Source organism: Paenibacillus sp. FSL K6-1230 (assembly GCF_038002385.1).
GTDB classification, from domain to species: Bacteria; Bacillota; Bacilli; order Paenibacillales; family Paenibacillaceae; genus Paenibacillus; species Paenibacillus massiliensis.
This window is the reverse complement of the sequence record NZ_JBBOCK010000001.1, coordinates 1,456,789-1,514,459: the sequence shown is the minus strand read 5'-3', so window position 1 is coordinate 1,514,459 and position 57,671 is coordinate 1,456,789. Positions and strand designations below refer to the sequence as shown.

The following is a 57,671-nucleotide window of genomic DNA, read 5'->3' as shown; positions in this document are numbered from 1 at the left end:
GCTACACTCCTGCCAAGTGAACTGTGAATCGTTCCATCTCACTTATACACGCGATAACGGGCGTGAAGCGATGTCCCCTAGTAATCACTGCATAGAGCAGGCGATGTTCAAGGAATGGCTCAGGAGCGAATTCAGGCAGCTCTGAACTAAGCAAAGACGCTCTCAATCAACGGCGTCTCCTCCCTGTGCAGCAGAAGCAGCTTACTACTCTCCATCATGGCATGTAATATATTTATGAACCAGTGCTTTTATTATATGAGAACTTACTTAGCTTGGCAAGCCAAGGGCTTTTCCAGCAGGTCAATAGCCCATCATTCCCGGTTCAGCAATGTATATTAAGCGCCCGCTGTTGCATCGGTGAATCGGATGCGATACCTATGATATGCCCTCACTAGTAAATTCAGTTCAAGTCGATACGTAGCAAGTTCAATCCCCCCTTATATTTTCCTAATTTAAATTTCGGTTATTCATTGGGGAATATTCAGGAGGGTTAATAATCGCTACTCTTGTCTACGTAACTCATCCAAGCGGGTACGAATACGGCGAATCTCCTCCAGTAATTCCGTGCCTTGTGCATCCTCAGCTGATACAGGATCGCGTTGCATAAGTTCCGTCAGTCTCAATTCCAGGCGAAGCTGCTCCTCTTGCTCCTCTCTTCCCGCAGGCTGCCCCGCTCGCACCTGACGGGTCTGCTCCAGTTCATCCATGCTTCCGTCGAACCGCTCGTACTCCCCACCATGCCTCAGCAGGAGGAGACGGGTTGCTGTACGACGTATCAGCTCGCGGTCATGCGAGACAACCACAAGAGCACCATCATAGCTGCTAAGTGCCTCCTCAATAACCTCACGAGTGTCAATATCAAAATAATTCGTAGGCTCATCCAGGACCAACAGATTGGCTCCGCTAAAATACAAGCGCAAGAAAGCCATACGGCATTTTTCCCCCATGCTCAGATTGCCGATTTGTTGATTCACCTTGTCTCTAGAGAACAAGAAGCATCCAAGAATCGTCCTAGCTTCTGTCACTGTCATGGAGGGTAGCTCCAGGAGACTATCCAGCAAGGTCTGATCCTCGGGAAGATTCTCAAGCTCCTGTGAGAAGTAACCCATGCGAAGCTGAGGATTCCTGCGAATCCTCCCTGACTGTGGCTGCAGCTCACCTGTAATCAGTCGGAGCAGCGTCGTCTTGCCTGCCCCATTCGGCCCTAGGACAGCCAAACGATCCCCGCGTAACAGTTGCACGTTAAGCTCGTTGATCACCTGCTTGTCACCAAAAGAGAGATTAATCTGCTCCAAGCTGAGCATGTGTTTGGCCTGATATTCGCTGGTCTGCAGCTCCATGTTCAGGCGCATCTCTTGCCTCGGCTTCTCAACCCGATTCTCCTCCAGTCGCTCCAACGCCTTCTGCTTCGCATGATAGCGAGAAATATGCTTGTTCGCCTTAGCTTTGTAGTAGCTGCCCATGATCTTCACTTCCACCTGCTGATTCGCAGTTGCGTGGGCCCGGTGGAACCATTCACGATAGGTGCGGATGGATGCCTCTAGTGCAGCCTTTGCCTGCTCCTGCTTGCGATACTCCGTCTCCTGCTCTTTGCGCTCTCTTTCTTTTTGACTACGGTATTCATCATATCCCCCGGTATATCGAACAACTCCACTGGCGGACAGCTCGCAGATTTCGGTGGCCACTCGATTCAAGAACGTTCTGTCATGTGATACAAACAGCAGCGTCCCCTGATAATCGCGCAGCCACTCCTCCAGCCAGATCAAGCCCTCCTCATCCATATGATTCGTCGGCTCATCCAGCACCAACACACGCGGCTTGCGCAGCATTAATGCTGCCAGTCTTACCCGCGTCTTCTGTCCACCACTTAATCGGCCATATTCCCGCTGCCAGGTCTCACTCGGCATACCAACCCGAGTCAGCAACAGCTCCGCCTGTGTCTCCCAGCTATAGCCCTGCAATTCCGCATAGCGTTCCAGCCATTCGCTATATTCAATGGCAGCTTGCTCAGCTTGTGCACCATCGGCAGTCTCAAGGAGTTGCTCCAGCTGCTTCAATGCTGCTCTTGTCTGCCACAGCTCCGTGCTCTCCAGCAGCACCCGCTCCAGGACGGTTAACCCTGCAGTAGCTGGTTCATCCTGCTGCTTCATCCAGCCCCATTCCTCCAGGGGCAAGACTCGCTCGACCTGTCCGAGAGTCGCTCCTTCCACGCCCATTAATATTCGCAGTAACGTAGTTTTTCCACAGCCGTTTCGGCCGTGCAGCGCTACACGCCCACCTTCGTTAATCTCCATATTTACATTCTCGAATAGCCGTCTGCCATTCCAGTCCTTCGTCAGGCCCTTAATACGCAAGATTGTTGCCATACATGATCTTCCTCTCTGTGATCCTGTTCGACCTTCATCCGCAGTATCTATCTACTTGGATGAGGCAAACACACGGTAATCTGTACAAAAAAACCGCAGACGGTCTGCGACTTCAGCAAGAATACGGGTATGGAGCACGAGATACGGAAAAAAGACGACAACCGGCTATAACAAAAAAAGCCGAACTCCGAAAGCTCGAACCCAGACGACCACTAGCAAGGCGTATAAAAATAGCCTGCTATCATAGTCATATGAGCTCAAGTTGAAGTAGATCTGCGTCCAATACCGATGTCATGTAGACACACCTGTTCCCTGCAGCTTCACAGCCGCCTGCTTTCATGTGCAGTTGACGGGATACAGATGTAATTACTTCATCGGACGCAAGTACCTACCTTTCTACAGAGTTCAAGCTTTATTTATTGTGCTTGTTAAAGCGGGTGATGGGAATCGAACCCACGCTATCAGCTTGGAAGGCTGAAGTTCTACCATTGAACTACACCCGCATATACGAACTACGTACTGATCATTATAATGCAAATACCATATAAATGCAATTATGGTCCAAGCCCAAACTTTTACACAATCAAATTACGAGCTTACATTCGATTTCTGGCGATGCGAGTGACCACCTTTGGTTCATCCCATGCTCGCTCTAAAAGAACAATCCCCTTCGAAACAGATACAAGTCATCAACTAGATGAACATCGCATCCATTTCAAAGGGGTGTAACATACTCGCTTCATTTGTGTTGCCACTATATTTGTGTGCTACTGTACTTGGCTAACGGATCATCAGCCTAGTTATGACTTATCATTAGGATTTATCAAAAGATACTTCCGGCGTAGTCAGCGTGTCATAGAAATCAACAGCCTTATCCTTGTCCTTGGATGCACGCAGAGCCATTGCCGAACGCGGATGCTCGTCCAACGTACCTGTAATCATGTAAGGGATAATGTACCCCCACTCTTCCTTTTCACGCAGCGGAATCATCAGGTTCTCGATGACATCCAGTACTGGACGCAGCTTGTAGTTGGTATGCTTCAGATGAGTCACCAGCAGCTCTGTTGGGCAGTTCCCGGCCGCACGGCCCATGCCATACACCGAAGCATCCAGCAGCTCCACGCCATTCTCGGCAGCAATCAACGTGTTGGAGAACGCCAATTGAAGGTTGTTATGAGCATGAATCCCTAGACGCTTGTTCGGAAGGTGCTTCTTGAATTTCTCGGTCAGATATACGATGTCCTTATGATCCAGGCTGCCGTAGGAATCTACAATGTACACGACATCAACGACACTATCCTTAATCAGCTCGAATGCTTCAATCAGCTCGTTCTCCATGACATTGGAGAGAGCCATAATGTTGATTGTAGTCTCATAGCCTCTAGCATGGAAAATGTTGATCAGATCGATGGCCTTGTCCACATCCTTGATGTAGCAGGCTACGCGAATCAGATCCAGCATGCTTTCGCTGCGCGGCAGGATATCATTCTCATCCACACGTCCGATATCTACCAGTGCGGAGAGCTTGGTATTCCCCTTCTCTGGCAGAACCTTGCGTAGGAACTCATCGTCCAGGAATCTCCATGGGCCCGCTTTGTCTGCACCCTTCAATAGCTTGGGTGAGTTTTTGTAGCCAATTTCCATATAGTCAACACCGGCTTCATTAAGTCCGGCATACAACGCTTGAACGAATTCAACGCTGAAATCCCAGTTGTTGACCAGACCTCCGTCGCGGATCGTACAGTCAACAATTTTGGTATGGTTCGTTTTCATCTGTAAATTATCCCTCCAGGCTAACTATTTCTCCTCATCATACTTGAATCTATATTTAAAAGTAAAGGTATCGAAAGCTAACGCATAAAAAAAGAACCGCACATTCCACAGCACTCGGAAATAACGGTTCTTGCAATCACTTGAGCATTGCTTCTCTAAGGCTATATCCTCATACCAGTGGCAGTAATATCTTGAAATCCGTGCCTTCACCCCGGGAGCTGTCCACACGAATAAACCCTCCGTGATTCTTGATAATCCGGTAACTGACAGACAGACCAAGTCCCGTACCACTCTCTTTGGTCGTGAAGAATGGATCGAATAAATGAGACAGTGTATTGTGGTCCATGCCTAATCCATTGTCGGAGATGGAAATCTCGACAAAGCTTCCCTCCTGATGAATGGCGATCTGAATAATACCTTTACGGTGGTCCTCAATACCCTCGATCGCGTCCATGGCATTTTTGATAATATTCAGGATGACCTGCTTGATCTGCTTCACGTCAATGGAGACTCTCATCACACTGGACGTGTCCTCCAGCGATATTTCACAGCCCTTCATAACCGCTTCGCTTTCAGTCAGCATCACAACCTCACGCAGCAGATTTCTGACAGGAACGGCCGTCATTTGCGGTGCGGAGGGCTTGGATGAATTCAAAAACTCGTAAATGATATCGTTCGCGCGGTCAATCTCGGTCAGAATAATTTTAGCATATTCGTCCTTGCCGAGTTGTGTAAGGTGGGGTCTAAGGAGTTGAATAAAGCCGCGGATAGCAGTCAGTGGATTGCGAATCTCGTGGGCTATGGAAGCGGATATTTTGCCTAGCATGGCCAATTTGTCGTTCTGATAAGCGGTCTGCTCGATTTGCTTATAGTCTGACACGTCCTTGACACTAAACAGAAAGTCACCTTCCATCTCATCACCAGCGGTTACAGTAACCAGCCAATGGCGACCACACTCGTCAATCACTTCATGATAGCGTTTTCTATGATGGATAGTATCACGGTAGATTCTCAGTATTTTTTTACGTTTATATCGGCCTAGCTTGGGATGAAGAAGAATTTGCATCAACGTACATCCAATGAGTGACTTTCGCGGGAGTTCGAACAGCTTGGCCATTTGTACATTAATAAATGTCAGTACTCCTTCGCTGTCAAACAGCATTATTCCGCTGTCCAAGTGTTCCAGCACTCTTTCATACTTGTCGGTATTGGGCTGTCTCGGATGGAAAGAGCGTATCGATTGAAGCATACTATCTTGAACTTCGCTGATCATGCCAGGCTTCCCCCTCCTATCGGATTGATAAAAACTGGCCAATAGTGTCGTGTACCAACTTGCATCAGATAGTTATCCTATAAGTAATGATAGTCAACTACAAGCTTTACCGCAACGGGGAAACATGTCGAATGCATGTTTTTTTCCAATTTTTTTCAATGATATTTTTGCACACGTATGCAAAACAGGGCCAGTTTTATGCATAACACAACTTGGCTGCAAAGAACATTCAGTATTCATGCGATAATATCAGTCCGAAATACCTGTCATTATAGGAGCAGTAGAACATCTGTTATTTAACTGATATGCACGCCCGCATCTCATAATATGCATGCCAAAATTCTACAATAGGCTTACCAAAAAACTACAAAATCTGCAACAAAACAGTGCTGAAGCACACAAAAGCCCCCGGTGCGCGGGGGCTTGATGACGTTAATGTGTACAGTCCATTGGACGCGATCAGGTGCTTTTGTTGTGCTGAAGCCGAGAGCGTCGTTGGCTCATTACGGCAAGTCTGCGCTTGAGCTCCCTTTCCCATTTCTCATCCTGAATCTGTTTTGCGATTGTTAGTAAATCCAGAGACATGTCAATTTGTTTTTTCACGATTTCCAGTGGGTCTTCATTCTCGGTATTGACGCAATTCTCAAAGATAGCCTCTTCTTCTTCCAGCACATAGTCCTGAAAATCAATCTCGTTGGCCCCATCGCCATGGGCGTATTCGGCTAAAATTTCATATTCATTCTCAACCCGGTAATGCACTTCGATGCGCTGACAGACCGGACAGAACAATAGAGGAACATTATGAACCTGCGTTCGGTAATGCTTCAGCGTCCCTTTGGTTCCCACCATGCTTGCTCCACAGCAATAACTCATCTGGCGCTCACCCTCCTCTGAACATAACCAGTTCGCTTCCGTATAATTATTCTTCCCTTACCTTATTCGTCTTACGATTATGAAATTCCTTCCAACTCAAACTTTCTTGTTCATCATAATGTAAGAAATGAAGACAAGCAAACCCCCAAAACCTTGTCAAAGGCATTTGGGGGCTGCATATACATGGACTTTATGAATTACAGATTCTTGTCGCCTGGCTTCCAGTTCATTGGGCACAATCCGCCGGATTGCAGAGCTTGAAGCACACGCAGTGTCTCTTCTACGCTACGACCTACATCGTTGTGGTTAACAACTTGATATTTCAATTCGCCTTCTGGGTCGATGATGAACAGACCGCGCAGAGCGATACCTTCTTCCTCGATCAGGACACCATAGTCTCTAGCTACTTGCTTCGTAATGTCGGAAGCCAGTGGGAAGTTCAGCTTGCCAAGTCCGTTGCTTTCCTTCGGTGTGTTGATCCAAGCTTTGTGGCTGTGCTCAGAGTCTACGCTGACGCCGAGGATTTCAGTATCCAGAGCTTTGAACTGATCAGCAGCATCGCTAAGAGCTGTGATCTCAGTTGGACATACGAATGTGAAATCAAGCGGGTAGAAGAAGAATACGAGCCATTTGCCGCGGTAGTCGGACAGCTTAACCGCTCCAAAGTCCTGTCCATCACCAGATACGGTATTCATTGCAAAATCCGGGGCTGCTTTTCCTACTAATCTTTCCATAGTATAAAATCCTCCTTTGAAGTTATGTGAGCACTGTAGCATGTGCTGCACTAAATGCCAGCTCAGTTCCGTTCATCGGACTGAGTATACTACAAGCCTATTGAAGAAGAAGCAAGTTCTTCTCATTAGCATAATCGTGTAATTTCCTTAGCTGCATAGAAAATGTTATCATCCGTCGAAATCAAAGTCAACATTATACTAGTTACTTTTTTATAATTAATATAATCTACATCTGATCTTCATTTAATCTTCATTAGTCCTTGATTTATATGGGGTTGACATGGAATTACCGCTTCGTTGAAGAGGGTGATTGCAGGCTGATGGAGCAGCTGTTGCTTCCATTTATAGCTTCTTGCGAGAAGCATTAAGATTCGTTGATGAACACACGATCTATCGTGGCCCACATCATTATGAAGCAGGGCAACTATACATATAAAAATGAATATGAGGGCACGCTAGATTATTTTTACGGTCACGCCACTCAAAATAAACAATCCGGCCAGTGAGGAATGTAGATTCGCTCGCCCAGCCGGATTGCAAGAGTTATGAACTTATTTCATGCTCGTAAAGAGCAGATATCAATATAACCTATTTCATCGCTGCTGCAATCAAATCGCCCATCTCACTGGTAGAGAGAGCTTGGCTTCTGTCAGCAGCAATATCTGCTGTACGATGACCCGCATCCAGCACCTCGGCAACCGCCTTCTCGATTGCATCAGCAGCCTTATCGTATCCAAAGGTAAGACGGAACATTAGTGCTACCGACAGGATCGTTGCGATCGGGTTCGCCAGACCTTGTCCAGCAATGTCAGGGGCAGAGCCGTGTACAGGCTCATACAAGCCGAAGCTGCCTTCACCCAGTGATGCAGATGCCAGCATACCGATTGATCCCGTCAGCATAGCTGCCTCATCGCTCAGAATGTCGCCGAACATATTCTCGGTAACGATGACGTCGAAGCTTGACGGTCTACGAAGCAACTGCATCGCACAGTTGTCGACGAGTACATGCTCCAGCTCTACGTCTGGATATTCCGGTGCTACACGGATGACTACTTCTCTCCAGAGGCGGGAAGTCTCAAGCACGTTCGCTTTATCGACTGAGGCAAGCTTCTTGCGGCGCTTCTGTGCAATTTCGAAGGCTTGGCGTACAATACGCTCTACTTCTGTTACATTATATACGCAAGTATCTACAGCCTCTTCACCTTGCGCTCCTTCACGTCTGAACTTCTCACCGAAATAAATACCGCCTGTCAGCTCACGCACGACCATCAGGTCCGTCCCGTCCAGCACTTCTGGCTTCAGGGTCGATGCATCCTTCAGGCAGTCAAAGATAACAGCAGGACGCAGGTTGGAGAAGAGTCCCAGCTCCTTGCGGATACCAAGCAATCCTGTCTCTGGGCGCAACTCCTTCGAGTTATTATCCCATTTCGGTCCGCCCACAGCACCAAGCAATACCGCATCTGCGCTTTTACACACCTTCAGCGTATCTTCAGGCAGTGGTGTTCCTTTTTCATCAATAGCAATACCTCCAAAGAGTGCATGCTCAGTCTCAAAAGAGTAACCGTACAGCTCCTCCGCACGCTTCAGAATTTTTTCCGCCTCGGCTACCACCTCAGGACCGATTCCATCCCCTGCGATTACCGCAATTTTTTTCACTTCAGACATTGGGCTCAGCTCCTCTTGTTCTTGGGTTCACATGTCGAACCACTAACTTATTCCGCATGTCACGCAGTTCTTCCTATACATGTTTGTACCATAGGGTGAAGGATTTGACCAAGACACACATTCTATGGATTCGATAGGCTTAGCCTATAAGTCATGCTGTCCTTGATTCATTCCCCTTTGAACATGTCATAAATAGGATATAAATAGAGGTGAGTGACATCTCGTCCTGTTATACCCTTACGTTCATAAGGGAAATCCCTAATTCATGCAAGGTGATTTCCCTAACCCTCCATGATTTACTGTATCCTATGCTATAATTTGATAAACAAAATAGATCAACTTTCATCTTTATATCACCACTAAAATCACATCGCTTTTGGAGGTCGTGCCATGATTTTGCAAAAAGGGGATACCCTGTTCAGGCAAGGAGAATCGGGTCCACTCTACAAGCTTGTCAAGGGCATGCTCAAGATTGTCCGCGTCCACCAGGATGGCTCTCAGTTCATGGTGAATATCATCGTTCCGGGAGATACGATTCCCCATCATTCGCTGATTAGTCCTCACCCGTATTATGGAACGGCGATCGCCCTTGTTCCCAGTGAGGTAGAGGTTATTGCGACCGACCGCTGGTACAAAGAGTTGGCCGAGGAGCCTGAACGCTACAAAGATGTTGCCATGGCCTTGCAGAACAGTCTGCGAATGATGCAGAAGCGCATTGATCAATTAACAGAAGTCTCTCCTGCAGCCAAGCTGGAACAGCTTCGGATCTGGATTGAAGGCTATATCGCCCCTTCTACGATCAGTGACATTCTTACCCAAGACGAGATTGGCCAGTTCATTGGCCTGCGTCGAGAGACGATTAACAGACTCATGCGCAAGACTCACAAGCAGGCTAAATAACCTTTCTCAGCCCGTTCTTAGACTTCTGGTCCAGGGACGGGCTATTGTCTATTTTCTAGTTTCTGTTTTCTTTCTTCTGTTGCAAGCACTGTTCACGCAAGCTGCGACTCTAATTTCATCATTTTCATGACAAAATCAACCCACATTTAGCGATTATGGTATTGAATTGGCAAAAAGTGATCCCAGTCACCTGAGAGCAAAGGGCTGTACGATATACTCCGGGTATTGAATGTCTATTACAGCGTCATACAGAGGAATTCAGACTAGACATTCATTCTTATCTGTATGATGTTCAATACTCAGGAGGTAATCGAAATGACAACTAATGTGGCAAAAATGGTATCGGAGCAGCCACCCATGTTCTGCTTTCAATGCCAGGAGACGGCCAAGGGGGTAGGCTGTACCGTAGTCGGCGTCTGTGGCAAGACACAGGATGTTGCCAATCTGCAGGATTTGCTAATCCATCTGCTTAAGGGAATCTCTTGGCTTAGCCTTGATATTTCGTTGCCAGAGGCGCAGGACCGCAAAGTATCTCATTTCATCATGGATGCTCTGTTCGCCACCATTACCAATGCCAATTTTGACCGAGATGTATTCATCTCCAAAGTGCGTGACGCCTTAGCGCTGCGCAATGAAGTCAAGAACTTCCGTGACCAACAACAGCTATCCTCTGCTACAGAAGATCTGCCTGACGCTGTGACCTGGTACTCAGACAGTGAAGCTGAAATGGATATCAAGGCTCACCAGGTCGGTGTCCTTGCTACCAAGAATGAAGATATTCGCTCATTGCGGGAGCTGCTCATCTATGGCCTGAAGGGGATGGCTGCATATGCCTACCATGCGTGGCAGCTCGGGCACGGAAATGATGAGATGGATCACTTCATGCGTAAGGTGCTTGCCGCTACACTTGATGACACCCTGGATACCCAAGCGCTAATCGCTCTGGTAATGGAGACAGGTAAATACGGTGTCGATGCCATGGCGATGCTGGATGCCGCCAACACAGGAACTTATGGTCAGCCTGAGGTGACCAAGGTCAATATCGGGGTCAGAAATAATCCCGGCATTCTTATCAGTGGTCATGATTTGAAGGATCTGGAGCAGCTGCTGGAGCAAACAGAGGGAACAGGAGTAGATGTGTACACACATAGCGAGATGCTTCCTGCCCACTACTATCCAGCTTTCAAAAAATACAATAACTTTGTCGGTAACTACGGCAACGCATGGTGGAAGCAAAACACTGAATTCGACGCCTTCAACGGTCCTATCCTGATGACGACGAATTGTATTGTACCGCCAAAAGCCAGCTATATGGATCGCATCTATACGACAGGGAATACAGGCTTCGCTGGAGTCAAGCATATTCCAGAGGGTGAGAACGGAGCTCCAAAGGATTTCTCGGCTATTATTGCCCAAGCTCTTACCTGTCCACCACCGACAGAACTGGAGACTGGTGAGATTGTAGGCGGATTTGCCCATTCAGCAGTCCTGAACGTCGCTGATCAGATTGTAGATTCCGTCAAGACAGGAGCAATTCGTCGTTTCTTCGTCATGGCAGGCTGCGATGGTCGGATGAAATCACGCAATTACTATACTGACTTCGCCAAGGAACTGCCGCAGGATACGATTATTCTGACAGCTGGATGCGCTAAGTACAAATACAACAAGCTGGACCTTGGAGAGATTAACGGCCTGCCGCGCGTGCTTGATGCCGGACAGTGCAACGACTCCTACTCGCTTGCTGTAATCGCTCTGAAGCTGAAGGAAGTATTCGGTCTGGAGGATATCAATGATCTCCCGATCTCCTATAATATTGCATGGTACGAGCAAAAAGCGGTTATCGTTCTGCTGGCCCTCTTATATCTAGGCGTCAAGAATATACATCTGGGACCAACACTACCGGCCTTCCTGTCACCGAATGTTGCGAAGGTATTGGTAGAGAACTTCGGCATTGCTGGCATTACCAGCGTCGAAGAGGATATGAACTTGTTCATGACTGTATAAAACTCACAATATTCATGCTAGCACTAGCATTGCATTGTTGGGCCTCGTTCTCTTACTTGAGAATGAGGCTCTTTTCATTCCCCATACTAGAGGAGCAACAACCGCCAGGGGTTCAAACGTTCACCGCAGTTTCACGGACCCCAAACACTTAACATCTTCAGTTTAATCTATACTTTTTCGTTTAATACTACCGCCATGATGCAAAAAGAGGCCCACACCTGGTATCCCAGGAATGGACCTGCTGTACATATTCGATTATAGCAACGGATGCTCGTGCTTAGCCTTCAGAATATCCCATCTACGCTCGACTTCTCGCTCGAATTCATCCAGAATCCCCTTATTTTCTTCCTTGAGAAGGTGCTTGGTTTTGCCCATATATTTGAGCCATTCTGTGAGAGGCACCTTTTTGTTACGAGCTTCCGGGTTGTACGTAATCGTCGTCTGTCCGCGTTCTACCTCGTACAATGGGAAGAAGCAAGAATTTACTGCCGCTCCAACAATACTTTCTCCATCACGATCATTGGACTTCCAGTTCAGTGGGCAGGCGATGAGCAGCTTGCCGTAGGCCATACCTTCATGCGTTGCATACCATTGGGCCTTCGCTGCTTTCTTGACCAGATCCTGTCCAAAGGCCTCGGTACCTGTGAACACATACGGAATATGGGTAGCCGCCATGATCTGTGCTGTATCCTTATGATGGTAGGGCTTGCCCTGCTGAGCTTTACCCACACCGGACGTGCTCGTCATATGACCTAATGGAGTGGAATAGGACAACTGGGCCCCCGTATTCATGTAGCCTTCGTTATCATACTCCAGAATGATCATACGGTGGTTACGCAATGCGGTCCCGATCGCTGACCCCATACCAATGTCCATACCACCGTCTCCTGTCACCATCACGAACGTGAAGTCATCAGGAACGTCAATCTCACCCCGGCGTTTTTTCTCCCAAAAAGCCTCCAGCGTACCAGACAAGGTAGCCGCACCGTTCTGGAACAGATTGTGAATGAAGCTCTGCTTGTGAGAGTTATAAGGGTAGCCTGTTGTTGTAATATAAGCACAGCCTGTCTGGAATAGTGTAACGATATTGCCTTCAATCCCCTTGAAGAACAGCTCTAGACCAGGGAAAATGCCACAGCCCGGACACGCTCCATGACCGGCGGCAATTCGCTTAGGCTTGCCAGTGAGAGACCGAAGGGGTGGGACGCGTACTGACAGCTTGGAGGTCTCTTCATCAACCTTGACTGTGATCAATCCTGAGTTGTAAGCATCTGCTCCCGGCAGCTCTACGGACGATTGCAGCCGATCCTTTTCCAAACCTGGCGTATGCCCGTAATAATCAAAAGGCTTGTCTGCATATCCTTGTGCTGCTGCCTCTATTGCAAGCTCATAGAATGCCTCTGCATCCTCTGCATAGAAGTCCTTGCCTCCAAGGCCGAAAATACGGGACAGCACAATCGGCTGCTCGCCACGCAGGTCCTGTAAGGCTGATTTGACCTCGTGCGTCAGGTTACCGCCTTTAGCCCCGTAGGAGTCCGCCCGCTCGCCTACCAGTAGCGCCTTGACACCCGATAGTGCCTTCCGTATAGCCTCTGCCGGGAATGGCCGAATAACATTCGGACTAATGACCCCAGCCTTGATGCCGCGACTGCGCAACTGATCTGCCACATCCTTGGCAGATTCGGCAGCAGAATTAAGCAGGAACAAGGCTACCTCTGCATCCTCCATCTTGTACAAATCAAGCGTCTCATACGTTCTGCCTGACAATGCAGCATACTCTTGTGCTACCTCTTCGAATACACGCCCGGCATGCTCCATCGCAACAGACTGCTGGTAATGGTTATTCATTAGATCATCACCATTCATGTAAGCACCCACTACAATAGGATGCTCTGCATCCAGTACATGGGGTGCTTCAGGAGCTTCACCGACGAATGCTCTCACCACATCGCGCTCTTCGAATATTTGAACTCTGCGCTTCTGATGTGAAGTGAAGAATCCGTCATACGCCACGATGACTGGCAATCGAACATCACTATGCTCTGCGACACGCAGCGCTATGATATTCATATCATATACCGCCTGTGGAGAACGAGCCGTCAGGATGACCCATCCGGTATTCAGTCCGTAATACAGGTCCGAGTGATCACCGCGAATATCCAGCGGTCCGCTTACAGCACGTGTGACCAGATTCATGACCATTGGGAAGCGTGTTCCCGCCTGCACAGGAAGCTGCTCGATCATATAGAGGAACCCGTTCGCGCTCGTCGCATTGAAGACGCGTGCTCCAGCTGCCGCTGCTCCATAGCAGATACCAGCGGAGCCATGCTCTCCATCGGCCGGGATCAGCTTGATATCATGCTCACCGCGGGTCCTCATCACATCGAGATATTGGGCAATCTCAGTCGATGGAGTAATAGGGAAGTATCCCATAATATGATAGTTAATCTGAGCTGCAGCCATCGCAGCCATCTCATTGCCGGATTCAAATACAGTAGTCTGGACAGGCATTTCTGTCCGCTCAGCTGTCTCGGTATGGGTAATCATTGCACGGTCTCCTCCTTCATACGAAATGCAGTACGCTGTGGCACTCGGTGCTGATCAGCAAAGCCGGCATCGTCCAAACGCTCTGTGAGTGCTGCACTTGGGCATACCTCCACGCATTTCAGGCAGCCTTTACAGTATTGATAGTCAATGCCCTGCAGGAACATTTGCAGATTCCCCCGCTTGTCAGGCTGACGATCCCATACGAAGCAAAAGTCAGGACATGCCGTGTCACAAGCTGCGCAGTTGATGCACAGATCCTTATGGAATTCTGGCAGCACGCCTTGTCTTGAGCCGCTAAGATCCTTCGTTATGCTATTCGCTATAACATTCAAAATACCGCCAGGCTCTTGCGTCTTATAGCCCAACAATGGCTCAGGGCGAGTATACTCTGCCGTCTCATGCTCTGCTGACCCGATCGTCACGAAGCTGACCTCCTCATAGCCTCGATCGAAAGTACGCAAGTTGGGCTCGACCAGATGTGGCAGCTTCTTCTCGAACGTACGCGTGATAACCGCTCGCATGTCATCCGGATTCAGGAAGCTGCAGATCCGGAACAGTGCACCCAGCATCGCTGTATTGACCTTGGTCCGCTCCTGCATCGCAATGCTGAGTGCATCTACTATAGCCAGCGTTCCATGTGCCATCTTCAGATCACGAGCCACCTCTGCTGAGTCACGTGCAGAATTGACCAATACGACACCACCTGGACGCAGTCCATTCGTCACATCGACTGTCTTGTACAATGCTTCGTGAAAGATACCTACGACATTAGGCCGTTCAATAGGGCTATGATCTCTGATCTCTACCTCAGGTGCGCAAAAGCGTACAAAGCTTTTGACTGGAGAACCTTTCTTCTCGGAGCCATAGCTGGAAAAGTTAGAGCCGTTCAGACCTGCTCCGTTCACCCCGGCTTCCGCTAGCATTTTACCAGCCAGATTTGCCCCCAATCCCCCGATGGATTCCAGTCGGATTTCATAAAATCCAAGCTCGTTCGTCTGCGGTAACATTGTCACTACGCGTTCCTCCTGTTCTGTTCTAGTTCCATCCATCTCTTGTGTCAAAGTGTATCACACCCACAATAGAATAATGTGATTGCGGTCACATAACTGAAATGCATATAAGAGCCCCAATCCTCGCCTAGGGAATTGGAGCTCCGACCATGGTATGAGTGACACTGTAAGTGCCTGAAACATTGCAATTCTCGCTTGCGTTACTACCCGGTTGATAGATCAAGCAAGGAATTCCTCATTGTCCGTTTATGCAAAATATGGATTAGGGCTTGTCCTCGTTACTCGTCTATATCATCTCAATATCATGTGTATGACAAATATATGAGCAAATAGTAAGGCATATACGACGTCAAGCTAGGGCCGCTGCAATACAAAAGCTCGCACTGGTCTAACACCGTGCGTACTTAATACTTCTAGAAGACCGATATTAGAAGGCTGGCATCAGCCCCCAATATAGGACATTCCGATCTTGCTACGAGCAGACGTAATCTCTGAGCGTAGATCGGAATAACGATCTGTTCGTTGCTGCCAGACAGCAGCTATGGTATCGCTTAATTGCTCGTCTGTAGATCCGTTCCGCAGCATAGTCTTCACATCAAAGCCAGCCGAAGCGAACAGACAGGTATAGAGCTGTCCATCAGACGACAGACGTGCCCGGGTACAAGAGGAGCAGAAGGAAGCTGACACTGACGGGATAAAGCCGATCTCTCCTTCACCATCAGCATACCTGTAGCGATTGGCTACCTCTCCAAAATACGCTGGCTCAACCGGAACGAGGTCATAGACAGCGCTGAGCTGGTCCAGCATTTGCTGCTTGGTAACCACACTGTCCATACTCCAGCCGTTATCATTGCCGACATCCATGAACTCTATCAGCCGCAAGGGGACTCCCAAGGCTTTGAAATAGGCGGCCATTGGTAGTATCTGAGCGTCATTTACACCCTTTTGCACGACCATGTTCACCTTAATATCAAAGCCGATCTCTCTTGCAATTTCGATATTTCGCAGAATAACAGCAGGTTCGATTCCACGTCCGTTAATCCGCCCGAACAAGACGGGGTCCAGCGCATCGAGACTAACGTTCAGGCGCCGCAGGCCTGCATCATAGAGTGGCTCTGCCAGTCTGCCCAGCAGAACACCATTAGTCGTCAAGCCCATATCCTCGACTCCTGAAATAGACAACAGATCTGCCACAAGCTCGGGAAGTCCCCCTCGCAGCAGTGGCTCTCCGCCTGTAAGTCGAATCTTGCTCACGCCCAGCGCTACGAACAGCCTAGCTAACCGTACCAGCTCATCGTTGCTCAGCTGCTGCTCTGGCGGGAGAAAGCTGTGCTTAAGACCATATTTCTCTATAGGCATACAATACGTGCAGCGAAAATTGCAGCGGTCCGTCACCGAAATACGCAAATCATGTAAAGGACGCTGCAGACCGTCCCGAAGCCGATGCCTGTCCATGTCCGCTCCCCCTTGATGTCAGCGGCTGGTTGCCGCCTTTAATGTAATATCACTGAATGTACCAACGTAACGTACATCCTGCCCAGCTTCGTCCTTGACAGAACTGATCGTCAGCCACTGGAGGTATTCCTCACCATTTTTGCGACGATTCCAAATCTCCCCGTGCCAGGTACCGTGACTACGGATTTCGTTCCACATGCTGCCATAGAATTCGGCATTCTGCCTGCCAGACTTCAGAATACTAGGCTTGGAGCCCAGCACCTCAGACTCGCTATAGCCCGTCAGCTGCACAAATGCAGGGTTAACGGCAACGATCTTGCCATCTGCATCTGTGACCAGCATCCCTTGCCCCGTCGAATTGAACACCTCGGATGCCACGTGCAGTCGATCCTGATAATGCAACCACAAGACCAGCAGCAGACTGACTAGTGCTACCTGAGAGAGCAGCATAAAGCCAATAGAATATTGTCCTGTGATCCCGTGAATCGCAGCAAGCATAATCGGTGGGAAGAAGCCGCCTAGACCACCCATCATGGACACGATCCCGTTCACGATGCCTGCCTGCTTATCGAAGACCATAGGTACTAGCTTGAAGATGACACCATTGCCTGTGCCTGCACAGACAGCGATTATGATGCAGCCCACCGAATATAGCAGCAGTGAGGGTGAGAATGCCAGCACAAGCGCGGCAATAGTATAGATAGCAAAGGTGCCCATTAACAGGAACAACGGACGATACCGGTCAGCCAGCCAGCCGCCAATAGGACGGAACACGGTCGCTACCGCAATGAAGCCTGCGGTGCGCATACCGGCATCTACCTTTCCAAGTTCAAAATTATTCACCAGAAAGCTTGGAAGATAGACCGTAAAAGCAACAAAAGAACCAAATGTAATAAAGTAAAAGAGCGAGAACATCCACAGCTTCTCATTTTTGTATACGCCACGAATCTGTTCCATAATCGGTGTCTTGATCTTCTTCTCTTGACGATCACCAAAGAAGAAATTCAGCAAAATGAACACGAGCAATAACCCAAGGTAGAGCTTGACTGTGAGTGACCAGCCGACCTGGGAAGCAATGAGCGGCGCAGCGAAGGTGCTGATCGCTGTACCCATGTTACCCACACCGTAGATACCGTTCACCAGACCTAGCTTCTCGCGCGGATAGTACTTGGGCAATGAGGTGACACCGACTGAAAAGACGGCTCCGCCTATACCAAGGAACAGACCACCAATGATTAGATCCGTTACTGTGGTAGCCTCACTTAGATAGTAGACAGGGAATAGCAGCAAAATAAAGCTGATTAGAAAGACTAGCCGAGCTCCGATGAGATTGGCATAATAGCCAAGCGGAATGCGAAGCACCGACCCAAGAATGACAGGAATGGCCGTAATCATGGACAGCTGTCCGGCAGGAATGGTAATGTCCTCTGCAATATAAGGCATCAATGAGGAGATAATCACCCATACCATAAAGCCTGTAACCAGATTCATCGTTTGTAGGGGCAGTTGAATTTTTCTGATCAATTCATTCACCTTTTCTTATGTTTAAGTTTGGATTTGTGGTACTGCTGCCCCTATTGTATGCTCTGCGCCCTTCCCCCATATATAGGGGAGTCCCCTCTCTATCCCAAGGGAATACCCGAAAAAAGAAGCCCCTGTGTATAGGGAACTACGGGTCAGCGCTGCAGCTCTTCAAGTCTCATTTAAGGCGCTGGCACGTTTGTATACATTGTGTGAATTCTTCACGGATTACCTGAATGCCAAAAAAAGCAGCGATTGCCCACGCGGGACAATCACTGCTCTATGGAATAATGCCAGAGTGTAGCTTAGTACTCAATCATACTGTGGCTTGTACCACATCAGAATCTGCTTACAGGATATCTATGCTTCTAACCGATGCTACTTCTACTTCTACCGTATTTCTATTTGTATTTCTATTTGTATTTCTATTTGTAACTGTATTTGTAGATTCGTTATCTAATTTATATATCCAATTTCTTAATTAGTATTTCTGCTTCTATCATGTAAAAGTTCAGAATTCCAGCAGCTTCTTCTTCAGCACATACTCCAGTAGCTCAGGCCGACTCTTCACATTCAACTTTTCCATGATTCGTGCCTTGTGCGCTTCCACTGTCTTGACGGAGATAAATACCTTCTCGGCAATCTCCTTATTGCCATAGCCCTTGGCGATCAAGGGCAATAGCTCCAGTTCGCGATTTGAGAGCAGGTCGAACGGGTCCTCTGGTCCAGCAGGTGACTTATCCTTATTGAAGAACTCCCTTACGAGGGAAGTAGCCATTTTCGGATGAATATAAGTACCACCTTTGTGAATCGTACGGATTGCCAGCAGCAGCTCCTCATCCGGGGCATTCTTCAGGACGTAGCCTGACGCACCGTTCTTTAATACATGGAAGAGATAATCCTCATCATCATGCATGGTCAGAATAAGGATCTTCGTCTCAGGAAAATCCTCCTTGATCTTCCCCGTAGCAATGAGTCCGCTCTCCCCTGGAGGCATGCTGAGGTCCATAATCAGAATATCCGGCTTGAACTTGGCGGTGATCTGATAAGCCTCCAGGCCATCTGCCGCCGTTCCGATGACCTCCATGTCCTCCTGGAAGTTCAGAATCATGGAGAAGCCACTACGCACAATAGCGTGATCATCGGCAATGACAATACGAATCATGCTTCACTCTCCTCATGTCGCTCTCGGGTGGGAATACTTAGCAGCACCCTTGTGCCCAATCCTTCTCTCGACTGTAGGCTAAAGCTCCCGCCAGCCAGCTCGGCACGCTCCTGCATGCCATACAGTCCCATTCCTGTGCCGAGTGGATCAGCAGCTGGATTGAACCCAACTCCGCGGTCCTCCACAATAAGCTGAAGCAGCTCTCCGGAATCCGTAAGCGTAACTTCAACGTTATCCACTTGAGCATACTTCAAGGCATTGAGCAAAGCCTCCTGGCCTACTCGATATATGACCGTCTCGACCTCACTGCGATACCGCTTCTGGGAAATATCCGATGTGAATTGCACCAATAGCCCGTAGCTCTGCTCCAGTCGCTTGATATGCGAGCGAAAGGCTGCCTCCAGCCCCAGATCATCCAGCGCAGGAGGACGCAATTCCACTGACAGGTTGCGGATATCATCCAGCAACCGAGTCATCGAGGCTTCCGTCTGCTTCACCTTCTTGAGCAGTTGGTCATCCTCGGTCATATATTTCAGCACTCGCAGATCAACTACAGCGCTCATTAACTCCTGAGCCACGCTGTCGTGCAGCTCCCTAGATATGCGTCTGCGCTCGTTCTCCTGTGCTTCAATGACATGCTTCATCATCTTGTTCTGATACAGCTTCTCCTGCGTCTGGTACTGGGTCGCAAGATCACGTAGCATGAATACCCGGATACCTGCTTCTGAATCAATGGTATGAAAAGATGCGGCATAAGGGACGATTCCTCGACCACGGGTCTCTAGATAGACCTGGAATGATGGTAGCTCCTCAGACTCTGGCACTTGAAAATAACAATCCAGACAGGTTCGGAACTCCGTGTCACTCATGTAACCCCGACATGCAGAGCATAGCGCACGATGCTGACCCTCATACAGACGCTCCTGGACATCATCGCCCACAATCGCTTCAGCAGCCGGATTCATGGCGAGTGTTCTGCCACTACGATCGAAGAGCAGAATGGCCTCCGTTGTATTTTCGAACAGCTTGGTAATGATTGGGGTGAGGTCTGCCAATGGGGTCGGTGTCGTCACGGGGATACCTCCTCTATACCATGGATGTTCTGAAATCCGTCCTGAGCTTGTCGTATCAACTGCTGTAGCATCATTTCCGTCACGCATCTATCGTCTCTGTATGCTCCCAGGAGCACACCTTCCACGCGTCCTTCTCTCCATATCGGAACAGCCACCACGCTTCTTAGCTGTTCGGATTGTACAATAGGATAATTGAACAGACTGTCTGCTTCGGCATATTGCTCCATCGACGGAATTAGAAGAGGCTTACCCGTCTTGAAGACGATTCCGGCGATGCCTTTACCCGACCGCAAGACAATTCTGCGATACCGTTCATTCCGGTTACCGGATACATAGACCCACCGGATTACATAATGATATTCCGCTGGCTGAACCATCGCAAGCCCCATGAAATCATAGCCACACTGGGCTCGCGCCTCATCAAGCTCCAACTGGAATGCGGACTTGTTATTCATCGCTCATCTCCTGTGAAAACGGGAAAAGAAGGCTGTGCCTTCTCCCTAGCTTGATTTATGTCTCCTATACAGGATATAACTTCTGCCTACATAATTCAACGGTACGCTCCATACATGCACAAGGCGTGTAAACGGCCAGAAGGCCAGAATACCAAAGCCCATGAGCACGTGCAACTTAAAGGATAAAGGTACATCCGTCATCAAGGATGCATCCGGCTGCAAGTAGAATAGCCCACGGAACCAGATCGAGATCGTCTCCCGATAGTCAAATTCAGGCTGTACTGCGTTCGTAACAAGCGTAGCAAACATTCCCATACATACAATCGTCAGTAGCATAACATTTACAGCCATATCAGAAGCTGAGCTCAGGCGCCGAACATTACGTACAGTGAAGCGTCGAGCAGTTAGCAGCAGCATTCCCAGCAGCGTGATCGCACCGAACAATCCCCCAATATATACGGCTCCGATATGATACATATGGTCATTGACACCCAGTGCGTGCATCCATGATTTTGGAATACCAAGACCGGATACGTGACCAAAGAATACTGGAATGATTCCGATGTGGAACAGCATGCTGCCCGCTCTTAGATGCTTTTTCTCAATAAATTCGCTGGATTTAGCCGTCCAATTGAACTGATCCTGCCGATAACGATAGATGTGACCAATTACAAACACGGCCAGACAGAGATAGGGGAAAATTACCCATAGTAACTGATTCAACATGGTCATTGTGCAGAAGCCTCCTGTCGAGTACACGCCTTGAGCGTCTCACGCAGCCCCTTGATCAAGGAAGCATATGGGCTATCTTGTTTCACCAGCTCCTGATGCATGGTATACGTCCCATCCTCTATAATGGCTAGCGGCATACGGAAATTGTCCGCTGCATTCGCATCTCCTCGCCAATCGGCCGCATAAAAGAATTCACACATGAGCGGCAGGAAATCCGGCAACTCTTCATCAGGCATTTCTAGTCCGAACATTTCGTATAGCATCTTGAGCTTAGCCAGCATCTGCCCGCGCTCTTTGCCGTCCTCATAATGAGAATAGGTCATGTACAATGTGCATTTCTTATCAAAATCAAAGGTCTCTGAGTAGTGCTCCCTTACTTCATCCAGACTCAATTGACGTATGCGCGCTGCATAGGCCTTAATGTGGTCAGCAGCGGGGTGATCCGCTGCTACCGCCTCCTCCGGCAGGTCACCGAGAAAGTCTTGTGCCTCCGGGTACATCAGTTGTCTGGAGAAAAAAGCGAGCACAGGCTTGTATTGATACAACAAATCAAGATCAATCACGCCAAATCCCTCCAAAGAAGTTCTCGTCGAATACGCCTTTCTCCGGCTCCTTCGGCGCTGTCTGTGTCTGGAACAGGCCTGCCGTACCGATGCTGCAGCCTGTGCATCCGCCACAGTCCGTACTACTGGAAGCTGTGCCCCCCATAACGGAATTGAAACCTGTAGACCCCTGATCACGATAAGGGTCCTCCACATACTGCTCACGGTGAGAAGTAGGAATCACGAAGCGATCCTCGTACTTGGCAATCGCCAGCAAGCGATACATCCGTTCAGTCTGACCAGCGGTCAGGCCGACACGAGTCAGACGCTCCACATCGTAATCAGCACCCGTGTTCAATGCTCTCATATAAGATCGCATCATCGCCATCCGTTGCAATGCTCCCTTCACCGGCTCGACATCCCCAGCGGTCAGCATGTTAGCCAGGTACTGGATCGGTGTCCGCATCTCGTCAATCGCCGGGAAGATGAGGTCTGGATTCGCGATCGAATCCTTACCCTCGAAATAGTTCATGATCGGGCTCAGCGGCGGTACATACCAGACCATAGGCATGGTGCGGTACTCTGGATGAAGCGGGAAGGCCAGTCGATGCTCAATCGCTAGCTGATAGACTGGCGAGTTCTGCGCTGCTTCAATCCAGTCCTCGGAGATGCCGTCTTTACGAGCCTGAGCGATAACTTCAGGATCATTCGGGTTCAAGAACAGATCACATTGTGCTTCATACAGGTCTTTCTCGTCTTCCATGGAGGCAGCTTCCAGTACACGATCAGCATCGTAGAGCAGTACACCCAGATAACGAATCCGTCCAGTACATGTCTCGGAGCAGACCGTTGGCAGTCCAGCTTCAATTCTTGGGAAGCAGAATGTACATTTTTCGGCTTTATTTGTCTTCCAGTTGAAGTACACTTTCTTGTATGGGCACCCTGTCATGCAATAGCGCCAGCCGCGGCATGCTTCCTGATCCACCAGAACAATGCCGTCCTCATCCCGTTTATACATCGCTCCTGAAGGGCAGGAGGCTACACAACTCGGATTCAGGCAGTGCTCACACAGTCGAGGCAGATACATCATGAAAGATTGCTCAAAGTTCATTCGAATCTCTTCTTCAATCTTTTGGATGTTCGGGTCCAGCGGGCCCGTCACATGGGCACCAGCCAGATCATCCTCCCAGTTCGGTCCCCACTCCAGGTTCATCTTGTCGCCTGATACGGCAGAATGCGGTCTTGCTGTAGGAAAATGCTTTTGTTCCTTCGCATTGGTCAAGTGCTCATAATTGTATGTCCATGGCTCATAGTAGTCTTTCATCTCAGGCATATCCGGATTGTGGAAGATTTTACCGAGGGCGATCTTAGACAGCTTACTGCCCGACTTGAGCTCCAGCTTGCCTTTGCGCAGCTGCCAGCCCCCTTTATAGACCTCCTGATCCTCCCAGCGCTTCGGATAGCCGATACCAGGCTTGGTTTCTACATTGTTGAACCAGATGTATTCCGCGCCTTCACGGTTCGTCCAGGTCGTCTTGCAGGTAACACTGCACGTATGGCAGCCGATGCATTTATCCAGATTCAGGACCATGCCGATTTGTGCTTTAATCTTCAAGCCAGTTGACCTCCTTCATTTTGCGGACCGCTACATATACATCCCGTTGGTTACCGATCGGGCCGTAATAGTTGAATCCATAGCTGAGTTGTGCGTATCCACCTACCATTTGTGTAGGCTTGAGATGAATCCGGGTCGGTGCATTGTGGCTACCACCGCGTGTTTCTGTAATCTCGGAGCCCGGCACATTGATGTGCTTATCCTGGGCATGGTACATGAACATCGTACCGCGCGGCATCCGTGGACTGACTACCGCACGAGCCGTTACTACCCCGTTACGGTTATATACTTCGAGCCAATCATTGTCTGCAATCTGATGCTCTGCGGCATCCTCATCGCTGATCCAGACGGTTGGACCTCCACGGAACAGCGTAAGCATATGCTGGTTATCCTGATAGGTGGAGTGAATATTCCATTTCCCGTGTGGTGTCAGATAACGAAGCACCAGCGTATCCTGTCCACCTTTGACCTCGCGATCTCGTGTACCGAATACCATTGGCGGCAATGTTGGCTTGAACACCGGCAACGACTCACCATATTGCAAGAAAATCTCATGATCTATATAGAAGTGCTGTCTTCCCGTCAATGTTCGGAAAGGAACGAGCCGTTCAATGTTGGTCGTGAATGGCGAATACCGACGTCCCGACTTGTTGGAGCCTGTGAACACAGGCGTTGGTATAACCTCTCGCGGCTGAGCCGTGATTCCTTGGAACGTAATCTTCTCCGCAGCCCGATCAGCCGAAATATCGCGCAGCGGCACACCATGTTCCTTCTCGGCTTCAATATAAGCCTTCTGCGATACTCGACCATTCGTTGCTGAAGACAGATGCAGGATAGCATCAGCTACTTGACGAGCGTTACGGATACGAGGAAGTCCGTTCTTGATGGAGTCATCTGAATATACTCCGTTAAGCTGCTTCAATTCCTCGTACTCATCAGCCACCGAGAAGCTTACTCCGTGTGCCCCAGCCTTGCCCGTCGTCAGCTTCGGACCGAGGGATATGAATTTGTCATAGACCCGGGTGTAGTCGCGCTCTACAATGCTGAAATTCGGCATTGTGCGTCCTACTACCGCTTCAGTCTCACCTTTGGCCCAATCTTTCACAAGCCCCATTGGCTGCGAAATTTCACTAATCGAATCATGACCCAGCGGTGTTGTGACAACATCTTTGTACACACCTGGCAGAGAGGTCTTCGCCATCTCCGAGAATACCTCAGCCAGACGACGATAGATATCCCAGTCCGACTTCGATTCCCACAGGGGATTAATCGCCGGGTTAAATGGATGCACGAATGGATGCATATCCGTCGAGGACAGATCCGTCTTCTCATACCATGTAGCTGCTGGCAGGACGATGTCGGCGTACAATGGAGTTGCTGTCATCCGGAAGTCAAGGGCTACCATTAGATCGAGCTTTCCTTCCACATCCTCACGCCACACAATCTCTTCTGGCTTCTCTTCTTCATTCGGGCGTGCCAGCAGAGCATCAGATGCGCCAAGCAGATGCTTCAGGAAGTATTCCTGTCCCTTGGCGGAGCTGGAGATCAGATTAGAACGCCACACGAAGAGTGAGCGCGGGAAGTTCTCTGGCGCACCAGGGTCTTCCACTGCAAAGCGAGTTCGACGTGAGCGCACTTCCTCTGCTGCATAATCCACAATGTCCTGATCGGTTTTGGCACCTTGCTTCGCAGCTTCCTCAGCGAACAGCAGACTGTTCTTATTGAATTGAGGGTAGGAAGGCAACCAGCCAAGTCGCGCCGCAAGCACGTTGTAATCAGCAGGGTGATTATATGTGAGCTCGCCTCCAGTAGGCGATTTCAATGAATCCGTTCCACTTTCCTCATATCGCCATTGCTCTGTAGCAAAATAGTAGAAGGAGGTTGCGTTCTGCAAGCGTGGCGGAGCCTGCCAATCTCTCGCAAAGGCAATCGTAGACCATCCTTCAATCGGACGTAATTTCTCCTGACCGACATAATGCGCCCAGCCGCCGCCGTTCACACCCTGCGAGGCAGTCAGTACCACCAGGTTCAGTACGGAACGGTAAATGGTATCGCTGTTGAACCAGTGATTAATACCAGCTCCCATGATGATCATGGAACGACCTGAGGTATCCAGAGAATTTTGAGCGAATTCACGAGCAATCTGAACAACTACAGATGCCTTCACACTGGTGATTTTTTCTTGCCAAGCCGGTGTGTAATGACTCGTAGCATCATCATAGCCCTTCGCATTCGTCTCATGAGGAATACGTTCTACACCATATTGGCTCATCATCAGGTCATAGACTGTAGCTACATAACGCTCACTTCCATCCGCCAGTTGGATACGGCGTGCAGGAATGACTCTTCTGAACGTACCATTACCTTGGTTATCAAAATACGGGAATACGATATCCTCCCAGGTCTCACCGTGTCCGGCTACTGTCAGTGCTGGCTTCACAGGAGTGCCATCCTCCCGCTCCAGAATGAGATTCCACGCCTTCCCTGGTTCCCAGCGCTGTCCCATAGTTCCATTAGGGACCATGACTTCTCCGATATGCTCGTCATAAATGACTGGCTTCCAATCCGCATGAGGAGACGTTTCTCCCAGATCACTAGCCCGTAAGAAGCGGCCACCTTTCCATGCATCCTCATGTGTGTCTAGCAAGATCAGGAACGGCATATCTGTGAATTGCTTGGCGTAATCAAGGAAGAAGGGTTCCTGGCGTTCCTTGTAAAATTCATTCAGAATAACATGCGTCATCGCTTGGGCCACGGCTGCGTCTGTACCTGGATGCGGTGCCAGCCAGTTATCTGCGAACTTCACGTTCTCAGCTTGGTCAGGCGCGATGGATACGACCTTCGTCCCCTTGTATCGTACCTCAGTCATGAAGTGGGCATCTGGCGTACGAGTCAGAGGCACGTTGGAGCCCCACATAATCAGGTAACCGGCATTGTACCAGTCCGAGGACTCCGGTACATCCGTCTGCTCGCCCCAGATTTGCGGAGAGGCAGGTGGTAGATCCGCATACCAGTCATAGAAGCTAAGCATTTCTCCACCCAGAAGCGAGATAAAACGTGCACCGGAAGCATAGCTGATCATGGACATGGCTGGAATAGGTGTGAAGCCTGCAATACGGTCAGGTCCATAGGTTCGAATGGTATAAATTAATTGTGCCGCAATAAGCTGCAGGGCGTCGTCCCATTGGACCCGAATGTGCCCGCCTTTACCTCTCGCCTTTTTATATATTTGAGCTTGCTCAGGATTCTCTACAATGCTCGCCCATGCCTCTACAGGATTACTATGCTTGGAGAGCGCATTTTGCCATAGACGCCACAGCTTCCCACGCATATAAGGGAATTTCACCCGTAGCGGACTATATTCATACCAGGAGAACGAGGCTCCGCGTGGGCATCCTCGAGGCTCAAATTCTGGCATATCCGGTCCACAGGAGGGATAATCAATCTGTTGATTCTCCCAAGTAATGATTCCGTTCTTGACGAATACCTTCCAGCTACAGGAGCCGGTACAGTTGACTCCATGTGTGGTGCGGACGACCTTATCATGAGACCAGCGCTGACGATAGACGTTCTCCCACGCTCTGTCTTTCTCTTCAAGAATGGACCAGTTGTCGGAATAACCTTCGATCGGTCTGAAGAAGTTCAGTTTTCCTTTTCTTTTCATCGGGAAGGACGCTCCTTTGGGCAAAAATGATGAAGTAATATAAAATAGAAGCAATAAATAGAAGTAAAACAACGCACTTTCAACTGCAAGCCATATCTTGCAGCAGGTGGATACCTTCATTATGCGTGAGCGTAGCCTCTGTTCCCATTAGGGAATATCCTATTGCCAGCAGGGAATTCCCCCATTGTGATCAAAATCTGTTGAATATGCTCGACAAATGACACCGATTCACCCATATGGCAGCATCAATGCTATGATGGAGAGAACATCTTATGGATTAATTTGGAGTTGAAGGTAGGGAGACTGCCACGGCAGGTACAAAGGAGGATTCTGTTGTACATAATCGCATTTATTATCATGGGGATTACTGGCATAATATCTTTGATTCATATTGTATTTGGCCTCAGGCAACATGGCGAAGGAATGAATTGGCTGCTACAAATCTCGGAGCTTCTATTCTTCGCATCACTCCTATTTATTGTTGTTCGGCGTCCTAACAAGAAAAGAAAATAATATTATGAATTACAAAAAGACTCCGCTCCTTATGCTGCAGGTGCGAAGTCTTATTATTTTCACTGTATAGGGTAATCCAAACTGTCGTCACACCGGGTAGAACAACACTACGGCGGCAAGCATCATCAGAGTGAAGCACAGTTCTGTAACTCCCGTCATCTTGACGGACAGGCCACGTTTAGGGAACACAGTAGCCCTAATGAGCAGCAGTAGCGCTGGAATGGCCAGCAATGGCGTAATCCAAGCCACACCTAGTATGAACAAGGCATGATACAGCAGTGATGCTTTATAGTAGCTAGTGTTATTTTTCTCACGGATCATTGTCTTAACATAGATCGCGGTACCTACGAAATAACCTGCAGAGAGAAGGAATAATTCATTCGCCGTATGCCACTCCATGATTCCGCCCAGATAAGCAACTGGATAAATGAAGGAGCAGAACATCAGAATGGCAATGATATCGTTCAGCAGCGCTCGCTCATTCTTCGTCTTGGCAAAATAAACATTGGGTATAAAAAACAGCATTAGCAACGCGCCGTAGCCGATCAATCTCCATTCATGCCATAGCAATATGGCGGCTAGCGGTAGTATGGCCAAGCTGTATACTAAGACAGGGCCTGCGTAGCGTTGACGCTTGCCCGTCTTCACCCATTGCAGTACTGGATAGCTGCACAGATAGACGATAACCCAGCATATCAGCAAGGGAATATGTACAAGTCTCACATTGGAGACGTACAGCCCCAGCAGAAAAGGCAGAAATAGCATCGCCCACGCTCCGTGCTGCTTGGGAAGATAACGATTCATCGGTATCCCCTTTCGTGTCGTTAATTATATATTTTGTGCATATTTAGGGCTTGGGATATGGCTTAGTACTACATACAGGCTAGCAGCCTTGTCCCCAGTATTGCGGAACAGAAAATTCTCCTCCCCTGATAGCTGCAGTGCGTCTCCTTTACCGACTTCAACAGCTACATCATCAGCTACAACCTGCCCTTCTCCTTCCAGAACGAGAATGCTGACCTCCGCCCCAGGATGTCGATGAGCAGGAAGCTCCTGTCCAGGCAAGAAGTTCAGCACGAAGACAAGTTGATCCCCTTGATGCAATACTCTTTTGGTAAAACGGTCCTCCCGATACTCTAATACATCAGCAAGTGCTGTTTTGTTCATCACGATAACCTCCAAGTCATAAGATTGTACAAACCGAGTATATCGAGAGAAGGTGCTGATTTTTGTGATTTCAATCACATTTGACAATGCAATAAGTCGGCTAGTCGAAAAAACTATTCTATGTATTCCCAGTGGTTACAATCTGCCCAAATAAATCATGAACAAAGAACGAAGCGGCCCAGATCAAGCAGGCCGCTTCGTGAAGAGATGATGCTATTTAGATCCGATGATACATTCTGGCTCCCGTTAAGGTCAGTTCTTATTTCTTAGTCCAGTGCATCATTTCACGCAATTGTCCGCCTACTACTTCAAGCGGGTGGTTCGCTTCGTTACGACGAGTAGCTGTCAGGAAAGCACGACCGGATTGATTTTCAAGGATGAAGTCACGTGCAAATTTACCCTGTTGGATATCGGAGAGCACTTCTTTCATCGCTTTCTTCGTATCTTCAGTTACTACGCGAGGACCAGTTACATAGTCACCGTACTCTGCTGTATTACTGATGGAATCACGCATTCCAGCCAGACCACCTTCATACATCAGGTCTACAATCAGCTTCAGCTCGTGCAGACACTCGAAGTATGCCATTTCTGGAGCGTAGCCAGCTTCAGTCAGCGTTTCGAATCCGGCTTTAACCAGAGCACTCACGCCACCGCACAGTACAGCTTGCTCACCGAACAGATCCGTCTCTGTTTCTTCACGGAAGGAAGTCTCGATAACCCCTGCACGTGTACAGCCGATACCTTTAGCATAAGCAAGACCAAGCTCTTTGGCAGTGCCTGTAGCATCCTGCTCAATTGCGATCAGACCCGGTACGCCGAAGCCTTCAACATAAGTACGACGAACCATATGACCTGGGGATTTAGGAGCAACGAGCAACACGTCGCTGTCTTTAGGTGCTACGATTTGACCAAAGTGTACGTTGAAGCCGTGGGAGAACATGAGCGCAGCGCCTTTTTTCAGGTTAGGCTCAATTTCGTTTTTGTACACGGACGCTTGAGTCTCATCTGGCATCAGGATTTGTACTACATCTGCTTTGCTAGTAGCGTCTGCAACAGACAATACTTCAAAGCCATCGTTCTTCGCTGCTTCAAAGGACTTCCCTTCACGCAGGCCGATGACAACGTTCAGACCGCTGTCTCGCAGATTTTGCGCCTGTGCATGGCCTTGGCTACCGTAACCGATGACGGCAATTGTTTTTCCTTTAAGTACGCTAAGCTCTGCATCTTTTTCATAATACGTTGTCACTGGCATGATTTAATTCCTCCTTATATTTGGGAACCCTTCATAATGAGCGGGTGCTCTGGAAGCTCAGCTGAATGACATTAGAATCACGTTCAGCTTCCCGAGCCCCCGCTCATTACGGGGTCAATCTTACTTGTTTAATCTTTGACTTTTTAGTCATTTAACTATTTAATACTGCACTGCTCTTTAAGCGTTGATTCGCTAAAGCTGCACTGTCCCAAATGGCTACAGATTGCCGCGAACCATCGCGGTGACACCTGTTCTGGACAGCTCACGAATTCCGTAAGGCTTCACCAGTTCAATCATAGCATCAATCTTGCTGGTATCTCCAACTACCTGAACCGTCAGACTTGAGCTTCCAATATCAACAACTGATGCTCTAAAGGTGTCGACGACACCCATAATCTCAGGACGCTGCGGCGGTTCTGCCTTTACCTTGATCAGGGCCAGCTCTCTGGCCACCATTGGCTTGGAGCTAAGATCAATAACCTTGATGACATCAATCAACTTGTACAGCTGCTTCTCAATCTGCTCCAGTGTATGCTCATCCCCTGGTGTGACGATGACCATTCTGGAAAGACCCGCTTCCTCCGACTGACCTACCGTAATACTCTCAATGTTAAACCCGCGGCGTCCGAACAATCCCGCGACACGCTGCAGAACACCGGGCTGGTCGTTCACCAGCACTGCAATCGTATGCTTCATCATGCTACTCGTCCCCCATCAGCATTTGATCAATCGCCGACCCTTGCGTCACCATTGGATATACGTTCTCTTCCTTGCTAACGACGAAATCAATCAGAACAGGGCCTGGTGTATTCATAGCCTCTTGCCATGCTTGCTCTGCTTCGGCCTTCGTCGTCGCACGCAATCCTTTCACGCCATAAGCTTCAGCCAGCTTCACAAAATCCGGACTGCCTGCCAGGTCGATATGACTATAGCGATTATCATAGATCAATTCCTGCCATTGCCTTACCATGCCGAGCACCTGATTGTTAATAACGACAATCTTGACCGGAATGTTGTTGATCGCACAGATCGCGAGTTCCTGAGAACACATCTGCATCCCACCATCACCGTTAATGGAAATGACGAGTCTGTCTGGATGTGCCATCTGAGCACCAATCGCTGACGGGAAGCCGAAGCCCATCGTTCCGAGTCCACCTGAGGTCACCCATGAACGTGGCTGATTGAATTTGTAGTACTGGGCAGCCCACATCTGATGTTGACCTACGTCAGTAGTGACAATAGCTTCACCCTTCGTTGTATCGTTCAGCAGTTCGATAACCCATTGCGGCTTGAGGACCTCATCAGAATCCTTGTATGCAAATGGCTTCGCCTGCTTCCATTCCTGGATTTGCTTACGCCATGCGTCTGCCTTGTCCGCCCGCTTCACTTCCTCGTTCGCTTGCGCCAATACAGTCTTCACATCTCCCACAATCGGGATGTCTGTTGGTACATTCTTACCGATCTCTGCCGGATCAATGTCGATATGAACAATCTTGGCATGTGGTGCGAATTCTGATAGCTTACCTGTCACACGGTCATCGAAGCGTGCCCCGATGTTAATGAGCAAATCCGCCTTCTGAATCGCATTGTTCGAAGTGTAAGTACCATGCATACCAGGCATGCCTGTCCACAGCTCATGTCCACTTGGGAATCCGCCCAAGCCAAGCAATGTCGTGGTAATCGGAATTTGTGTCTTATTCACGAATTCGTAGAGTTCCTCATGTGCACCCGAGTAGACTACTCCACCACCTGCAAGGATGAATGGGCGTTCTGCTTCGCCGATTGCCTGAACCAGTTTATCCAATTGCAGCTTATTAGGCGTAACCTTCGGATTGTAGCCTCTCATGGCTACTGGCTCAGTCTGTGGTACGAAGAGTGTCTTCGCTGCGGATACATCCTTCGGAATGTCTATTAGCACCGGTCCCTTACGTCCGGAATTCGCAATATGGAAAGCCTCGTGAATGACTTTGGACAGGTCAGCCACATCACGAACCAAGTAGCTGTGCTTCGTAATTGGCATCGTAATGCCCGTAATGTCTGCTTCCTGGAAGGCATCTGTTCCGATCAGGGATGACATGACATTACCAGTAATGACTACCATTGGAACAGAATCCATATACGCAGTGGCAATCCCTGTCACCAGATTCGTGGCTCCTGGCCCTGAGGTTGCAATACATACCCCGACCTTGCCGCTTGCACGTGCATAGCCGTCAGCCGCATGAATGGCTCCTTGCTCGTGCCGTGTAAGTACATGCTTGAAGTCCTCGAATCCGTACATCGCATCGTAAATGTAAAGCACCGCGCCTCCGGGATAACCGAATACGCAATCTACACCCTCCAGCAGCAAGCTCCGCAGCAGGATTTCTGAGCCAGTAATGACTTCAGGCCGCATCCATTTCTCACGTAATTCTTCAGTTGACCGCACTTCAGGGATTTGAGCGCTCATGGGTCATCCTCCTTCACAAAGATTACATACATCTTACATACAACAGCAACAAAGAAAACAAAAAAACCTTCCATCCCAGAAAGCAGATTATTCCGCTTTACGAGGGACGAAAGGTTGTTCTTCCGTGGTACCACCCATATTTGTTCGCTACCTCACAGTATCGAACCTTGGCAGGTATAAAAAATCATCGATAAATAGGCCAGGCCTTTTTTATACACTGTCGTCTGTAACGTAGACTGTACGATTCCCCCTAATAAGTACAGCTCTCGCTGAATACCTTTCAGGGAAATAGCTCCGAGGTGAGCTCGTATATAAGGGGTATTGGCGGAACTTGCAGCAACATCATTCCACTCTCTGGACAACAGGGCCCTTAAAACTTCGTCCTCATCATTGCTGATTGCATCTGTAGTTCAATCAAATGTTTAGACACATTATATGACCCCTATGTAGGGATAGTCAATACCTTTCACGCAACAAAAAAATGTTTATTTCGATGTTTTGTGTTTCATTGCCTTTCCTGCCTCGGTGTAAACGTTCTCGAAAAGCCAACTTAGCACTAGTATACCATTCGTGCATATGATACAGCAAAGCCAAGATTCCAGAGTTGATCTTTCCTTCTCAGGTATCGAGGTATCGGCTCTCGACTCGCACGTACAGGAGGATGCTCACATGATCCGACACCGCAAATCTGCCCAAGATGACGCAGCCATTCGGTGGCTGATTGATCAGGAGCTAGTACCATTATCTCACTTGTCTCCTCAGGATATTCAACAAGTTAAGAAGGATCTGCCCCGGAGACTTCGCCGGGGCGTCACCTTTGTTAGCTGTGAGGATCATGATGCTCAGGCGGTTGGTTTTGTTCACCTTTTCGTGTACGGTGCTCTCTTGAACATTGATATGCTGGCCATAGATACCTCCAAGCAAAGAAAGGGGCATGGAAGTAGCTTGCTTCGTGCTGCTGAGCAATATGGCCGTCTCAAGCAATGCAGTAAGGCTAAGCTGCTAGTCGATGAGGGTAATCAGCGAGCCGTACGCTTTTATTTAAGACATGGGTACCACATTGCTCGCTATATCTCTGCAAGTCGTTGCTATGAGCTGGATAAGCTACTTTAATTTAGAAGAATCCTCCACCATAGGGTCCGTACGGGCCAGGACCATACGAATACGGCACAGGTTTGGGCGTATCGCAGCCATCTCCACACCCTGGATACCCACCACCTGGGTAACCCCCGCCTGGATAGCCACCATAGACATAAGGTGCCGTTCCAATAGCCAAGAGATCGAATAATACCAGCGGGATGATTGCTTTCGTGTGCACTTTTTTACCTTTGTTTCTCTGCAGGATCAGCTTGTTCCCGGAGATACGCAGTAGCTTGCCTGTTACACGCGAGCCGTCTTTTTTCATAGCAACAATCTGCTTACCTACCAGTTGCTTCGCTTGTGTTCTGGTCACAGATGATTTCAATGCTAGAACCTCCTTCCCCATGCAGGGACAATGTTGCGATTGGTTGTACCAACCTGCATAACTCACATTATTCAACGGTGGAACTATCGGATTGTTCGTCTGTCCCATGCAGCAGAAGTTAGGTGAACGAAGAGCATCCCAGCAACAAAAAAAACAGCAACCCTCCACTATGGAGAATTGCTGTTCGCCTGTATATTTGTTTTTTTTACCGTTTGCCCGGATCATAAGGCTGTCCAAGTGCCGCAGGCGCATGTGAGCGTCCTACAGCGGCTACCAGCACAATAATCGTGAGCAAATAAGGCATCATATAGATAATTTCCTGGGGAATACTCTTGGACCAATCGAACAAGGTAACATAGTTACGAATGGCCTGGGAGAACCCGAAGAACACTGCGGCCCAGAATGCTCCGACAGGATTCCATTTTCCGAAGATCATGGCAGCAATTGCGATAAAGCCCTGACCTGAAATCGTATTGTGAGAGAACGTATTGGTCGTCGTTAATGTAATCGTAGCCCCACCGATTCCAGCGAGCGCACCACTGATCATTACACCCAGGTAGCGCAAACGATTAACCTTGACCCCAACCGTATCCGCTGCACTTGGATGCTCACCTACAGCGCGTAGACGAAGACCAAAAGGCGTCTTGTTCAGCACATAGTAGCTTGCGAATACCAGAATTACGGCCAAATAGGTTGTCGGATAAGCGTTGAAGAAGACACTTCCGATGAATGGAATGTTCGTCAACCCATCAATATTCAGCTTGGCGAAGCCTTGCACCAAGTCCGTCTCACCTGAGCCGTTAAAGAGCAGCTTCACAAGATATAGTGTGCTTCCTGCTGCCAGGAAGTTAATAACGATACCACTGATAATCTGATCCGCCTTGAAGGTGATGGACGCAACAGCGTGAATGAGGGATACGATAATCCCGAAGACAGCAGCTGCCAGTACTCCTACGCAGGCGGCAGCAAAGCCACTCAGTCCAGCAGACTCCGCATAGTAAGCCCCAATGCCCGCAGCAAAGGCGCCGAATACCATTAGACCCTCGATCCCCAGATTGGTGACACCAGAACGTTCTGAGAAGATGCCGCCGAGTGAGGCGAATATGAGCGCTGTAGCAAACACAAGCGTCGTATTGATGAGCTGACCCAAGGTTACTAAATCCATATTACAACACCTTCTCTTTCTTGCGCTTCATGTAGAACGGCTTCAGGACCCAACGTACGATCCCTTGTGCCGCAATGAAGAAGATAATGGACCCGATTACGATACGTGTAATCTCTGGCGGCACATCTGCTGTAAAGCTCATCCCTGCAGAGCCATAAGTCAGTGTACCGAAGAGCACCGAGCCCAGCAAAATACCAAATGGATTATTCATTCCAATCAGAGCGACGGCGATGCCGTCAAAGCCTGTTCCTGGTGAACCAGCCATAACAGATTGATAATGGAACACGCCGAGCACCTCGAAGGCACCAGCAAGTCCAGCAAAGGTTCCACTGATGAACATCGCCTTCACCACATTGCGATTCACATTCATCCCTGCATAGCGTGATGCATCCTGGTTGAAGCCTACTGCACGTAGCTCAAATCCTTGCTTGGTCTTCCAGAGGAAAATGTAGAAGAAGATCGCTGCCAATACAGCTATCAATGTACCCCAGTGAACACGAGCATTGTCCATCATTTGAGCCAGCCAATCAATGGAGATCGAAGCGGTCGGCTCAATATCGAGCGATCTGTTCTGTCCTTCCAGCAGCATGGTCCGATTTACCACAAGGTTCGCAGTAAATAATCCGATCCAGTTCAACATGATACAGGTGATAACCTCGTTGACGCCCCGTGTTGATTTAAGGATACCCGCTATGGAAGCCCACAGGCCACCAAATACCGCACCAGCGATGATAGCCAGAGGTGCATGAATGAATGCTGGCAAGCCCTTAAACTGGATCGCGACTACAGAAGCTGCCGTCATGCCGATCAGGAATTGTCCCTCACCACCGATATTGAACAAGCCTGCACGCGCAGCAAAAGCGAACGCCAGACCCGTCATAATAAGCGGAGTCATCTCACGAATGGCTTCCCCGAAGTTGTAAGCATTTCCGTATACACGCGTGAACAGTGCCCCATAGGCCGTAATTGGATTATAACCACCGACCATCATAACAAGAGCTCCCAATATAAAGCCCATAATAATGGCAACTATAACGAGGACGAAGGAATCCTTCGTAAAAAATTTAAGAATGTTAGCCATGCTCCGCACCTCTCTTCGCCGTGCTGCCTGCCATCATCATACCAAGCTCTTGGTCATTGGTATGCTCCGGAAGCACTTCACCTACAATATGACCTTCATAAATGACTGCGATGCGGTCCGACACATTCATAATTTCATCCAACTCAAAAGAAATCAACAGAACTGCCTTACCCTGATCTCGCTGTGCAATAAGCTGTTGCTGCACGAACTCGATGGCCCCTACATCAAGTCCGCGTGTAGGCTGGGCAGCAATCAGTACATCAGGATTCTTGTCAATTTCCCGCGCAATGATGGCTTTCTGCTGGTTACCACCGGACAGGGAGCGTGCTTTGGTACTAATACTTGGTGTACGCACGTCAAACCGCTCAATCAGACGCTTCGCTTGGGCATAGATCGCCTCGAAATTCAAGAAGCCCTTATTGTTGTATGGCTTCTGGTAATACGTCTCCAGAACCATGTTCTCGCTCATATCAAAATCGAGCACCAGACCATGCTTGTGACGATCCTCAGGGATGTGAGCAACCCCTGCCTCAGAGATGTGACGAGGGGACTGATTCGTGATTTCCTTGCCCAGAAGCATTACATTCCCGCTATCCACCTTGCGCAGTCCTGTCAAAGCCTCAATCAGTTCACTCTGCCCGTTGCCATCGACGCCAGCAATCCCTAGAATTTCACCAGCCTTCACCTGCAGGCTAAGCTTGTCCAGCACAGAGATGCCATCTTTATTCTTGGAGACCAAATCCTTGATGTCCATAACGACTTGACCCGGCTCGGCCGCTTTCTTGTCTACCTTGAAGGAGACACGACGTCCCACCATTTTTTCGGCAAGCTCATTCGGAGAGGTCTCCGAAGTGGTAACTGTATCAATAACCTTCCCGCGGCGAATAATCGTTACCGTATCGGAAATGTGCATAATTTCCTTCAGTTTGTGCGTGATTAGGATGATGGACTTGCCTTCAGCTACGAGGCGCTTCATAATGTCCATCAGCTCGCTGATTTCTTGGGGTGTCAGAACGGCTGTAGGCTCATCAAATATGAGAATGTCCGCTCCGCGGTACAATGTCTTGATAATTTCTACCCGCTGTTGCATACCTACTGAAATATCCTGAATCTTGGCATTCGGGTCCACACTAAGTCCATATTGCTCAGACAATCTGCGCACCTCGGCAGCAGCTTGCTTGTAGTCAATATTAACCCCCTTGCGCGGCTCCGAGCCAAGAATTATATTCTCGGTTACAGTGAATGGCTGTACAAGCTTGAAATGCTGGTGCACCATACCAATGCCCAATTCAATAGCCTTATTGGGTGTATCAATGGTTACCGTTTTGCCATTCATTTCGATCGTGCCTTCTTCCGGCTGATACAAGCCGAATAGAATGTTCATCAGCGTAGACTTACCCGCTCCATTCTCTCCAAGCAGTGCATGAATCTCACCTTTAAACAGCTTCAAGCTAATGGAGTCGTTGGCAACGATGCCGGGGAATCGCTTTGTAATTTGCTTTAACTCAACGACTGGAGTCGCTGCATCCATGAGATCACCCTTACATTAAGATTGTTGGCTTGAATTTTTACATGCTGTAGACGTAAGAACAAGGCTAGTCTTGGGAACCAGCCTTGTCATTTTACAATCCTGTTGTACCTTTTCCTTGTTCAGATCGAACTCAGTTATTATTCAGCAGGAACCGTAATTTCACCATTTACGATCTTTTGTTTGTACTCCTCAACTTTATCCAGTACATCCTGGCTGAGGTTCTTGTTAGTTTCAGGAAGACCTACACCGTTCTCCTTCAGCGTCAGTGTCTCGATGCCGCCTTTGAACGTACCATCAACAACTTCTTGAGATACTCTCTTCACCGCTTCATCTACACGCTTGATCATGGAAGTCAGTGTAACTTCGTCACCGAATTCAAGAGATTGGTCTTTATCAACACCAATAACCCATACTTGTTGACCTGCTTTCACACGGGACAGAGCTTCATTGAACACCCCGTTACCTGTAGCGCCAGCTGCGTGGAAGATAATATCTGCACCATCATTGTACAATGTTGCAGCAGCAGCTTTACCTTGGTCAGGCTTGTCAAAAGCACCTGTGTAGTTCGAGATTAGCTTAGCATCTGGATTGGCAGCCTCGATACCCGCTTTGAAGCCAATTTCAAAACGCTTGATCAGTGGGCTGTCTTGTCCACCTACGAAACCAATTTTGTTCGTTTTTGTTGTCAGACCAGCAACAACACCTACGAGGAAGGAACCTTCATTCTCAGCAAAAGTCACTGATTTAACATTAGGAAGATCTACAACGCTATCGATGATACCCAGGTTACTGTCTGGGTTCTCTTTAGCAGCTTTCTCGATGGCGTTAGCCAGGTTGAAGCCGATACCCCAAGTCAGAGCGTAACCATCCTTAATGAACTGGTTCAGGTTCGGATCATAGTCTTGGTCGTTTTTACTTTGCAAGTATTTAACGGTTGCACCGCCTTCTGCTTGAACAGCCTCAAGAGCTTCCCATGCAGATTGGTTAAAGGATTTGTCGTTTACCCCACCAACGTCAGTTACCATACCGATCTTCAATTCGGATTTTGGAGCTTCGCCGCCGGAAGCGTTACCGCCACCTTCATTGCTTGCGCCTTGACCGTTGTTACCGCAACCAGCCAGAATTACGGAGATAGCCAGAAGCATTACCAAAGACATACTGAATAGTTTCTTCATTCTGAATATGTTCCCCCTTAATGTTAAATCCTTAACTGCCTGACTCACTTTGACATATCTTGTCTATATCTGTTGAGGAAGCTGTTATGGACGCTTACTGTAGAGATTATACAATTAAGCCCGTACAAAATCCAGTTGAAACGTGACCTTTGGTCAATTTTTTTTAAGCACTGCACAATGAAAGCGTTATAATTTGGCGAAAAACAAACAATATTACACGTAATGGAATATTCATTCGTGTTTCAATGATATTTTAACAATTTCCCCGTGTATATTTGTAGTTTTCACTTGAACTTCATTTAACATACCTAAGAACCTTTTTGCTCCATATGTATATTATTGGAATTAATATAGTGGGCACAAGAAAGCCCCCATCATGAACTCCAAAAACGGTCACGTTACAGAGGCATTTGTTCTTAAGATTAATAGTCATAGAAAAACCGCCGGAGACCGGCGGCTTATTCGATTGCATGACTTATGCGTTGATTTTTTCTTTTGCTACGCCAGCCAGCGAGTTGAACGCGTTGATATCGTTCACAGCCAGGTCAGCCAGCATTTTGCGGTTCATGTCGATACCAGCCAGCTTCAGACCATGGATCAGCTTGCTGTAGGACAGACCGTTCATACGAGCAGCTGCATTGATACGTACGATCCACAGCTTACGGAAGTTACGCTTAGTTTGACGACGGTCACGGTAAGCGTATACCAGGGATTTCATTACCTGCTCATTAGCAGTTTTGAAAATGCGGTGTTTGGAACCAAAATAACCTTTAGCAAGCTTCAATACTTTTTTATGACGACGACGAACAACGAATCCGCCCTTTACTCTAGCCATATTCAAAGACCTCCCAAATAATGTTTATGCTTGTTGTACTTCCAAATAATCCGTCCGATACTATTTCAGGTTAGCCAATCCTTGCTTCAGGCGTCTTACATCACCTGGAGCCATAACAGGATTAGTGCCCAATACGCGCTTAGCACGCTTCGATTTGTGGGAAAGCAAGTGGTTCTTGTAAGCTTTGTAACGAGTCACTTTACCGGATCCGGTAATTTTGAAGCGGCCTTTGAGGCTGCTGTGAGTTTTCATTTTAGGCATTGTTACTTCCTCCTCAATTTTCCTTAAGCTTTGGAGCCAATATCATAATCATGCTGCGCCCTTCCAGCTTAGGCTGGCGCTCCACGGTGCAAATGTCTGCAACTTCAACCTTTACGCGTTCCAGAATTCGCTGGCCGACATTGGCATGTGCAATCTCACGACCGCGGAAGCGGACAGAGCATTTCACCTTGTCGCCGGCTTTCAGGAATTTCACAACATTGCGGAATTTGGTCTGATAGTCATTTTCCTCAATGTTGGAACGGAACCATACCTCTTTCACATCAACGATTTTCTGGTTTTTACGGGCTTCCTTGTCTTTCTTCTGCTGCTCGTAACGGAATTTGCCGTAATCCATAATGCGACATACCGGCGGCTTCGCCTGTGGTGCCACATTTACCAGATCCAAGTTCAGATCAATCGCCATCTGCAGTGCCTCTCGGGTCGGCTTGATGCCGATTTGTTCCCCATTGGCACCAACCAAACGAACTTCACGTACCCGAATCTCATCATTGATCATATGTTCCTTACTAATAACCTTCCACCTCCAGAAACTGAATGGATATAATCAAAAAAAGGGATGCAGGCTCGACAGCCGACATCCCTTCTAAATCACAATTCTTCATGAAGATAAAGCATCTCATAAATGATTGGATGAAGACCAGCCGATAGGATTATCGGTCAGGTGAGAAGTCGACCTTCTACTTGATCAATCCATGCTCAATAGCATACTCGATTATTATATATCATGATTTTGTACAGAGTCAAGTCTTTTCACAAAAAAAAATTTGAAGCCATGCGAGCAATTATCCTCAGCATGACTTCGAGCCTTGCACTAATCGCCACTAGAAAATGGGACACACTACATCAGCGCGCCAACTGCTTACTTAGCGATGATTAGCCTTGCTTGCTTTGAACCTCTTCCAGTCGTACTACACGGGTATGCTGTGTATGGCTCCATTGCTTGTTGTTCTGCGTGAAGAACGCATAGAACGTAATCGGATACCAAGAGATCAGATACACCGGGAATAGGAGCAGATACAGATACACCTTCTTGTAGGTCACCTTTTCGAGTGCCATGGCTGTCAGGAAGGTAACGATATTCAAGCCAATAGCAACTACACCGATCCATAACGGGAAGTGCTGATAGATATTTGCGATATTTGGTCCTTTGAAAAACACGTTATCCACCCACATTGCTGCGGTCATAAGGAAGGTGAACAAGACGATATACACATTCAGCCCGTAGAGAGCCATATCGAACTTGGTCAGACTCCGTTCTTTAAGCGCCTGCCAGAACAATGGGAAGAAATAACGACGGGCCACCGTAAAGTGTCCCTGCATCCAGCGCAATCTTTGTCTCGATGAAGCCTTGAATGTCAGCGGCTTCTCGTCATATACCTTGGCTTCGTAGTTGAATCTCGGATATACGTTACGCTGCGTACAACGCATTGTGAACTCAAGATCCTCTACCAGACTGGTTGCGCCCCAGCCCATTTCCTTCAGCAGGTTGGTCTCAAAGCACATTCCTGTACCACCAAGGAAATTCGCCATTTTCAAATTACTACGGGACAACTGCCACAGGCGATTGATATACCAGTAGGAAATGCCGTAGGCAGCTGTAATCCAGGAATCCTCAGGATTCTTCGTATCAATGTATCCCTGAATGACACGTGCACCGTCGCACAGGTCATTATTCATTTCCTTCAGGAAGTCAGGATGGGCAAGATTATCAGCATCGAACATAACGATGGCGTCATATTGACGCGGCATCTTCCACAGCTCCTTGAGCATCCATTCAATAGCGTAGCCTTTACCTCTCAGATTCGGGTTCGTACGTACACAGGCATTCATGCCATGACTACGGACAATGTCCGGAGTGCGATCCGTGCAGTTGTCGCAGATGACGAACACATCGTACAACTCTTTCGGGTAATTCAATTGCTTCAGATTCTCCATGAGAGCCCCGACTACCTGTTCTTCGTTGTGTGCCGCTACCAGTACGGCAAAAGTTTTGACTGGCTCCGCATGCTGCTTTTTCTTCTTGCGATACAAGCCAAATAGTGAGAAACCAAACTGATAGACTGCGATTAGCGCAAGCAGAAGCTGCACCGTAATAAATATTGCGTCCAGCATGTTCTCCTAGAACCCCCTTTTTATACCCTTCCAATCATCATGGAACTGTCTGTCTGTTTCTTTCTCTTGTTTCTGTTTCTTTTTTATCTTTGTGTTCAAGCTTTCATGACAGGTTCCCCTGCCAAAGACCCCTGTGTTTCATTTTACTGGATGTTGAAGAATGCTGCTGAACCTCCCATCGGAATGCCATCTCGATTTTCCTTGGTTTTCATTCTTTTGTCAAAACCTTTAATTTGCTTCTTATGGCAGAAAAACCGTCTGGAATCTCCGATTATGGGGATGTTAAGCCTTCACTCTTTCAATCGTGCCTGTTATTGCTTATTCTCATCCATTTGCTTACTTTTTATTTCTTTGGTCCCTCCCTTCGACAAACTACAGTAGACGCGATGCCTATCTGAAGGAAGATTGGACAAAGTTGGTGCGTGAACAGTTATTTCCGATTTCATTAGTTTATATAACTTAATTCACCTATCTTGAATCACTCGCTGCATGAGTCCCAGGTATGATTCTTGTCTTATTCAAGACGAAGTGATCAAGGAATTTGTTGCCATTCATTATGATTTTGCACGGTTTTAACATTTACCTGCCATTATGTTTCTTGAAAAAGTGCACAATAGAAAATATGATGAATGAGTACCTAATCTCTCCCTAAAAAAGGATACGGCACAGCAAAAAGGGCCCAGCGAATTTTGTTGAATCAGAGTGTTTCATAGGGAATTTTCCCTTCGTAGCTTAGAAGCGTGTATAATATGTATTCTTGGTATATATTCCATAAGTGCACGACTGACTGGCTAACTTGTACGAGTTGCACACCAATTCATTGGCTAAAAAATGATCTGTGACGAAGCACCAGAAATCATATTATGTAAATGTTGGAGAAAGGGCCCGATAAGCTGGCCATAATTATAAGCTTAAATAAACTACCGCGTCGCCAAGCGAAGCGGTTGCCGGAGGAACGCCATGAATCGCTTAGTTATCAAATTGCTCCAATGGGAACATGGAGTATTCAAGTTCATAAACGGAAGGCTGCACAACCGTTTCCTGAACTTCTGGCTGTACTATCTCACCCACCTGGGAGGGGCTACGTTTACGATTTCTTGTTCCTTATTATTATGGTTCGCAGCACCAGCTCCTTGGGGAAATGTAGCTTTCAAGTCGCTTGTAGCACTGGCCGTCAGCCATATTCCTGTAGCGATTGCCAAAAAACTGTATCCTAGAGTCAGACCTTACATCAAGCTGCCTGGTACTAATACCTTTCGCAATCCTTTGACCGATCATTCTTTTCCGTCAGGGCATACTACAGCTATCTTTTCAGTAACCGTGCCATTCATGGCACAGGCCCCGATTCTCATGGTCGTGCTTCTACCCATTGCCATGATCGTAGGGGTTTCCCGAATCTATCTCGGATTGCATTATCCATCTGATGTACTGGCAGGCGCCACACTCGGCTCCTCGGCTGCGCTGGGTACAGTTGCATTCTGGCCATAAACCTTATATGTTAAGACTGAGTAAATCCTGCAGGAACAGGTGAACAGATGTGACAAAAAAACGTGTCTTGTTGTTATCAGAGGGCTTCGGGGCTGGGCACACGCAGGCTGCCCATGCACTCTCAAGTAGTCTGCGCAGGCTGTCACCACATGTCCAGACCAAGGTAATGGAGCTGGGCACCTTTCTAAATCCCAGGATGGCTCCATGGATCATTACAGCCTATAAGAAAACACTTACCTCTCAGCCTCGTCTGGTCGGCATGGTGTATCGTCATCAGTATAAGAAGTCACTTAATCGGTTAACAACCATGGCTCTTCATCGATTGTTCTATACCCATACAAGAAGCATCATTCGCCAGCTTAAACCGGATATGATTGTATGTACCCATCCCATCCCTAGTGCAGTAATCTCAAGACTGAAGCGGCTGGGATTAAACGTGCCGCTCTGTACAGTCATCACCGACTATGATGCACACGGTACCTGGATCACACCGGAGGTAGACAAATATTTTGTCTCGACGCCAGAGGTCATGCGCAAGCTTCGCACCAGAGGAGTTCCGTTCATGAAGATACAGGTGACCGGAATCCCCGTACACCCGGACTTCTGGGAGCATCCTAGTCACGAGGAGATTCGGGAACAGTTCGGACTTAAGGCCATCCCTACGGTGCTTGTGATGGGAGGCGGCTGGGGGATGCTGAATGATACGCAGCTTCATGAGTTCATTTCCCGCTGGAAGAAGGATATTCAGATTATCTTTTGCCTTGGTAACAATCATAAAATGCTACAGAAGCTACAGCAGGACAGCCGCTACAGGCATCCTCATATCCACCTGCTCGGCTTCACCCGCGAGATTGATAAGCTGATGGAAGTGTCGGACCTTCTGATTACCAAGCCTGGGGGAATGACTTGCTCTGAAGGTCTGGCCAAAGGAATTCCGATGCTGTTCCATAACCCATTGCCAGGACAAGAGGAAGAGAACAGCCAATACTTCACTGCCTTAGGCTTGGGGGAGACGATCTCATCCACAGATGTCATCGTCAAATGGATGAATCGGATGGTTCACCATTATACAGAGGTGCAGCAAAAGCGTAAGGCCCAAGCCGCCCGCATCGCCATGTATCACCCACTACAAAGCGCACAAAGCATTATCGACATGCTGGAGCGTAGCCAGCAAGGAGTCATACAATAGAACATTTCTGACAGTCGGCTCACGCAGAGCCACGATCATCAGGACTTATAACTAACAAACCGCCTCCGAAGTGAAAGAAGAGTCTTCCACTTCGGAGGCGGTTTTCTTTATCCGATATTATTGACGGAGCTCTCTACACGCACAGCTCACATCAAAAAGGTGCCGATGACGATGGACACACCAAGAATGATTGAGCGCAGCAGCTGTGCTACTGCCATATTGCCCTGAGCAATCTGGTCACATATACGCATCTTAGGAGTCAGGAAGTCAAACACAATATAGACCAGACATAATACCGCGATGCCCACGACGGACCACAGCAGCATTTCCAGCCACGAATGGCTTGAGAAGGACACCATCCCCACGATAATGCACAACCCAAGCATTTTACTACCCATATACATCCCTGCAGCCTCATTGCCCTTGGCTATCTCTTCACTATCGTTATAGCGGGTCAATTTGCTGAACACAAAGTAGCTACACACAAGCACAACCAGCAGAATGCCTAAGCCTGTCAAGACATTAAGCAGGTTCACTCCCAAATTATTCATTTGTTCTCCTCCTGTTCTCTATCCATCACGGATGCTGCACAATAATAAGCCATATCTCCAGTAACCTTTTCCCCAATACGAGGCAAAACGCCAGCAAAGCGGCCTCCGATCACGAATACACCTGTCAGCAAATAACCGCAGTATGGGCCTTCCTCTGTCTCGATCCGAACCTCCTGCATGGGGGCCAGCTCCTGATAAATCTTCGGTTGCTGATGATAATAGGCCATAAGCTCTTCATCTTCATCCTTATCCTCTGTAGGCAGCAGTTCCCTATTCCCCTCAAACAACTCCGTGCCCCGACCTTCTCGTCCCCAATAGCTCTTCGCAACGTAAGGTATGGATTGCAGCTCAAACGGACCAGCTTCGAAATACGTAGGCAGCAAATATCGTGAAATCAACTCAAGCTCTTCATCCTGGAACAAACGAAAGCCGCAATACTCCGGGGTCTGCTCATTACGCTCATAAAGGGACCAGATCGTGGCCATGAAGCCTTTACTCTGCATCAGGACATGCTGTGCGGGATTCATCAGACCAAGCCGGCCTTCCTTCACCAGTTCCAGCAACGCAACACCAATATCTACTCCTGTCTTCTCATCTCGATCATCCACCAGGTATTCCAAGGGATAGAGGCGGTATAAAAGATTGATCTTATGCCCCGCATGATATAGCGCATCGCCCGGTATGATCTCCAGCTCTTCGAGCGGCGCATAGCGAATGTCGAATCCAGCCTCACGACAGCGTTGCATCAGGTACTCCGTATTCGTGCGGTCCTCCAGGTGCTCACCGAACGAGGTGAACGTAACGGGCCCTTGCAAACCCTGCTGTGCGTAAGCTTCCAGCCACATGCGAAAGCAGGCACGAATGCATTCGTCCATAGCTACAGACGGCGACGATAACCCTGCTCCTGCAGCTAGTTCGATAAGAGTGGATTCCAGCGCTGCTGCCTCGGGAATACCTGTAGGCGTATCCGTGTTATTCTCGATACATTTAAGTCCGGTCTCTCCGATGATCCAATCCTGACGCGTGATGCCCCCTGTCACCATCTCCTGACGTACAACGGGCACTAGAGCAGGATGAAGACCGAGCTGCTGAATCAAAAAGTTGTCAGGTAGGTAACGCTGGACGAAACGCATGACCTTGCAATAGATAGCATCAATAGCCTCTGCGGCAGCACGCAGCTCCTGCATTTCGGTCTTTGTATACACGGTCAAGGCCGGGACACAATACTGCTTGCCGTACATTCGGTGATAAGGGACATGTCGCCCAGCCTTCCCCTCGAACACCTCTTCATGGCTAAGGGGCAAAGTATGTACTGCTCTCACGCTCTTCAACCTCCCGAGCCACTGAAGAAGCTTCCAAAGCCGCTTGACTTAGAGCTGGACGAGCCTGAGGAGCTGTAGGAGCTTTTATCCTTACTGCCGTTATAAAAAGAGCTCCCTCCGCGGTAAGAGCTGTGACTGGAGCTACGCTCGCAGGAATTATCATCATATTCTGGGTCACAATCGTCATTCGTGGTCGTACCACAGCCAGACAAGACTGCCGGGACGGCCAGCATTAGAGAGAAGGCAGCCAGCTTCGCACGCGAGCCGGGACTAGATTTGCTTTTGCGCTCTTCTTCAGACATTTACAAATTCACCTCTTTCATGAACAGCAGCACCTTCTTGGCCTCCGTATCCAAGACGGAGTATACGAATTCGTAGGTAGCCCCATTATGAACCATATAATGGTCCAGCAAGCGTTCAGCGAGTTCCAACGTATATGCCGTGATACCCGCCAGCTCCTTATCCTCGAATGATCTACCATTCCATAGTCTATACTCCGCCATGAACATCAGAGATGCCGAGCGTGGTGACTTTACAGCATCGATAATAGCTGAGCCATACTCAGCTGGCAGTTGGCGCTGCATGTCTGTCACATACACTGCATGATCCCGCCCATCACTCTCATTGGATAGATGGAGCCATAGCTTGCCTGTTATCACAGTGGCGTCTACCAGCTTGCGCATGAACAGTTCATCACGGGGAACAGATATCTCGTCAAGTATCCCCGTTTCGGACTGACGCTCATCTGACCAGCTTCGATAAGTCATGAAGTAATAAATAACGATTCCCTTCCTTTCCTTCCTCTGCATAAGCTGCATATATTGAATATTGAAACTGCATAACAAACGTATATAACGCACGACAAGGAAAAAAGTTACATATACATTTTCATATAATGACTCTTCATCCTAACTCTACGAGAAAAAGACACAAGCTCCAGACTGTTGCAGCCTGAGCTTGCGCCCTCTTGTGGGACCTTCTTATCCACTACCGAACCAAGTTGCCGAGCGCACGTACGCCATAACATGGATCGCAATTAGTACTTGTCCAGCCTGGTCTTGTTGTATTCTGCGTAAATTTTCTCGCCAATGACAACCTCCACCCGGTGAATGTTCATCCCTTTACCCATGAATTTCTGCTCGTATTCTGTCATGACATGCTCCTCATTAATCCCGTCTCTATGCAGGTTCAATGAGATATTGGTCATTTGCAGGCCGCTGTCAGCGAACGAATTCAGCGAGAATTCGAATAATGTCTCAGAATCCGTCTTAAAATGAATCTGACCGTCGCTATTCAGAATATGGCGGTATTTCGTAAGGAACCGAGGATGAGTCAAGCGACGGCGTGCATGCTTTGACTTGGGCCAAGGATCACTAAAGTTCAGATAGACCCGCTCAACCTCTCCTGCTTCGAAGACATTTTCGATGGTCTCAATGTTAGCCAGTGCCAGCTTCAGGTTGGGCGGTGTATCCACCTCGCGTTCACTCCAGGCATTTCTTGCCTTGTCGCTTGCTCTGCGGACCAGCTCATCATACATGTCGAAGCCTATATAATTGATGTCGGGGTTGCGGAAGCTCATCTGACTGATGAATTGTCCCTTCCCCATACCGAATTCCACATGAATCGGGCGGTCGTTACCGAACAGTTTTGCCCATTTCCCCTTATGCTCTCCTGGCTCCAGCACGACCAGCTCAGGCTGCTGCTCCAGATTTTCACGTATTCCTTTTCTACCGCGTAGACGCATCTTATTCCTCCATTAAATAAGTTCCTGTGTATTGCTTGCTCCCTGCAATATTGTGCCGAACTTCAGCTTAAAAGTAAACGGCTATTTTAGACAAAATACGGATTTTACATATTTCTTGTGTATTAAGCTTGTACTTTCATCCCAAATTGCTTACGCAGTTCAGGTCAATGAATACTCGTTAGACATACTGTATTGCTAATCCTGGTCACTGCTGAAAAAGGAAAAAGGAATCCACATGACCTTCCGAAATGGATGATCAAGGAATTCCTTCTTCAATATATTTGGATTGGGGTCCAACTAAGTCAGTAGTTCATAGTCTACCTTATCTGTAGGGGGTAAATCAAATGTCTTTTCGCAGGCTGCCCGAATTTTTTGTCTTGCTGTCGTGCCGACCTGCTGATTTTGAGGAAAACGAACTCCCGTCAAAGCAAGCGCCTCATCAAATGTCAGTTCCACAAACACTTTATCTGGACGCGGCTGAGAAGCTTTTTCCATAACAAGATCACCTCAAGTTTTATTAGGAACCGGATATGCGATATTGCATATTACAACTGTGGGGTGGCTTATAAGTGATTATCTGGTACCGCTATCAATATAACATATTGTGTTAACTTTTTCAAGCTCATCCCCTTGATTTCCGCAAGAATACACCTTTCGTTCAATTCCCCTTTTGCTATCAATAGTGATACAATAAATACGATTCAGGACTGCTTGTGCGGCATGACACTAAGCGCCAAGCATTCACATGATAAAAAAACAGATCAGGGTCCAACTAAGCTGGTTCCAATCCGATAAGGAGCTTCTTCATGAATTCAAATCTGATCACTCCTCCCCGCTTGTGGAGAGAAAAGAGATTCCATACCTGGAATTATGAGATGCATGAGCAATTTCAGGATAAAGTATTCAAGGTCATGCTCGATGCCGGGTTCACATGCCCGAATCGCGACGGGTCCATAGCCAAGGGTGGCTGTACCTTCTGCAGCGCAAGAGGCTCAGGAGATTTCGCTGGACGAAGACGCGATGACCTGGTTACACAATTCAACACCATCCGTGACAGGCAGCACTTGAAATGGCCTAACGCAAAATATATCGGTTATTTCCAAGCCTACACGAACACCTATGCCCCGGTAGAGGAATTGCGGGAATACTATGAGGTTATTTTACAGCAGCCTGGGGTTGTAGGTCTTTCTATAGCTACCCGTCCAGATTGCCTGCCTGACGACGTTCTCGACTATTTGGAAGAGCTGAATGAGCGTACATATCTGTGGCTTGAGATGGGACTGCAGACGGTTCATGAGTCCACCTCCGAGTTGATTAATCGTGCCCATGACACTGAATGCTATCTAGAAGCCGTCGAGAAGCTGCGCAAGCGTAATATCAGGGTATGTGCCCATATTATTTATGGACTGCCCCAGGAAAGTCATGAGATGATGCTGGAGACTGGCAGAGCTGTCTCCCAAATGGATGTTCAGGGCATCAAGATCCACCTGCTGCACCTGATGCGCAAGACACCTATGGTGAAGCAGTATGAGGCAGGATTACTTCGCTTCCTTGAGCAGGATGAGTATGTGAAGCTGATCGTCGATACGCTGGAGTTCCTGCCACCGGAGATGATCGTTCATCGCCTGACGGGAGATGCTCCGCGGGATCTGCTGATCGGTCCAACCTGGTCACTTAACAAGTGGGAAGTGCTGAATGCTATCGATGCGGAGCTGAAGAATCGTGATACGTGGCAGGGTAAATTCTGGAGGAAGCTCTGATGGGCTTCCTGTCGGTACTCAGCTATGCCCATCAGCTCATATCAGCCCGCATACAGCCAGGCGACTGTGCCATTGATGCTACGGCTGGAACTGGAGCTGATACGTTGTTACTGGCTCAGGCAGCGGGGAGACGTGGGCACGTCTTCAGCTTCGATATTCAGGAGCAAGCACTTGTCCTAACCAGAGAACGGCTGACACGTGCTGAGGGCGTCCTAGCACAGGTGACATTGCTGCAGCATAGTCATGATGAAATGCTACTGCATATTCCGGCAGAGCTCCATGGCAAAGTAGCAGCAGTAATGTTCAATCTCGGCTATTTGCCAACGGATGGGGCTGATCATGCGATTATCACTCATACCCCTTCCACTCTGCGTGCGCTGGAGGCTGCTTTACAGCTGCTTCGACCACGTGGGATTATCACCACGGTCCTGTATCCAGGCCATGAGGGTGGAGACGAAGAAGCGCAAGCCGTGCTGGATTGGGCATCAGCTCTCCCTGTGTCCGAGGGGCAAAGCATCATTTACCGCCAGCTACAACGACCTGCCTCTCCTTTCGTAGTAGCGATCGAGAGAAAATAAAAGGTTCCTGTTGTTACACAGTCGCGTTGTTACACAGTCACTGTTATTACAGAATGACTATTGTCCCACAGTACGTGTCGTCAATGAAGTCTATGGTATTCCATTCCTAATTATAACTGCTTTGATTTGTGTTCTGGAGGAGGAGCAAGAATGGCTGTTGTCAAAATGGAGCATGTAGGTATTATGGTATCCTCGATCGAAAGGTCGATCGAGTTCTATGTCAAAGTGGTCGGCCTTCGTCACTTGGAGACCGTTCAGCATCTGAACCCCGAGATCCGCCTCGCCTTTCTGGCCTTTCCTGGTCAAGAATCCGTAGAGTTGGAGCTAATTCAGGGGTATTCCGATACATTACCGAGTGAAGGACGTGTGCACCATGTAGCCTTCTCCGTCGATCATATCGACGTGGAATTCCATCGTATACGCACACTGGGCGTACATGGACTGGATACAGAGATCACCACTCTGCCTAATGGAAGTCAGTACTTTTTCTTCGACGGGCCGGATGGTGAACGTCTGGAGTTCTTCCAATCTACACGTAGTTCCATCTAATATTACATATATAAAATCAATTTTATAATCCCTTTAGCTGCTTCAATCAGGACTAGATATAGATCAAAACGGTTCAATTTGTCTATGTCTAGTTACAAAAATCAATCTTAATTAAATTATGAAATTGATTATTACACAAATGGAGGAGAGACACCGCTATGCTAACACCTTATCCGCTGCAATTCCAACCTGAATTCAAAGAAAGAGTGTGGGGAGGCCGTGCCCTTGAATCATTCGGGCTGACCCCTCCGCCAGGACATATTGGTGAAGGCTGGATGATTGCCGATCATCCGAACGGAACCACAACTGTATTGAACGGTCCACTCGCTGGTCAAGGACTCGATGCGATCCGTGAACAGCTTGGCAAGGATTGGCTCGGCAGCAAGGGCGTATCCGAACAGGGAGGGCGTTTTCCGCTCCTGATCAAGCTATTGGATTGCAATGATGATCTGTCCGTACAGGTACATCCAACAGATAGCTACGAAGGACTTCCTCCAGGGGAGCTTGGCAAGACCGAGATGTGGTACGTGCTGGATGCCAAGCCTGATGCGAAGATCATCTATGGTCTGCGTGAAGGTGTGACCCGGGACAGCATGCGAGAGGCGCTTGAGTCAGGCACCATTATGGAGGATCTGAACCAGGTATCAGTTAAGGCAGGAGATACGTTCTTCATCCCCGCAGGAACTGTACACGCACTCTGTGCTGGAGTCGTGGTGGCCGAGATCCAGCAAAACTCCGATACGACTTATCGCTTATATGATTACAATCGTCCTGGGCTGGATGGTCAGCCTCGTGAATTGCATATCGAGGATTCGCTGAATGTGACTTCCTATGATAGCGCAGGGGCTACGATGATGGAGACTTCAGGAGCTGTGGCAGGTCAATGGCTCACTCTTGCTTCCTGTGATTATTTTGTAGTGGAGAAGGGTATTGTAAAAGAGAACTGGGCATTGACTACACATGCTGACAGCTTCACAATCCTCGTGGTCTGTGACGGAGAAGGTACCCTGACCTGGGATCATGGAGCAGGTTCCTTACCTTACAAAGCCGGAGATTGCTTCTTGCTGCCAGCAAATCTGGGGTCCTACGAGCTGAACGGCTCCAATACCGTGCTCAGATCCTATCTGCCTTAAATTTTACCGCCCAAGAGGGAGAAATACATGCGAGCATGGCTGTATACAGCAATCGCTTCTCTGATGAGACTATAGCTGGGTACAAGGACGTGAATGACTGATGCAAAATGATACATTTGTAATGTACGATCATGAAGGAATTGATATTTTCGTATATCGGTGGATGCCAGATGGAGATGTTCCACTGCGGGGGATTGTGCAGATTGCCCACGGAATGTGCGAGACTGCGCTTCGCTACAAGGGGTTGGCTGAACAGCTGACCGCACATGGCTATGGCGTGTACGCGAATGATCATATTGGTCATGGCCGTACGGCCAAGGATGCGAATGCGCTCGGTAATCCTGGGCCTGATGCTTTTAACCGTATGGCACACAACATGATTGAGCTGGGACAGGTGGCTGCCAAGGAGCATCCCGGACTGGAAATATTTTTGTTGGGTCACAGCATGGGCTCCTTCCTCACCCAAAAGGTCATGTACGAACGGCATGAGAGCTACAAGGGCTTTATATTATCGGGGACCAACGGCAAACGCAGTCTTGTGAGACTAGGTGAACAGCTTGCTCTCATGCAAGGAAAGCTTCAAGGAGCCAACCACCGTAGCATGCTGCTCAATGCCATTGTCTTTGGCGGCTTTAACCGTAGCTTTCGTCCGGTGCGGACTGCCTTTGATTGGCTATCAAGAGATTCTGCTGAGGTGGACTCCTTCATCAATGACCCGCTGTGTGGAGCGATCTGTACTACAGACTTCTTCCAGTCGTTCTTTCACCTATTGCAGGAAATCCATCTACCTGAGAATACAAGACGGATTGACCGCACAAAGCCTGTCTACATCTTTGGCGGGCAGCGAGACCCCGTCGGGCTATTCGGCAAAGGGATCATGAATCTGGTCAATATGTACACAGCGTTAGGGATGGAGCAGGTCGATTATAAGCTTTATCCCGAGGGGCGCCATGAGATGCTTCATGAGATCAACCGCAACGAGGTCTACCATGATATTCTACACTGGCTGGAGCATCACGGCTCTCCGCAGTATGCCCTTTCATCTCGTATTGATGACAATGAGACAGGAATCTCTATGTAGACTTCGGGGTGGTGCCCCCAAATTAAAACGTATGATTAACACAGGTATGATTGAAGCTTGAATCCGTTAGGATTCAAGCTTTTTTGGGCCTGACAAGAGTAAGAAAGACATCAGGTAAAATACGATTACAAACAGGTATATCACCAATTCATTCGCTCACGCAATGAGGTAATATGAGCCGTATGATGTCTGCTATGCCAGGAGTATAGGTACAGGTTCTCCTCTAACCTCAGCGTCTCGCCAGAGGCCGGGTGAATGAACGTCTTAGCGAACTGTTCCTCATTTAGAGAACGCAGTAGTGTCACCCAGCGATCATGTACTCCCTCCAGAATGTGAAAGGACGGCTCCAGACGAGTAACACGTGCATCCGGCAGCTCCGCCCAGCGTCCCTCATCATATGGCTTAATTACTGGAATCTCCTCTGTTAGCGCCAGCCGAAAGCGAACGTAGCTGTTCAGATGACTATCCGCCACATGATGCACAACCTGGCACACCGTCCAACCTCCATGACGATACGGCGTGCTTAGCTGCTCGTCAGTCAAGCTCTGAACCGCAGTACGCAGACGGCGAGGCAGCTCTTCTATATCCTGAATCCATGCCTTCCGTAGCTCCTCTGTCACTTCATGCGGCATATTGGCCTTTCCAATCGGGTACCTCAAATCCTGTTCCATGCTGATACTCCTCCCACATCTATAATCTCGAATCCTGTACATCCTCTCCTATAGCACAAAGAACAGCAAAGCTACTATTGTTCTGTCATCCTGATTCTGCTCTGCTGGCGTTGAGCTATGCTACAAAGCAAGGCAGACCGCAATATCGGCCTGCCTTGGTGTCATTCGTTCTATATTCAAGATTATCCTTCGAGCAGCAGGGATTCCGGATCTTCCAGGAGCTCCTTGACAGCCACGAGGAAGCGTACAGCTTCGCTTCCATCAATGATACGGTGATCATAGGACAACGCGATATACATCATTGGACGGTTCTCCATCCGCTCTTCATCAATGGCGACAGGGCGAATTTGAATTTTATGCATTCCCAGGATACCTACCTGTGGCGCATTCAGAATCGGCGTCGAGAGCAGGGAGCCGAACACGCCTCCGTTCGTAATTGTGAACGTTCCTCCCTGGAGATCGGACAGTGCCAACGAATTGTTGCGTGCCTTGGCAGCGAGCTCGGCAATATTCTTCTCGATCTCTGCGAAGCCCAGACGGTCTGCATCACGTACAACCGGAACCACAAGACCTTCTTTGGCAGATACGGCAATCCCGATATCGTAGAATTTCTTCACGACTACATCATCGCCATCAATCTCGGCATTGACCATCGGGTATTGCTTCAAGGCACCTACGACTGCCTTCGTAAAGAAGGACATGAATCCGAGGCCTACATCATGCTTCTCCTTAAATTTGTCCTTGCGACGCTTACGCACATCAAGAATCGCTGTCATATCCACTTCATTGAAGGTAGTCAGCATGGCAGCTGTCTGCTGTGCTTCAACCAGTCTCTTCGCAATCGTTGCTCTGCGGCGGCTCATGCGCTGGCGTTCCACTGGCTTGGAGAAGCCTCCCTCAGTTGTCGGCGCAGATGCTACTGGCTTGCTAGCAGGTGCAGAGGATGCTGGCGTTGCTGCTCCCTGCTTCGCTGGAGCATGCCCCTTTACGTCATCCTGATAAATGCGACCCATAGGGTCCTTACCCTGCACCTGATCCAGTTCGATCCCGCGTTCACGAGCTAGCTTGCGTGCAGCAGGCGAAGCCGTATGCTGTCCATTCTCTGGTGCTGGTGGCGTTACAGCTACTGCTGCAGGCTTGCTCTCGCTACTAGCTGGAGCCGCAGCTTCAGCTGGCGGAGCTTGAGGCGCAGGAGCTTCAGAAGCTGCAGCTCCTGCTGTTGACCCGGAGCCAGCACCAATCGTACCAAGTGCCTCGCCGATCTCTACAGTATCTCCCTCCTGCCGCAAAATTTTCTCAATAACGCCTGCTTCTTCAGCACTAATCTCCAGATTAACCTTGTCTGTCTCCAGCTCAAGCAGCACGTCTCCCTGAGATACGCTATCTCCTTCTTTGACATGCCATTTGGATATTGTTCCTTCAGTAATGGATTCCCCCATAGCAGGGACTAAAATCTCGCTCACAGCTGTCTACCTCCCCAACGGAATATTGTTCGTGGTATTTAGTGGCTTCAACGCATTCTGAATAATTTGCTGTTGCTCTATGCTGTGTACATGCTGATATCCGCTGGCCGGGCTTGAACGCTCCGGTCTGCCTGTATAGCGTACCTCAACCTGCTGAGGAGCGACAGCACGTAGACGAGACTCCATAAACGTCCAGGCTCCCATATTCTTAGGCTCTTCCTGTACCCATACCAATTCCTTCAAATGAGACATTCCCTCAAGCGCCTTGCGAATCTCGGCTTCCGGGAACGGATAGAGCTGCTCAACACGGATAATGTGAACCCAATCCCGATCCTCTCCAGCTTCCTTGTCCAGCGCTTCCTCCAGATCCACTGCGATCTTGCCGCTGCACAGAATGACGCGTTCCACACGCTCTGGGCGGGCACCAAGACCCTCCTGTTGCAGGATCGGACGGAACTCACCTTCACTCAGCTCGGTGGCTGGAGAAGCTACACGATTGTTCCGGATGAGACTCTTCGGCGACATCATAATCAGCGGACGAGCCTGATCCGTGTTACCGAGTGCCGCTTGGTTACGCAGCAGGTGGAAGTATTGCGCTGCACTTGTCACATTTGCTACGACCCAGTTATCATTAGCTGCCAATTGCAGGAATCGTTCCAGACGAGCACTGGTATGCTCAGGCCCCTGTCCTTCGGCGCCATGTGGAAGCAGCATAACCAGATTCGATTTCTGCTTCCACTTCGCTCTTCCAGCCGAGATGAATTGGTCGAAGATCACCTGTGCACAGTTGGCAAAATCACCGAACTGAGCTTCCCAAATAACCATGGTCTCAGGCGAATATACATTATATCCATACTCGAATCCAAGTACGCCTGCCTCGGACAATGGACTGTTGTAGACAGCGAATGAAGCTTTGGCCTGTGGCAGATGATGTAATGGGCAGAATGTCTTGCCATTCTCTACATCATGCAGCACCAGATTACGATGTGCAAATGTGGCTCGTTCGGCATCCTGTCCAGTCAGTCGAATCGGGCGGCCATCTGCCAGTATGCTCGCAAATGCCAGTGTCTCTGCAAGGCTCCAATCAATCTTCTCGCCTTCCTTGAAGGCATTCTGACGACGCTGCAGAATTCTGGCCAGCTTCGGATAGGCCTTGAATTCCTCTGGCCACTTGAGCAAGCTTTCATTCAACTTCTTCAGCTTGTTCAGCGGTACTGCCGTCTTCTGCTTGAGCTTATCCTGTTCAGCCGCTCGCAGCTCTACTACAGGCTTCTCCTGAGGCTGTGTCTTGGCCTCCTCGTAGGCTTGCTTCAGCCGATTCTGAACTTCCTCAATACGTTGCTCGCTATATTCCTCGCTGATAACTCCCTCAGCAGCCAGCTTCGTGCTGTATAGCTTGCGGGAGGTTGGATGGCTACGAACCTTCCGATATACCAGCGGTTGCGTTGTCTCCGGATCATCCGATTCATTGTGACCGTAACGGCGGTAGCCGATCAGATCAATCAGGAAATCCTTCTTAAAGAGATTCCGGTACTCGCTAGCAATTCTCGCCGCAGCCAGGCAAGCCTCCGGGTGATCTGCATTGACATGAATAATCGGAATCTCATATCCCTTGGCCAGATCGCTGGCATAGTGGGTCGAGCGTGAATCACTACTGTCTGTTGTGAAGCCAAGTCGGTTGTTCACAATGATGTGTAATGTGCCTCCGTTACTGAAGCCAGTCAGATTCTTGAAATTCAGTGTCTCCGCAA

52 protein-coding genes and 1 tRNA gene (1 of these 53 running past the window's edge) are annotated in these 57,671 nt (G+C 48.6%); 11 read left to right on the top strand and 42 right to left on the bottom strand.

Features of this window, described 5'->3' with window-relative positions; all coding sequences use genetic code 11:
• Nucleotide 1: 1 nt before the first annotated feature.
• From MKX74_RS06620 to MKX74_RS06590, 7 genes are all read right to left on the bottom strand, one after another.
• On the bottom strand, nucleotides 2-166 hold the full coding sequence (locus tag MKX74_RS06620) for a hypothetical protein (RefSeq protein ID WP_341177870.1): 165 nt from the start codon (nucleotides 164-166) through the stop codon (nucleotides 2-4).
• Between the two features lie 334 nt (nucleotides 167-500).
• A complete protein-coding gene (gene abc-f / locus MKX74_RS06615; protein ID WP_341177869.1) occupies nucleotides 501-2,366 on the bottom strand; it encodes a ribosomal protection-like ABC-F family protein in 1,866 nt (621 codons plus the stop codon).
• A 432-nt stretch (nucleotides 2,367-2,798) separates the two neighbouring features.
• A tRNA-Gly gene (locus MKX74_RS06610) sits at nucleotides 2,799-2,869 on the bottom strand.
• A 310-nt stretch (nucleotides 2,870-3,179) separates the two neighbouring features.
• Nucleotides 3,180-4,139: an aldolase catalytic domain-containing protein gene (locus MKX74_RS06605; protein ID WP_025680883.1), complete on the bottom strand. Its 960-nt coding sequence runs from the start codon at nucleotides 4,137-4,139 to the stop codon at nucleotides 3,180-3,182.
• Between the two features lie 169 nt (nucleotides 4,140-4,308).
• Nucleotides 4,309-5,412 (bottom strand): ATP-binding protein, encoded by a 1,104-nt coding sequence (locus MKX74_RS06600; protein ID WP_018887807.1) that lies wholly within the window; start codon nucleotides 5,410-5,412, stop codon nucleotides 4,309-4,311.
• Nucleotides 5,413-5,871: 459 nt separating this feature from the next.
• Entirely contained in the window at nucleotides 5,872-6,285 is a 414-nt protein-coding gene (locus MKX74_RS06595) for a hypothetical protein (RefSeq protein ID WP_018887806.1), read from the bottom strand.
• A 197-nt stretch (nucleotides 6,286-6,482) separates the two neighbouring features.
• Entirely contained in the window at nucleotides 6,483-7,019 is a 537-nt protein-coding gene (locus MKX74_RS06590) for a peroxiredoxin (protein ID WP_018887805.1), read from the bottom strand.
• A 377-nt stretch (nucleotides 7,020-7,396) separates the two neighbouring features.
• On the opposite strand from MKX74_RS06590, the gene MKX74_RS06585 reads away from it, so the two are divergent.
• Nucleotides 7,397-7,525 (top strand): hypothetical protein, encoded by a 129-nt coding sequence (locus MKX74_RS06585; protein ID WP_341177868.1) that lies wholly within the window; start codon nucleotides 7,397-7,399, stop codon nucleotides 7,523-7,525.
• Between the two features lie 82 nt (nucleotides 7,526-7,607).
• Here MKX74_RS06585 and leuB read toward each other — a convergent pair whose 3' ends face one another.
• Nucleotides 7,608-8,684, bottom strand: a complete 1,077-nt coding sequence (gene leuB / locus MKX74_RS06580) for a 3-isopropylmalate dehydrogenase (RefSeq protein ID WP_018887804.1) — start codon at nucleotides 8,682-8,684, stop codon at nucleotides 7,608-7,610.
• Between the two features lie 390 nt (nucleotides 8,685-9,074).
• Here leuB and MKX74_RS06575 point away from each other — a divergent pair, with 390 nt between their 5' ends.
• The gene (locus tag MKX74_RS06575) at nucleotides 9,075-9,584 is read left to right on the top strand and encodes a Crp/Fnr family transcriptional regulator (protein ID WP_018887803.1); all 510 of its coding nucleotides are present in this window, start codon (nucleotides 9,075-9,077) and stop codon (nucleotides 9,582-9,584) included.
• A 315-nt stretch (nucleotides 9,585-9,899) separates the two neighbouring features.
• The gene (hcp, locus tag MKX74_RS06570; RefSeq protein WP_341177867.1) at nucleotides 9,900-11,588 is read left to right on the top strand and encodes a hydroxylamine reductase; all 1,689 of its coding nucleotides are present in this window, start codon (nucleotides 9,900-9,902) and stop codon (nucleotides 11,586-11,588) included.
• Between the two features lie 255 nt (nucleotides 11,589-11,843).
• Here hcp and MKX74_RS06565 read toward each other — a convergent pair whose 3' ends face one another.
• The 16 genes from MKX74_RS06565 to ilvB all read right to left on the bottom strand — a co-directional run bounded on the left by MKX74_RS06565 (nucleotide 11,844) and on the right by ilvB (nucleotide 32,745).
• On the bottom strand, nucleotides 11,844-14,135 hold the full coding sequence (locus tag MKX74_RS06565) for a thiamine pyrophosphate-dependent enzyme (protein WP_341177866.1): 2,292 nt from the start codon (nucleotides 14,133-14,135) through the stop codon (nucleotides 11,844-11,846).
• Entirely contained in the window at nucleotides 14,132-15,148 is a 1,017-nt protein-coding gene (locus tag MKX74_RS06560; protein WP_341177865.1) for a 2-oxoacid:acceptor oxidoreductase family protein, read from the bottom strand. Before MKX74_RS06560 ends, MKX74_RS06565 begins: the two co-directional genes overlap by 4 nt.
• A gap of 438 nt (nucleotides 15,149-15,586) precedes the next feature.
• Complete coding sequence (gene moaA, locus MKX74_RS06555) at nucleotides 15,587-16,600, bottom strand: GTP 3',8-cyclase MoaA (RefSeq protein ID WP_341177864.1); 1,014 nt, start codon at nucleotides 16,598-16,600, stop codon at nucleotides 15,587-15,589.
• A gap of 18 nt (nucleotides 16,601-16,618) precedes the next feature.
• Nucleotides 16,619-18,124, bottom strand: a complete 1,506-nt coding sequence (locus tag MKX74_RS06550; RefSeq protein ID WP_018886428.1) for a nitrate/nitrite transporter — start codon at nucleotides 18,122-18,124, stop codon at nucleotides 16,619-16,621.
• 508 nt (nucleotides 18,125-18,632) lie between these two features.
• Entirely contained in the window at nucleotides 18,633-19,283 is a 651-nt protein-coding gene (locus MKX74_RS06545; RefSeq protein WP_033413230.1) for a response regulator, read from the bottom strand.
• Complete coding sequence (locus tag MKX74_RS06540) at nucleotides 19,283-20,359, bottom strand: sensor histidine kinase (RefSeq protein ID WP_341177863.1); 1,077 nt, start codon at nucleotides 20,357-20,359, stop codon at nucleotides 19,283-19,285. Before MKX74_RS06540 ends, MKX74_RS06545 begins: the two co-directional genes overlap by 1 nt.
• Nucleotides 20,356-20,814 carry a GAF domain-containing protein gene (locus MKX74_RS06535; protein ID WP_341177862.1) on the bottom strand — a complete coding sequence of 153 codons (459 nt, stop codon included), beginning with the start codon at nucleotides 20,812-20,814 and terminating at the stop codon, nucleotides 20,356-20,358. Before MKX74_RS06535 ends, MKX74_RS06540 begins: the two co-directional genes overlap by 4 nt.
• A gap of 45 nt (nucleotides 20,815-20,859) precedes the next feature.
• Nucleotides 20,860-21,546 (bottom strand): respiratory nitrate reductase subunit gamma, encoded by a 687-nt coding sequence (narI, locus tag MKX74_RS06530; protein ID WP_018886433.1) that lies wholly within the window; start codon nucleotides 21,544-21,546, stop codon nucleotides 20,860-20,862.
• Nucleotides 21,543-22,109: a nitrate reductase molybdenum cofactor assembly chaperone gene (gene narJ / locus MKX74_RS06525; RefSeq protein ID WP_018886434.1), complete on the bottom strand. Its 567-nt coding sequence runs from the start codon at nucleotides 22,107-22,109 to the stop codon at nucleotides 21,543-21,545. Before narJ ends, narI begins: the two co-directional genes overlap by 4 nt.
• Nucleotides 22,102-23,703, bottom strand: a complete 1,602-nt coding sequence (gene narH / locus MKX74_RS06520) for a nitrate reductase subunit beta (RefSeq protein WP_018886435.1) — start codon at nucleotides 23,701-23,703, stop codon at nucleotides 22,102-22,104. The genes narJ and narH overlap by 8 nt, the downstream gene beginning before the upstream one ends.
• Entirely contained in the window at nucleotides 23,693-27,367 is a 3,675-nt protein-coding gene (locus MKX74_RS06515) for a nitrate reductase subunit alpha (protein WP_018886436.1), read from the bottom strand. Before MKX74_RS06515 ends, narH begins: the two co-directional genes overlap by 11 nt.
• A 600-nt stretch (nucleotides 27,368-27,967) precedes the next feature.
• Nucleotides 27,968-28,684: a YwiC-like family protein gene (locus tag MKX74_RS06510; RefSeq protein ID WP_341177861.1), complete on the bottom strand. Its 717-nt coding sequence runs from the start codon at nucleotides 28,682-28,684 to the stop codon at nucleotides 27,968-27,970.
• A gap of 24 nt (nucleotides 28,685-28,708) precedes the next feature.
• Nucleotides 28,709-29,047: a cupin domain-containing protein gene (locus MKX74_RS06505; RefSeq protein WP_341177860.1), complete on the bottom strand. Its 339-nt coding sequence runs from the start codon at nucleotides 29,045-29,047 to the stop codon at nucleotides 28,709-28,711.
• 259 nt (nucleotides 29,048-29,306) lie between these two features.
• Nucleotides 29,307-30,299: a ketol-acid reductoisomerase gene (ilvC, locus tag MKX74_RS06500; protein WP_025681158.1), complete on the bottom strand. Its 993-nt coding sequence runs from the start codon at nucleotides 30,297-30,299 to the stop codon at nucleotides 29,307-29,309.
• A 216-nt stretch (nucleotides 30,300-30,515) separates the two neighbouring features.
• The gene (gene ilvN, locus MKX74_RS06495; protein WP_018886441.1) at nucleotides 30,516-30,998 is read right to left on the bottom strand and encodes an acetolactate synthase small subunit; all 483 of its coding nucleotides are present in this window, start codon (nucleotides 30,996-30,998) and stop codon (nucleotides 30,516-30,518) included.
• Nucleotide 30,999: 1 nt separating this feature from the next.
• Nucleotides 31,000-32,745, bottom strand: coding sequence for a biosynthetic-type acetolactate synthase large subunit (gene ilvB, locus MKX74_RS06490; protein ID WP_025681159.1), 1,746 nt, complete (start codon nucleotides 32,743-32,745; stop codon nucleotides 31,000-31,002).
• Between the two features lie 669 nt (nucleotides 32,746-33,414).
• Here ilvB and MKX74_RS06485 point away from each other — a divergent pair.
• Nucleotides 33,415-33,858 (top strand): GNAT family N-acetyltransferase, encoded by a 444-nt coding sequence (locus MKX74_RS06485; protein WP_341177859.1) that lies wholly within the window; start codon nucleotides 33,415-33,417, stop codon nucleotides 33,856-33,858.
• Nucleotide 33,859: 1 nt separating this feature from the next.
• On the opposite strand, the gene MKX74_RS06480 is transcribed toward MKX74_RS06485, so the two are convergent.
• The 9 genes from MKX74_RS06480 to MKX74_RS06440 form a co-directional block, all read right to left on the bottom strand.
• Nucleotides 33,860-34,210, bottom strand: a complete 351-nt coding sequence (locus MKX74_RS06480; protein WP_018886444.1) for a hypothetical protein — start codon at nucleotides 34,208-34,210, stop codon at nucleotides 33,860-33,862.
• A gap of 205 nt (nucleotides 34,211-34,415) precedes the next feature.
• A complete protein-coding gene (locus MKX74_RS06475; RefSeq protein WP_018886445.1) occupies nucleotides 34,416-35,375 on the bottom strand; it encodes an ABC transporter permease in 960 nt (319 codons plus the stop codon).
• Between the two features lies 1 nt (nucleotide 35,376).
• Nucleotides 35,377-36,456, bottom strand: a complete 1,080-nt coding sequence (locus MKX74_RS06470) for an ABC transporter permease (protein ID WP_341177858.1) — start codon at nucleotides 36,454-36,456, stop codon at nucleotides 35,377-35,379.
• On the bottom strand, nucleotides 36,449-37,987 hold the full coding sequence (locus tag MKX74_RS06465; RefSeq protein ID WP_018886447.1) for an ABC transporter ATP-binding protein: 1,539 nt from the start codon (nucleotides 37,985-37,987) through the stop codon (nucleotides 36,449-36,451). The genes MKX74_RS06470 and MKX74_RS06465 overlap by 8 nt, the downstream gene beginning before the upstream one ends.
• A gap of 137 nt (nucleotides 37,988-38,124) precedes the next feature.
• Nucleotides 38,125-39,162 (bottom strand): BMP family lipoprotein, encoded by a 1,038-nt coding sequence (locus MKX74_RS06460; RefSeq protein WP_018886448.1) that lies wholly within the window; start codon nucleotides 39,160-39,162, stop codon nucleotides 38,125-38,127.
• 475 nt (nucleotides 39,163-39,637) lie between these two features.
• Nucleotides 39,638-39,997, bottom strand: coding sequence for a 50S ribosomal protein L20 (gene rplT / locus MKX74_RS06455; RefSeq protein ID WP_018886449.1), 360 nt, complete (start codon nucleotides 39,995-39,997; stop codon nucleotides 39,638-39,640).
• A gap of 60 nt (nucleotides 39,998-40,057) precedes the next feature.
• Entirely contained in the window at nucleotides 40,058-40,258 is a 201-nt protein-coding gene (gene rpmI, locus MKX74_RS06450) for a 50S ribosomal protein L35 (protein WP_018886450.1), read from the bottom strand.
• A gap of 13 nt (nucleotides 40,259-40,271) precedes the next feature.
• A complete protein-coding gene (infC, locus tag MKX74_RS06445) occupies nucleotides 40,272-40,775 on the bottom strand; it encodes a translation initiation factor IF-3 (protein WP_018886451.1) in 504 nt (167 codons plus the stop codon).
• Between the two features lie 377 nt (nucleotides 40,776-41,152).
• Entirely contained in the window at nucleotides 41,153-42,391 is a 1,239-nt protein-coding gene (locus MKX74_RS06440) for a glycosyltransferase family 2 protein (RefSeq protein ID WP_341177857.1), read from the bottom strand.
• 960 nt (nucleotides 42,392-43,351) lie between these two features.
• Between MKX74_RS06440 and MKX74_RS06435 the strand changes: the two genes are divergently transcribed.
• Both MKX74_RS06435 and MKX74_RS06430 read left to right on the top strand, forming a co-directional pair.
• Nucleotides 43,352-43,879 carry a phosphatase PAP2 family protein gene (locus MKX74_RS06435; RefSeq protein ID WP_018886453.1) on the top strand — a complete coding sequence of 176 codons (528 nt, stop codon included), beginning with the start codon at nucleotides 43,352-43,354 and terminating at the stop codon, nucleotides 43,877-43,879.
• A 49-nt stretch (nucleotides 43,880-43,928) separates the two neighbouring features.
• Entirely contained in the window at nucleotides 43,929-45,068 is a 1,140-nt protein-coding gene (locus MKX74_RS06430) for an MGDG synthase family glycosyltransferase (RefSeq protein ID WP_341177856.1), read from the top strand.
• A 146-nt stretch (nucleotides 45,069-45,214) separates the two neighbouring features.
• Here the strand turns inward: MKX74_RS06430 and MKX74_RS06425 are convergent, their stop codons facing one another.
• The 6 genes from MKX74_RS06425 to MKX74_RS06400 all read right to left on the bottom strand — a co-directional run bounded on the left by MKX74_RS06425 (nucleotide 45,215) and on the right by MKX74_RS06400 (nucleotide 49,180).
• Complete coding sequence (locus MKX74_RS06425) at nucleotides 45,215-45,619, bottom strand: DUF350 domain-containing protein (protein ID WP_341177855.1); 405 nt, start codon at nucleotides 45,617-45,619, stop codon at nucleotides 45,215-45,217.
• Nucleotides 45,616-46,941, bottom strand: coding sequence for a glutathionylspermidine synthase family protein (locus MKX74_RS06420; RefSeq protein ID WP_341177854.1), 1,326 nt, complete (start codon nucleotides 46,939-46,941; stop codon nucleotides 45,616-45,618). The genes MKX74_RS06425 and MKX74_RS06420 overlap by 4 nt, the downstream gene beginning before the upstream one ends.
• Before the next feature lie 5 nt (nucleotides 46,942-46,946).
• Complete coding sequence (locus MKX74_RS06415) at nucleotides 46,947-47,243, bottom strand: hypothetical protein (RefSeq protein ID WP_341177853.1); 297 nt, start codon at nucleotides 47,241-47,243, stop codon at nucleotides 46,947-46,949.
• On the bottom strand, nucleotides 47,244-47,708 hold the full coding sequence (locus MKX74_RS06410) for a hypothetical protein (RefSeq protein WP_341177852.1): 465 nt from the start codon (nucleotides 47,706-47,708) through the stop codon (nucleotides 47,244-47,246). It lies immediately after the preceding gene.
• Nucleotides 47,709-47,977: 269 nt separating this feature from the next.
• A complete protein-coding gene (trmB, locus tag MKX74_RS06405; RefSeq protein WP_341177851.1) occupies nucleotides 47,978-48,685 on the bottom strand; it encodes a tRNA (guanosine(46)-N7)-methyltransferase TrmB in 708 nt (235 codons plus the stop codon).
• A gap of 297 nt (nucleotides 48,686-48,982) precedes the next feature.
• On the bottom strand, nucleotides 48,983-49,180 hold the full coding sequence (locus tag MKX74_RS06400; RefSeq protein ID WP_025681163.1) for a hypothetical protein: 198 nt from the start codon (nucleotides 49,178-49,180) through the stop codon (nucleotides 48,983-48,985).
• A gap of 311 nt (nucleotides 49,181-49,491) precedes the next feature.
• Here MKX74_RS06400 and MKX74_RS06395 point away from each other — a divergent pair, with 311 nt between their 5' ends.
• From MKX74_RS06395 to MKX74_RS06375, 5 genes are all read left to right on the top strand, one after another.
• The gene (locus tag MKX74_RS06395; protein WP_018886461.1) at nucleotides 49,492-50,445 is read left to right on the top strand and encodes a TIGR01212 family radical SAM protein; all 954 of its coding nucleotides are present in this window, start codon (nucleotides 49,492-49,494) and stop codon (nucleotides 50,443-50,445) included.
• Nucleotides 50,445-51,023 carry a class I SAM-dependent methyltransferase gene (locus MKX74_RS06390; RefSeq protein WP_341177850.1) on the top strand — a complete coding sequence of 193 codons (579 nt, stop codon included), beginning with the start codon at nucleotides 50,445-50,447 and terminating at the stop codon, nucleotides 51,021-51,023. Before MKX74_RS06395 ends, MKX74_RS06390 begins: the two co-directional genes overlap by 1 nt.
• A gap of 150 nt (nucleotides 51,024-51,173) precedes the next feature.
• Nucleotides 51,174-51,572, top strand: a complete 399-nt coding sequence (locus MKX74_RS06385; RefSeq protein WP_018886463.1) for a VOC family protein — start codon at nucleotides 51,174-51,176, stop codon at nucleotides 51,570-51,572.
• A gap of 158 nt (nucleotides 51,573-51,730) precedes the next feature.
• Complete coding sequence (locus tag MKX74_RS06380; protein WP_025681165.1) at nucleotides 51,731-52,705, top strand: type I phosphomannose isomerase catalytic subunit; 975 nt, start codon at nucleotides 51,731-51,733, stop codon at nucleotides 52,703-52,705.
• Between the two features lie 100 nt (nucleotides 52,706-52,805).
• Nucleotides 52,806-53,786, top strand: a complete 981-nt coding sequence (locus tag MKX74_RS06375; RefSeq protein WP_341177849.1) for an alpha/beta hydrolase — start codon at nucleotides 52,806-52,808, stop codon at nucleotides 53,784-53,786.
• A gap of 140 nt (nucleotides 53,787-53,926) precedes the next feature.
• Here MKX74_RS06375 and MKX74_RS06370 read toward each other — a convergent pair whose 3' ends face one another.
• The 3 genes from MKX74_RS06370 to MKX74_RS06360 form a co-directional block, all read right to left on the bottom strand.
• Nucleotides 53,927-54,457 (bottom strand): YfiT family bacillithiol transferase, encoded by a 531-nt coding sequence (locus MKX74_RS06370; protein ID WP_341177848.1) that lies wholly within the window; start codon nucleotides 54,455-54,457, stop codon nucleotides 53,927-53,929.
• A 182-nt stretch (nucleotides 54,458-54,639) separates the two neighbouring features.
• Nucleotides 54,640-55,920, bottom strand: coding sequence for a 2-oxoglutarate dehydrogenase complex dihydrolipoyllysine-residue succinyltransferase (gene odhB / locus MKX74_RS06365; protein ID WP_341177847.1), 1,281 nt, complete (start codon nucleotides 55,918-55,920; stop codon nucleotides 54,640-54,642).
• Nucleotides 55,921-55,926: 6 nt separating this feature from the next.
• Nucleotides 55,927-57,671, bottom strand: the 3' portion of a protein-coding gene (locus tag MKX74_RS06360) for a 2-oxoglutarate dehydrogenase E1 component (protein WP_341177846.1). The gene runs 1,135 nt beyond the window's last position; 1,745 of the gene's 2,880 nt are visible here — the last part of the coding sequence; its start codon lies beyond the right edge, outside the window; the stop codon is at nucleotides 55,927-55,929.

Excerpts from the sequence above, each read along its gene's own strand:
- abc-f (WP_341177869.1), bottom strand. The coding sequence starts at position 2,366 with ATGGCAACAATCTTGCGTATTAAGGGCCTGACGAAGGACTGGAATGGC.
- MKX74_RS06605 (WP_025680883.1), bottom strand. The coding sequence starts at position 4,139 with ATGAAAACGAACCATACCAAAATTGTTGACTGTACGATCCGCGACGGA.
- MKX74_RS06600 (WP_018887807.1), bottom strand. The coding sequence starts at position 5,412 with ATGATCAGCGAAGTTCAAGATAGTATGCTTCAATCGATACGCTCTTTC.
- MKX74_RS06595 (WP_018887806.1), bottom strand. The coding sequence starts at position 6,285 with ATGAGTTATTGCTGTGGAGCAAGCATGGTGGGAACCAAAGGGACGCTG.
- MKX74_RS06590 (WP_018887805.1), bottom strand. The coding sequence starts at position 7,019 with ATGGAAAGATTAGTAGGAAAAGCAGCCCCGGATTTTGCAATGAATACC.
- MKX74_RS06585 (WP_341177868.1), top strand. The coding sequence starts at position 7,397 with ATGAACACACGATCTATCGTGGCCCACATCATTATGAAGCAGGGCAAC.
- leuB (WP_018887804.1), bottom strand. The coding sequence starts at position 8,684 with ATGTCTGAAGTGAAAAAAATTGCGGTAATCGCAGGGGATGGAATCGGT.
- MKX74_RS06575 (WP_018887803.1), top strand. The coding sequence starts at position 9,075 with ATGATTTTGCAAAAAGGGGATACCCTGTTCAGGCAAGGAGAATCGGGT.
- hcp (WP_341177867.1), top strand. The coding sequence starts at position 9,900 with ATGACAACTAATGTGGCAAAAATGGTATCGGAGCAGCCACCCATGTTC.
- MKX74_RS06565 (WP_341177866.1), bottom strand. The coding sequence starts at position 14,135 with ATGATTACCCATACCGAGACAGCTGAGCGGACAGAAATGCCTGTCCAG.
- moaA (WP_341177864.1), bottom strand. The coding sequence starts at position 16,600 with ATGGACAGGCATCGGCTTCGGGACGGTCTGCAGCGTCCTTTACATGAT.
- MKX74_RS06535 (WP_341177862.1), bottom strand. The coding sequence starts at position 20,814 with ATGAATAACAAGTCCGCATTCCAGTTGGAGCTTGATGAGGCGCGAGCC.
- narI (WP_018886433.1), bottom strand. The coding sequence starts at position 21,546 with ATGACCATGTTGAATCAGTTACTATGGGTAATTTTCCCCTATCTCTGT.
- MKX74_RS06515 (WP_018886436.1), bottom strand. The coding sequence starts at position 27,367 with ATGAAAAGAAAAGGAAAACTGAACTTCTTCAGACCGATCGAAGGTTAT.
- MKX74_RS06510 (WP_341177861.1), bottom strand. The coding sequence starts at position 28,684 with ATGAATCGTTATCTTCCCAAGCAGCACGGAGCGTGGGCGATGCTATTT.
- MKX74_RS06505 (WP_341177860.1), bottom strand. The coding sequence starts at position 29,047 with ATGAACAAAACAGCACTTGCTGATGTATTAGAGTATCGGGAGGACCGT.
- ilvC (WP_025681158.1), bottom strand. The coding sequence starts at position 30,299 with ATGCCAGTGACAACGTATTATGAAAAAGATGCAGAGCTTAGCGTACTT.
- ilvN (WP_018886441.1), bottom strand. The coding sequence starts at position 30,998 with ATGATGAAGCATACGATTGCAGTGCTGGTGAACGACCAGCCCGGTGTT.
- ilvB (WP_025681159.1), bottom strand. The coding sequence starts at position 32,745 with ATGAGCGCTCAAATCCCTGAAGTGCGGTCAACTGAAGAATTACGTGAG.
- MKX74_RS06485 (WP_341177859.1), top strand. The coding sequence starts at position 33,415 with ATGATCCGACACCGCAAATCTGCCCAAGATGACGCAGCCATTCGGTGG.
- MKX74_RS06475 (WP_018886445.1), bottom strand. The coding sequence starts at position 35,375 with ATGGATTTAGTAACCTTGGGTCAGCTCATCAATACGACGCTTGTGTTT.
- MKX74_RS06470 (WP_341177858.1), bottom strand. The coding sequence starts at position 36,456 with ATGGCTAACATTCTTAAATTTTTTACGAAGGATTCCTTCGTCCTCGTT.
- MKX74_RS06465 (WP_018886447.1), bottom strand. The coding sequence starts at position 37,987 with ATGGATGCAGCGACTCCAGTCGTTGAGTTAAAGCAAATTACAAAGCGA.
- MKX74_RS06460 (WP_018886448.1), bottom strand. The coding sequence starts at position 39,162 with ATGAAGAAACTATTCAGTATGTCTTTGGTAATGCTTCTGGCTATCTCC.
- rplT (WP_018886449.1), bottom strand. The coding sequence starts at position 39,997 with ATGGCTAGAGTAAAGGGCGGATTCGTTGTTCGTCGTCGTCATAAAAAA.
- rpmI (WP_018886450.1), bottom strand. The coding sequence starts at position 40,258 with ATGCCTAAAATGAAAACTCACAGCAGCCTCAAAGGCCGCTTCAAAATT.
- infC (WP_018886451.1), bottom strand. The coding sequence starts at position 40,775 with ATGATCAATGATGAGATTCGGGTACGTGAAGTTCGTTTGGTTGGTGCC.
- MKX74_RS06440 (WP_341177857.1), bottom strand. The coding sequence starts at position 42,391 with ATGCTGGACGCAATATTTATTACGGTGCAGCTTCTGCTTGCGCTAATC.
- MKX74_RS06435 (WP_018886453.1), top strand. The coding sequence starts at position 43,352 with ATGAATCGCTTAGTTATCAAATTGCTCCAATGGGAACATGGAGTATTC.
- MKX74_RS06425 (WP_341177855.1), bottom strand. The coding sequence starts at position 45,619 with ATGAATAATTTGGGAGTGAACCTGCTTAATGTCTTGACAGGCTTAGGC.
- MKX74_RS06415 (WP_341177853.1), bottom strand. The coding sequence starts at position 47,243 with ATGTCTGAAGAAGAGCGCAAAAGCAAATCTAGTCCCGGCTCGCGTGCG.
- MKX74_RS06410 (WP_341177852.1), bottom strand. The coding sequence starts at position 47,708 with ATGACTTATCGAAGCTGGTCAGATGAGCGTCAGTCCGAAACGGGGATA.
- trmB (WP_341177851.1), bottom strand. The coding sequence starts at position 48,685 with ATGCGTCTACGCGGTAGAAAAGGAATACGTGAAAATCTGGAGCAGCAG.
- MKX74_RS06400 (WP_025681163.1), bottom strand. The coding sequence starts at position 49,180 with ATGGAAAAAGCTTCTCAGCCGCGTCCAGATAAAGTGTTTGTGGAACTG.
- MKX74_RS06395 (WP_018886461.1), top strand. The coding sequence starts at position 49,492 with ATGAATTCAAATCTGATCACTCCTCCCCGCTTGTGGAGAGAAAAGAGA.
- MKX74_RS06390 (WP_341177850.1), top strand. The coding sequence starts at position 50,445 with ATGGGCTTCCTGTCGGTACTCAGCTATGCCCATCAGCTCATATCAGCC.
- MKX74_RS06385 (WP_018886463.1), top strand. The coding sequence starts at position 51,174 with ATGGCTGTTGTCAAAATGGAGCATGTAGGTATTATGGTATCCTCGATC.
- MKX74_RS06380 (WP_025681165.1), top strand. The coding sequence starts at position 51,731 with ATGCTAACACCTTATCCGCTGCAATTCCAACCTGAATTCAAAGAAAGA.
- MKX74_RS06375 (WP_341177849.1), top strand. The coding sequence starts at position 52,806 with ATGCAAAATGATACATTTGTAATGTACGATCATGAAGGAATTGATATT.
- MKX74_RS06370 (WP_341177848.1), bottom strand. The coding sequence starts at position 54,457 with ATGGAACAGGATTTGAGGTACCCGATTGGAAAGGCCAATATGCCGCAT.